We start from the raw sequence: 56,614 nt of genomic DNA, 5'->3' as shown, positions 1-56,614 counted from the left end.
ACAACAAAAAACAGAAAGCCACCGAGAAAGAAAACGACTGGTACCGCGACCTGGCCGGCGACGGTTTATTGCAGGACAACTGGGCCGACAAGGTCGAATACGCCCACTACGAAATCCACCACTACAAAGGCCGCGACACGCCGACCGACGACAGTATTTTTCGCTTCCAGCAATCCGAGTGGGAACACTTTGACGAGACCCCGCAAAAAGGTGGCTCCTCGAGTAACCGACTGGACGGGGACTTGCACAAGCATTACGAAGACCCGAACACACCGCCGAAAAGCTTGCCGAGTGATGCGCCGCCGGAGAGACCACAACCCCATGCACCCGGCGGCGGTGGCCCGCGCATTAACTAACGGCCAGGCGGGCGGGCCTCTCTCCATGTGGGAGCTGGCTTGCCTGCGATGACGGCTTCGCATTTACCATCCATGTGATGTGACTGATAGACCGCTATCGCGGCATAGGTATCTACACCTCTTTTTTTACGGGTTGAGTGCTGTGGTTGTCGGGGGGGCGCTGAGTACATATCCGTTGTTTGGGTCACGGCTGACATGGGTTCCGCCCTTACGGCGGGTCACTTTGGAAAAGCCCCAAAGTAACCAAAGGGCTCTTGCCCCACCACTCGGCACCTCGCCTAGGCTCGGTGTGCCCTCACGCAGGCTTTGGACCGTGGGCCGCCGCCATGGGCCATCCTTGGCCCAGTGCGGCTAACCCGGCGTCCTGCCGGGTTACCCACGCTCCAAAGCCTGCGTTCGGCCAGCGTGGTTAACGGGGCGCCTAAGATCAAAATCAAAAACAGATCAAGATCAAAAGCAGAGCACGCCGGCCTAGTAGCCGACCTGAGTGGTTAGATCAAAAGCAAAACCGAGGCGGCCTGACAGCCGACCTGATCTTGGAAGCTGAACCTAATCAAATGTGGGAGCTGGCTTGTCGGACCGCCGAACCGCTGCGATAGCATCAACTCGGTGTACTTGGTGGACCGAGGTGTCCGCATCGCAGGCAAGCCAGCTCCCACAGAAAAGCAATTCTGCTTCTGATCTGCTTCTGATCTGCTTCTGCTGTGCTTTTGCCCTGCTGTGGCTTCTACCACTCAGGTCGGCTACCAGGCCGCCGTGCTCTGCTTTTGATCTGCTTTTGATCTTGATCTGACAGGCCCCGTTAACCACGATGGCCGAACGCAGGCTTGAATCCGTGGGTAACCCGGCAGGACGCCGGGTTAGCCGCACTGGGCCAAGGATGGCCCATTGCGGCGGCCCACGGATTCAAGCCGGAGTGCGGGCATGCCGAGCCCAGGCGAGGCACCGAGTGGTGGGGCAAAGCGTTTTTTGGTTACTTTTTTAGGCGCTTTGTAAAAAAGTGACCCGCCGTAAGGGCGGAACCCTAAGCAGCCGTAACCGCAGCAACGGATATGTACTCAATCTACCTAACCCCCTAACAGGCGCAAAGCAACACAAAGAGTTGCGTAGATACCTATGACTATCACAGGCAAGCCAGCCCCCCCCAAATGATCGGGGTTTACAGCTTGGCGATGGACACTTCGGTCGACTTCACAAAGGCAATCACTTCGCTGCCCACTTTCAATTCCAGGTCACGCACCGAGCGGGTGGTGATCACAGAGGTGACGATGCCGGACGCGGTCTGCACGTCGATTTCGGACACCACTTCCCCCAGCAGAATTTCCTTGATCACGCCCTTGAACTGGTTGCGCACGTTGATCGCTTTAATAGTCATGTCGGCTTTCCTTTTGGCTGTTGGGTCAATCCGCACGAATGCGCAGGCCCTCAAAATGCGCCACTCAATCATCCATTAAAAGGAATATATAACTCTTTATTTATTCGATATGGATATATACGCACTGTTCACCTGGCAACAGCGGATCAACACACTGCCCTCTCACACCACAACACAATTGACCTGAACCCCAGCAAATACGCCCCGACAACAGATGGCACAGAGACTGCATATTCCGATTGAGCATGATGGAACATGTCATTTCAATTTTCTGAATATAAGAAAAGCCTTCTCTCACCGCCTTGTCCGGAGCTGTTCCATGAAACCCTTCACCCAACGCTTACTGGGCGCCTGCGCCCTCATCTTGTGTGTGCAACCGCAAGCCTTCGCCGCCGAAGCCGACCCCGCGCAAGTCAACCTGGATTACGCCTACTACTCACCGGTCAGCCTGGTGCTCAAGCATTTCGGCTGGCTGGAACAAGCGCTGCCGAACAGCAAAGTCGGCTGGGTACTGAGCCAAGGCAGCAACCGCTCGCTGGAATACCTCAACAGCGGCGGCGTCGACTTTGCCTCGTCCGCCAGCCTGTCGGCGGTGTTGAGCCGCGCCAATGGCAGCCCGATCAAATCGGTGTACGTCTACAGCCGCGCCGAGTGGACCGCGCTGGTGGTGCGCAAAGACTCGCCGTTCAACCGCGTGACGGATCTGAAAGGCAAGAAAATCGCCGCCACCAAAGGCACCGACCCGTACCTGTTCACCCTGCGCAGCCTGCAACAAGCCGGGCTGAAAAAAGACGACGTCGAGTTAGTTCACCTGCAACACCCCGACGGCCGCACGGCGCTGGAAAAAGGTGACGTAGACGCCTGGGCCGGTCTCGACCCGCACATGGCCGCCAGTGAAATTCAGGCCGGCTCACGCCTGCTGTACCGCAACAAGGACTTCAACAGCTACGGCGTGGTCAGCGTCACCGAGCAGTACGCCAAGGAGCATCCGCAGACCATCAGCAAGGTGCTCGGCGCCTATGAAAAAGCCCGCGACTGGGCAGTGAAACACCCGGATGATTTCGCCAAATTGCTCGCCGACGAAGCCGGCCTGCCGCTGGAAGTGGCCAAGCTGCAACTGTCGCGCACCGACCTCGGCAGCCCGTTGCTGACCGCCCAGGATGTGCTGTCCTCCAAGGCCGCTGCGCCGATCCTGGTGTCCGAGGAATTGGTGCGCCGTGGCGTGAACGTGGACCAGGTGATCGACCAATTGATCGACACCTCTTTCGGCCAGGCGCTGCCAAAGCAGTAAGGGGAGCGTGATGACCAGCAGAATCCAAACAACGGCCCTTCCCGCGCCGGTCGCCATCAACCGCAGCGCCTGGCCTCGGCGGCTCAAGGGGCTGCTGTTGCCGGTGCTGATCCTGCTGGTGCTGGAAGTGGTCGTGCGTATCGGCTGGCTGCCATCCTACCAGATGCCGGCCCCCAGCGAGATTGCGGTGACGCTCACCGACCTGGCCGAGGGCGCGTTGTGGAAACACATCAGCGCCAGCCTGTTGCGGGTGTTGGCGGGCTTCACCATTGGCGCGAGCCTGGCCTTGATCTTCGCCGCCTGGGTGGGCTTGAGCCGTGAAGCCGAAGCCTACCTGGAGCCAACGTTTGCCGGGTTGCGCTCAATTCCGAGCCTGGCCTGGGTACCCCTGTTGCTGCTGTGGCTGGGCATCGATGAAACCTCGAAGATCGTGCTGATCGCGATTGGCGCGTTCTTCCCGGTGTACCTCAATGGCGTCGCGGCGATTCGTGATATCGACCGCAAGCTGGTGGAAGTCGGGCAAATGTACGGTTTCAGCAGGCCACGCCTGGTGCGCCGGATTCTCTTGCCCGCCGCCCTGCCCGGCCTGTTTACCGGGCTGCGCAGCGGCCTGAGCCTGGCCTGGATGTTTCTGGTGGCCGCCGAACTGATCGCGGCCACCAAGGGCCTGGGCTACTTGCTCAGTGATGGTCGGGAAACCTCGCGGCCGGACATCGTGCTGGCGGCAATCATCGTGCTGGCGCTGTTGGGCAAGGTCAGCGATGGCGTGCTCGCGGCACTGGAGAAACGCTGTCTGGCCTGGCGTGACACCTTCAATGGCCAAGGCGCGGAGCAATGAGCATGCAACCGTTATTAGAGATTCACGTCGCGCGTAAAAACTTTGCCAGCACCACAGTGCTGAAAAATGTACACCTGGCGTTGCTACCGCGCGAAGCCGTGAGCCTGCTGGGCCCCAGCGGATGCGGCAAAAGCACGTTGTTGCGCATCGTCGCCGGCCTGGAAAAGGACTTCCAGGGTGAACTGCGCAGCCCCTCAGGCGAGGTCGCTTTTGTATTCCAGGAGCCCCGGCTGATGCCTTGGCTGACGGTGGAGCAAAACATCGGTTTCAGCGATGACAGCCACTATGACAAGGCCTGGGTCACGCAGTTGATCGAAGAAGTCGGCCTCGCGGGCTTCGCCCAGGCGCTGCCCAAGGCCTTGTCCGGCGGCATGGCGCAACGGGTGGCCATCGCGCGCGGCCTGTATTCACGCCCGCAGGTGCTATTGCTCGATGAGCCCTTCAGCGCGGTGGACGCTTTCACCCGCATGAAACTGCAGGACTTGCTGCTGCAACTGGCCGAGCACCATGCCATTGCCCTGCTGCTGGTGACCCACGATGTGGACGAGGCGCTGTACCTGAGTGACCGGGTGCTGGTGATGGACAACCGGCCAAGCAGCATTCGTCAGACACTGGCGGTGGACCTGCCTCACCCGCGAGACCGGCGTGACCCGCTGCTGGCGCAGCTCAAGGCGCTGTCCTTGACCGAGTTGCAGCGGGCCCATGTGATTTAGGCCAATGTGCGACTGAGTGTCACCCAATACCGCGTCCGCGCCCGCACCTCAAACCCCAGTGTCTGGGCCAGCAGGCTTAGGATGCGGTCGGTGTCATCCAGGCGAAAGCTGCCGGTGACCCGCAGGGTTTCCAGGCTCGGGTCCCAGCGCAGCACACCTGGGCGATAACGCTCCAGCTCGCGCAAAAAATCCCCTAGCGCCTGGTTTTGCGCGGTCAAGACGCCATCGCGCCAGTCCAGTTGCTGCGCATCGAACGGCACCCGCTCCCTAAGCCCCTGGGGCTTTAATAACGCTTGCTGACCGTTGCTCAAAGTCGCCAGTTGCCCGGTCACATCGCGCACCTGCACCGCGCCCTTGAGCACCGACACCCGGCAGCCGGTCGACGACTGCCGCACACACACCTCGGCCTGGCTGACCTGAACCTCGCCGTAGCGGGTGTTCACTGTGATCAAAGCCGAGCCCGGCACACTCAGCGCCAATTCCCCTTCCACCAGCGTGATGCGCCGATGCGCGCGGTCGACATCGACCGCTGTGGCGGTATTGAGTTGCAGGCTGCTGCTGCCATCGATCAAGGGCAGGCGTTTGCGCTCGCCGGTGGCGGTGTGCAGATCGGCACGCCACGCCTCGATCGGCAACTGGCGGCTGATCAACCAGGCGGTGGGCACCAGCGCCGCCACACCCAAGGCACGCTTGAGGATCGCTCGCCGCGCCAATTGCGGACGGTCGAGGCTGGCCATCGCCAATGCGTGTGGCAAGTCACTGAAACGCTGGCGCAGGGATTGGGCTTTTTGCCAAGTCTGTTCGTGTTGGGGATGGCTGTCGCGCCATTGCTGCAAGGCCGCATGGTCACGCTCGGTGGCGGCGCCGGACTCCAGCAATGCCAGCCATTGGGCGGCGGCGCGCGCGACATCGCGATTCACAGGTCCACCAGCAGGCAATGTTCGTAGGCTTGGGCCATGTAGCGCTTCACCGTGCGCTCGCAAACGTCGAGCCGTTCGGCAATATCTCGATAGCCCAGGCCTTCCAACTGGCTCCACAGAAACGCGCGGCGCACCAGCACCGGTAAACCGTCAAGCAACTCATCCAGTGCTTGCAGGGTTTCGAGCATCAGCCAGCGTTGTTCGGGTGACGGCACGCAGGCGTGCGGCAGGTTTGCCAACGCATTCAAGTACGCCTGCTCAAGGCTGCGCCGCTGATGAAAGTTGACCAGCAGGCGCTTGCCGACGGTCACCAGATAGGCACGCGGTTCCTGCATCTGCGCAATTGGCTGTGCACTGGCGAGCACGCGCAAAAAGGTGTCCTGGCTCAGGTCCGCTGCATCCCAGGCATTGCCCAGGCGCCGCCGCAACCAGCTTTCCAGCCAACTGCGGTGGTCGCGGTACAAACTCGACAACGTGAGTTCGGCAGCGTGGGTCGGGGCAACAGCATCAGTCATGGCGAGCAACCTGCGCGGCGCGAGTTAATCTCAAATGAGATTAATTCTATTTAATATCGTGCCGACACACCATGTTCTTTTCAACATTGCGTTTATACGCAAGCCTCTGCATCAAATACCTGACCGCGCCCGACCACGCTGGCAGGTGCCAACACCGCCCCCGGCGCCAACACCGCATTGGCGCCGATTCGGCACTGATCGCCGAGCAACGCGCCGAATTTATCGCACCCGGTGCGCTGCAATTGCCCGTTGATCCGCACCTGCACTTCCTTATCCTCGCGCTCATTGCGGTAGTTGGCGACGATGCTGCCGGCCTCCAGATTGACCCCATGGCCCAGCACCGAATCGCCGACAAAGTTGAAATGCGCCAGCTTGCTGCCACTGAACACAAACGAGCTTTTCAACTCCGCACCCGGGCCGATGATGCATTGCGCATCCACCCAGCACCCGGCGCGCAGCAGAGAACCACTGGCGATAAAACAATGCGCGCCGATGATCAGTGGCCCCTTGAGCAAGGCGCCGGACTCGACGGTGGCGGTACGGTGGATGGCGATTTCATCCTGAACGACGTAAGCGTCTGCCGGCAATTGCGCCAGTAACTGGCGAACAATTGCCGGTGCCTGGGCCACCAACGCCCAAGGCGTGAGGTCAGCCCAAGGCGCCAACGGGGATTGGGAAACGTGGGCGATGTAGTCGGTGAGTCGGATCAACGTCGAACCCTCCAGCGGTCAAAGAAGCTCGAAACGCTAGCATGTCGGGCGTGATAAACGGAACTTTACTATTTGTCTTGATATAGATATTTTATCCACAAATGCACACGAGGTCCGCTCATGCAATTGCCTGACTATCAAGACGTCATCGCTGCCGCCCAACGGCTGGAAGGCATCGCCTATCAGACGCCGGTCTTTACTTCGCGCACCCTCGACGCCGAAACCGGCGCCCAGGTGTTCATCAAATGTGAAAACCTGCAACGCACCGGCTCGTTCAAGTTTCGCGGCGCGTTCAATGCCCTGTCGCAGTTTGACGCGCAGCAGCGCAAGGCGGGCGTGGTGGCGTTTTCTTCCGGCAACCACGCCCAGGGCATTGCGCTGGCTGCTCGTTTGCTGGGCATGCCGGCGACTATCGTGATGCCCACCGACGCGCCTGCCGCCAAGGTTGCAGCGACGCGGGAATATGGCGCCAGCGTGGTGCTGTACGACCGTTTCACCGAAGACCGCGAACAAATCGGCCGCACCCTGGCCGTTGAACACGGCATGACGCTGATCCCGCCTTACGATCACCCGCACATCCTCGCCGGCCAAGGCACCGCCGCTAAAGAGTTGCTGGAATTCAGCGGCCCGCTGGACGCCCTGTTCGTCGGCCTGGGCGGGGGTGGCATGCTCTCCGGCACCGCGTTATCGACTCGCGCCCTGTCGCCGGATTGCCAACTGTTCGGCGTCGAACCCCAAGCCGGTAACGATGGCCAGCGCTCATTCCACAGCGGCAGCATCGTGCATATCGACACCCCGGCGACCATCGCCGACGGCGCGCAAACCCAACATTTGGGCAACTACACCTTCCCGATCATCCGTGACTTGGTGAATGACATCCTTACGGTTTCCGACGCGCAGTTGGTAGACGCCATGCGCTTCTTCATGCAGCGCATGAAACTGGTGGTTGAACCGACCGGCTGCCTGGGCCTGGCGGCATTACGCCAACTGGGCGAGCGGTTCAAAGGCCAGCGCGTGGGCATCATCGTCACCGGCGGCAACGTGGACATCCAGCGCTACGCCGCCCTGCTCAGCGAGGCGCCATGAAGATCATCCACACGTCGAAGGCCTCGGCACCTGCCGGGCATTATTCCCAGGCCATGAGCCACGGCGACACGCTGTATATCTCCGGGCAATTGCCGGTCAGCCCGGACGGGCGTCACAACCTGTCGGCGCCGTTTGCCGAACAGGCCCAAATCGCACTGCATAATCTGTTGGCCATCCTGAACGCCGCCGGCGGTTCGCCGCAGGATTTGGTGAAGGTCACGGTGTACGTTGCCGGGGTCGGGCACTGGCCGGCGTTCGACCGCGTTTACGCTGCCGCGCTGGGCGATCACCGCCCTGCCCGCGCGGTGGTGCCGGTGCCCGAATTGCATCACGGTTACCTGGTGGAGATTGAAGCCGTGGCGCGCTACTTGGCGTAGGTGTAGACCGCTGCGCGTGACACGCCCAAGTGCGAGGCCACAGTCTCCATGGCCCGACGAATATCCATGCAGCCGGCGTCTTTGAGCTCTTGCAGCAGCACCCGCCGGTCCGCCGCCTTGAGTGCACGCGGCGTGGTTGCCAGGCGTGCGGCGAACTGGTCGATACGTGCGCGAATTACATCGGCGCCCGAGGGGTCGAGGGACTCGCCGGGCTTGTCACCACTGACCGAGCCAAACTGTTCCAGCATGCCCTGCAAGCCCCGGAACAACGAAAGATCCACGTTCATGCACAAGGCGGCGACGTACTTGCCGCTGGCGTCCTTGATACCAATCGAGGTGCTCTTGACCTGGCGGCCATCGGCGAACTGGTTCTGGTAATTGGCGATGACCTGGGGGTACTCAGGGTCGGCAATTCGCGCCAGCCCAAGCTCGGTGGCCGGGTCACCCGGCTGACGCCCGGAGAGGTTGTTATGGATCGCCAGGATCGCGTGCTGCGGGTCACGCAAGTCATGCAGCACCACCTCGCAGAATGGGCTGAAAGTCTTGCTCAAGCCTTCGGCAATCTGTTCGAGCTGGCTGATCAGGGTGGTGTCTTCGGGAGAGGTCTTTTTCATGCAAGACAACATATCCAGTCCTGGACAGGGCGTCAATTTGGCCGCTGTCCCTCATTGTGGAGCTTGAACCATGGACACCCCTGCCGCATTGATTGATACGCTGAAAATGCAGCGCAATATCCAGCGCATGCAACAGCGCGCCGACAGCTTGGGCGTGCACTTGCGCCCCCACGTCAAAACCCACAAATGCACCGAAGTGGTGGCCGCACAGATCGCCGCCGGTGCTCACGGCATCACCGTTTCGACGCTGAAAGAAGCCGAGTATTTCTTCGAACTGGGCCTCCACGACATTCTCTATGCAGTGGCGATGGCGCCACACAAACTGCCTCAAGCGCTGGCACTGCGTCGTCAGGGTTGTGCGCTGACGCTGATCACCGACAGCCTCGCCGGTGCCCGGGCGATTGTTGATTTCGGCCGAGAGCACGGTGAAGCCTTTGCCGTCATGATCGAGATCGACTGCGACGGCCACCGCTCCGGGGTCAAGCCGCAGGAGCCCTTACTGCTGGAAATCGCGCACCTGCTCGGCAACACACTCACCGGCGTGCTGACTCACGCCGGTGAAAGCTACGGGCTGGATACGCCCGAGGCCTTGCAGGCCATTGCCGAGCAGGAACGTGCGCGCTGTGTTGAAGCGGCCGAGCGGATTCGAGCGGCGGGCTTGCCCTGCGTGCAGGTCAGCGTCGGTTCCACTCCGACCGCATTGTCGGCAATGAACCTGGACGGCGTCACCGAACTGCGCGCCGGGGTGTATGCGTTTTTCGACCTGGTGATGCACAACATCGGCGTGTGCCGCACCGAGGAACTGGCCTTGAGCGTGCTGACTACGGTGATCGGCCATCAAGCGGAAAAAGGCTGGATCATCACCGACGCCGGCTGGATGGCCATGAGCCGGGATCGCGGCACCCAATCGCAGAGACGCGATTTCGGCTATGGCCAGGTGTGTGATGAACACGGTGAGCCCATCGCAGGCTTGTTGTTGAGCAGTGCCAATCAGGAACATGGTGTGGCGCGGTTCGAAGACAGCGGTATGGACGTCGTCGCACAGTTCCCGCTCGGCACCCGCCTGCGCATCCTGCCCAACCATGCGTGCGCCACAGGGGCGCAGTTTGGTCGCTACCACGCGATTCTGGATAACGGTGAAGTGCACGTCTGGGAGCGGTTGCGCGGCTGGTAGATAAATACCCAGCGAGTATCAAACCATACTCACTTGATATTAGACGCAAACAAAAACAAGGGAGGAAACTAGCGCCAACTATAAAAATACCTAAAGAGTATAAAGATGCAGACCCATTCCTCCTGGATTGTCCTGTCCATCACCGGCCTGTACATGGTTAGCCTTGCGCTGATCAGCTACGGGGTACGTCGGCATTCGCGCAGCGCCACCAACTACACCACCGGCGGTGGGCACTTCCCCGCATTCCTGATTGGCTTCCTGATGCTCTCTGAATTCATCGGCACGGCAGTCAGCATCGGCACCGCGCAGACCGGGTTCAAAGTCGGCCTCTCGGCTGCGTGGAACCTGTTCGCCCTGGCCCTGGGCTTTGTGCTGTTCGCCTGGCTGTTGGCGCGCAAATATAAGGAGCTGGGCGACAACACCATCTCCGGCGTGCTCTCGCGCAACTACGGCCAGCGCACGCGCTTCGCGACCTCCATCATTACCATTTTCGCGCTGGAGATCGTCGCGGTGTCCATCTACGCCAGCGGCGGAGCGGTGTTGGCCAGCGTGATGCAAGTGGACCGCACACTGGCCATCGTCATTGTCGGCGTAGTGTCAGTGATGTATGTAAGCATCGGCGGCATGCGCTCGGTGATCTACACCAACTTTGTGCACGCAGCGTTGAAGTACCTGGGTGTCGGCCTAGCGTTGTGGTTCGGTCTCAAGCAAGTCGGCGGCATCGGCCAGTTACAGGCGCAATTGCCCGCGAGCATGTTCAACTGGACCACCGTCGGCTGGGGCCAGATCATTGCGTGGATGATCGCCGGGATCGGCTCAATCTTTTCCACCCAGTACGTGATCCAGGCAGTGAACACCGTCAGCCATGCGGGCAAGGCCCAGCGTGCGTGCTTCTACGTGGCGGTGTTGATGGTGCCGTTTGGCATCGGCGCGGCATTGATCGGCATGTGCAGCGCCGTGTTGTTTCCTCAGGTGGATTCGCTGCAAGCCTTTCCCAGCCTAATCGCGAGCATGGATCAATTGACCGCCGGATTAGTCGTTGCGGGCCTGGCTGGCTCGCTGTTCGGCACGATATCGGCGGTGAGCATGGGCTCGGCCACGTTGCTGCTGCGGGACTTCTACGAGCCGTGGTTCAACCCGGAAAAAAGTGACGCCAAGAACCTGCGCTTCGTGCGTCTGGCGACCATTGCGGTGGGCCTGCTGCCCATTGCGTTGGCACTCACCTCGGACAAAGTGCTGATGATCGCTTTTCTCGGCAAAGCCCTGCGAGCGTCGTTGGCGGTCCTGGTATTGCTGGTGTTCTACGCGCCACGCTTCGGCACCGCGACCGGCGCATTCCTGAGCATTATTGCGTCACTCCTGGCGACGGTAGGCTGGTTTCTGGCGGGTAACCCTTGGGGGATTGATAACGCGTATGTGGCGCTGTTTACGCCGTTGGTGATTATGGGGATCAGCCATATCACCCGACGCAACACCCCCTCGCTGCACCCGGTTTCCCAGGCGCAGTAAACCCTTGTGGCCGCTGGCACGATCAAGCGTCCTGCAAAATCAGGTCGGCGCCCTTCTCTGCCACCATCAACACCGCCGCATGGGTATTGCCCGACGTCACATTCGGAAAGATCGACGCATCGACAATCCGCAATCCGTCCAGCCCATGCACCTTCAAGCGTTTGTCCACCACCGAGACCTGCGGGTCCGAGCCCATGGCGCAGGAGCCGCACAGGTGGTAGATCGAGCCGCTGTTTTCACGGAAGTATTGCAGCATCTGCTCATCGGTCTGCACCGCCGCGCCCGGTAATACTTCGGCCACGGTGATGCCCTTGAGCGCTGGTGCCTGCATGATCTTGCGCATCAATCGGCTGCCCTGGATCACCTCGTCGATGTCCTTTTGGGTGCTCAGGTAGTTGGGGTCGATCAGCGCCGCGTCCCGCGGGTTTTTCGAGGCGATGCGGATGGTGCCACGGCTGGTCGGGCGGCACGGGTTGAAGCACAGCAGGAAGCCGGAGTAAGGCTCGGGCTTGAGGCTGGCCTTGTTGTTTTTTGGAATCTGGTACGACAGCGGGTTGAAATACAGCTGCAGGTTCGGGTCCTTCTGCGCGTCGTTGCCGCGAAAGAAACCACCCGCCTGGTTGACGCTCATGGCCAACGCACCTTTGCGCGTAAACAGGTACTTGAGGCCGAGTTTCAACTGGCCGAACAGCGAGCTGAGCTCATCGTTCAGCGTCGGGATATTGGCCTTGTAGTAGTAGCTGGCGCACAGGTGGTCTTGCAGGTTATCGCCCACGGCCGGCAGGTGCTTGACCAGCGGGATTGCATGCTCGGCCAGCAGTTGTTGGTCAGCCACACCCGACAGTTGCAGGATCTTGGGCGTGTCCACCGCACCGGCGCACAGGATCACTTCCTTGCGCGCGGTGAAGGTACGGACCACGCCGTGCTGGGTGACGGCAATGCCGGTGGCGCGTTGCTGGTCGTCGAACAGCACGCGATCAACCAGCGCATGCAATTCCACGGTCAGGTTCGAGCGACTGAGGGCCGGGTGCAAATGGGCAAAGCTGCTGGAGCAGCGCTCGCCCTTGCGGGTGTTGACGTCATACAGCCCGGCGCCTTCGAAATTCGGGCCGTTGAAGTCGTCGCTATGGGCGTAGCCGAGTTGCTCGCAGCCCTTGAGGAACACGTCACAGATCGGGTGGGTCTGGCCCTTCATCGGCGTGATGCTGATGGGGCCACTACCGCCGTGGTACTCGGTGTCGCCCAACGGGTGGTTTTCCAGCTTGCGAAAGTACGGCAGCACGTCTGCAAAGCCCCAGCCATCGTTGCCGTTGGCGGCCCAGTCATTGAAGTCATGGGCCTGGCCGCGCACATAGATCATCGCATTGATCGAGCCCGAGCCACCCTGCACTTTGCCCCGTGGCGCGTAGATTTCACGGCCTGCCAGCTGCTTTTGCGGCTGGCTGTAGTACATCCAGTTGAAGGTCGGGTTGTAATACATCTTGGCGAAACCGACCGGGATCTTGAACCACCAGGAACTGTCTTTGCCGCCGGCTTCCAGCAGCAACACGGAGTATTCGCCCGAGGCGGACAACCGGTTAGCCAGTACGCACCCTGCGGCGCCGGCGCCGGCGATGATGTAGTCATATGTCATGCACAATTACCGCGTTATTCGTAGTGAAGTGCCTGGCTCAGCCTTTGGCCGGCGAGGTGTCTTTGACGTCAGCCGGTGTCGCAGCCATTTGCAGGTGCAGGCGCTCGCCGGTATAGGGCGTGTGCTTGCGCACCACGTCCATGTTCAGCTCCACCCCCAGGCCCGGCTCAGTGGACGGAATGATGTAGCCGTCCTCCCATTGCAGTGGCTTGGTCAGGATTTCGGCATGGAAACCGCCCCAGGTCATGATGCTTTCCTGGATCAGGAAGTTCGGCGTGCAGGTGGCCAGCTGGAAACTCGCCGCCGCGCCAATCGGCCCGTTGTACAGATGGGGCGCGATCTGCGCGTAGTAGGCCTCGGCCATGCTCGCGATTTTCTTCGCCTCCAGCAGCCCGCCGCAGCGCGCCACGTTCATCTGCAGGATCGACGCGCCGCCAGCTTGTAGCAGCTTGAAGAATTCATACTTGGTGGTCAGCCGTTCGCCCGTGGCGATCGGGATACTGGTCTTGGCCGCCACTTGGGCCATGGCCTCTTCCTGGCCAGGCGGTACCGGCTCTTCGAACCAGAGCGGGTCGTATTTCTCCAGGCGCTTGGCCAGGCGGATCGCCGACGATGGCACCATCTGCCCGTGGGTGCCGAACAGCAGGTCGCACTTGTCGCCTACCGCCTCGCGGATCTTGCGGCAGAAGGTCTCGCAGCGTTCCAGCACCTCCAGGGAAATCTGGTGGCCGGAGTACGCGGTGTACGGCCCCGCCGGGTCGAATTTCACCGCGGTGAAGCCCTTGTTCATATTCTCGATGGCGCACTCGGCCGCCAGGTCCGGGTCGTCGTAGTCATACTCGCCCAGGCTGTTAACCGGGTACAGGTAGGTGTAGGAACGCAGGCGCTCGTTGACCTTGCCGCCGAGCAATTCGTAGACCGGCTTGTTGGCCGCCTTGCCGATGATGTCCCAGCAGGCCATTTCCAGGCCGCTGACCACACCCATCATGGTCAAGTCCGGGCGTTGGGTGAAACCGCTGGAATAGGCCTGGCGGAAAAAGCGCTCGATATGGTGCGGGTCGTGGTTGAGCAGGTAGCGCTCAAACACATCCTCGATGATCGGCAGCATGGCCTTGGGGCCAAAGGTGGCGGCGTAGATCTCACCGACACCTTCGATGCCGCAGTCGGTCTTGAGTTTGACGAACAGCCAGTACATACCACCAATGTGCGGCGGTGGAACGGCGACGATATGGGTTTCAAGGGCGACGATTTTCATCTCAGGCACCTGTCTGGTTGAATTTTTTACGGTTGATTCGAGCGCGCAGGGTCAGGGCCGCCAGGGTCCCGAGCACGCCGACAAAAGCGATGTAGCCGAAGTACAGGTTGTAACCGGCCTTGCCTGGGTAGGTGTCGGTCAGGTAGCCATTGATCAGCGGGATAAAGGTGTCGGGCAGGTAACCCACCACCGAGACAATGCCGATGGCCAGGCCAGTGATGCGCAGCGGGATGTCGCAACTGTCGAGGATCGCCCAGTACAGGCCGCGAATCGCATACGTCATCAGGCCGATGAAGATCACCGTGCCGATCAGCAGCCCGAGGCTATTGAGCGCCGGGAACACAATCAGCCCGACCATGGCCAGGGTCACCAGCACCAGCGCGACGATCAGCACCGAGATATTCGAGAACTTGTCCCCCAACCAACCGCCGCCAATGCCGCCGATGGGGCGCATCCACAATTTGATGGTGGTGATGGTGCCGGCCATGACGGCGGTCATGCCGCTGCCTTGCAGGTAATCGGAGAAGCTGTAGGTGGCCCAGAACATGTGATAACCGCAGAACACGATGGCGGTCACCAGCCACAGTTCGGGGATCTTCACCAGAGTCGTGAGGTCGGCAATCAGGTTGAACTTACCCTTCTCCACCGCCGACGTTTCGGCCATGGACTTGGGGTCCTTGAGCAACACCAGCCCGCAGCCGATGGCGATGCAGATGAACGAATACAGGTAGACCACCTGTTTGAAACCTTCGGCCGCCGACTGGCTGCGGGTTTCAGTGGCATAGGCGAACAGACCGAGGGCCACGGTTGCCAATAACGCTTCAACCAGGCCGCGACCGCCATCGAGTATCCCGAAGAAACGCCCCTGCTCAGTGGGGTGGGCGATCATCTTTACGCGCTTGAGCACCGAGGCCCAGAAGGTCAGGCCGGTGGTGAGCCCCCAGCAACCGAAGATAATCATCAGGCCGGTCATCGACGGCACCGTCGAATACCACAGGCCCAGGGCGCCGGTGGCGACCAGCGAGAAAAAGATCAGAAAGCGCGGCGGCAAACGGTCGGCCAGCCAACCGCTGGGCAGGTAGCTGAGCAAAAAGACGGTGCCGAGCATGGAGTACAAGTAGCCCAGTTCACTGTGGTTGATCTGGAACACGTCGAGCATGGTGGTCTGGTAGACCTGGCGCAGGTAGAGGATCGGGTAAATCGCCCCGGCGGCCAATACCAGCAAGAGCAATTGGAAATAGCGACTGGCGGTGTCGCTTTTTGCCGCGGACACGGCATCGAGACCCTGGGCAACGGGTGCAGGCTTGGACATCTTGATGACCTCGGGCACCCACTGTGCAGGTGCCCTCATAATTGTTTTTATTGAAGGTGCAGCCGGTATGCGTGAATCAGTACTTCATGACCACCAGACGGGTCTGGGTGAATTCCAGCATTCCGTGCTTGCCGTCATCGCCGCCCAGCCCTGAGCGTTTCCAACCGGCGTGAAAGCCCTGATACGGGTCCGCCGGGGTGCGATTGACGTACAACTCGCCGGCTTCAATGGCGTTCGCCACTTTCATCGCCGTGCGGTAGTTCTCGGTGTAGAGCACCGACGACAGGCCGAACTGGTGGTCGTTGGCCATGGCCAGTGCTTCGTCAATGTCGCGGTACTTGAGCACCGGCAGCACGGGGCCGAAAATTTCTTCCTGGATGATTTCCATGTCCTGGCGGCAGCCGCTGAGCAAGGTCGGCGGGTAGAAATGGCCGGGGCCCTCGGGCAGCACGCCGCCTGTTTCCAGTACAGCACCCGCAGCCACGGCGCGCTCGACCATGGCATGGATATTCCTTTGTGAACTGGCGTTGACCAGCGGGCCCATCAAGCTTTCATCGTTGGCCCGGTCGCCGAACTTGACGGCGCTGATCTTGGTTTTCAGCAAGGCGAGGAAGCGGTCGTAGACGCTTTCGTGCACATACACCCGCTCTACCGCCGTGCACAGTTGGCCGCAGTGGGTCGTCTTGGAGCCGATGATGGCGCTGGCAGCCTTTTCCAGGTCGGCATCGGCCTCGATGATCGCCGGAGTCTTGCCGCCCAGTTCCAGGGACGGCTTGGCGATATTGGCCTTGCAGTAATCAAGCACGATACGCCCGGCATTCACGCTGCCGGTAAGGGTAATCAGGCCGACCGCTTTATGCGTGCAGACACTGGCAGCGGTGGCATGGTCCATGGTCAGGATGTTGATGACACCGGCCGGAATCCCGGCGGTGACCACGGCCTTGGCGATCTCAAACGCGGACAACGGGGTGTTATTGCTGGGCCGTACCACCACGGTATTACCGGCGATCAGCGCCGGGGCGACCTTGCGCAGCAAGGTGTAGACCGGGTAGTTGAACGGGATCAGGCAGGCCACGACGCCAATCGGCTCGCGTTGCAGGAACAGGTTTTCATCCGGCGTGTCGCTGGGGATGATTTCGCCTTCGATACGGCGCGCCCATTCGGCGTGGTAGCGGGTAATTTGCGCGGCGTAGCGTGCTTCGTTGCTGGCATCGCTGACGCTCTTGCCGGACTCGCGGGCCAGGGCCGTGCCGATGGCTTCGGCGTGGCCGTCCAGGGCGTCGGCAAAGGCACGCAAGTGTTCGGCGCGTTCGATGCTGGTGAGCTTGCCCCAGGTTTTTTGGGCGATGGCGGCGGCGTCGACGGCGGCAATGGCCTCATCGGCGGTGGCAGCGCTGACGTGGCCGACCAGGGATTCATTGGCAGGGTTGTAAACGGCGATCAGGGCGTCGCTGGCGGGCTCGACGAACTGACCGTTATAGAAATTGCGCTCGAATTGCATGTGGTTTGCCCAACGTTGTTGTTTTGCGAGTGACATGCAGTTTTGTATTTGCTTGGGGGGTGTGCAAACGACTTATTGGGTGGGGTAACGTGAGGAAAATGAAGGTTACGGGTGTTCGAGTACCTATCCGTTACTGCGGTAACGGATAGGTACTCAAACTCACCCCGCCGCCGTAGAAGGCTCCAACTGCCGCTGCGCCAACCAGATTTCCTCCTGCAGCCAGCGCCCAAACACCTGCAACTGCGGCATATCCGTCTGCTCCGGCCGGGTCACCAGCCAGTAGGACTGATGCCCTTCCACATGCACATTCAACACCTGCGTCAACTGCCCACTGGCCAACTCCGACGCAACCATATGCCAGTCCGCAATGGTAATCCCCAACCCATCGACCGCCGCCTGTATCGCCAGGTTGAGCAAATCAAACTCATAACCGCCCTGGGTATCCACTCCGGTAATCCGCGCCGCATCCAGCCAATGCTTCCACGTGAGATAACGCTGATCTTCACTCGCCAACACATGCAGCAACGTCATCCGATTCAAGTCGATACCGTCCCCGCCACCTTCGCGGGCGAACAACGACGGTGTGCACACGGCGATATGCCGCTCCTGGAACAACAGCGAGCTGTCCAGCCCATCCCACTCACCATTGCCAAAACGAATCGCACAGTCGAGGGTGCTGGTCTGCGCCAGGGTGTCCTGCATGCAGGTGGTGATGCTCAACTCCAACTCCGGGTGTTGCTCGCGCAGCCTTCCCAGGCGCGGCATCAACCAGCGGCTGGTAAAGGTCGGCGGCGCGTGGAGGTGCAGTCGGTTGGAATGGGTTTTCTGCTGAATGCTGCGCACCGTCAGCTCGATCTTGTCAAAAGACTGATGCAACGCCCGCAACAACACACGCCCGGCACTGGTCAGCTCCAAATGGTGGTGACGCCGTTCCAGCAGGTGCTCTCCCAGTTGTTCCTCAAGCTGGCGGACCTGGCGACTGACCGCACTTTGGGTCACGTTCAACAACTCGGCAGCCCGGGTAAAACTGCCGGTGCTGCCGGCAACTTCGAAGGCTTTGAGGGCATTGAGACCAGGCATTTTGCGTTTCATGGAGGGCACTCGACAGCAGCGGACAAGGAAGATTGAGCAGAGCAATGCTGCACACAACATACCTTTTTGTATTGAACCTGGGGTAGCACCCTCTGCGGCCGAAGAAAAACTCGGTTAATGCCAGCAGCGTCGTTTTTAACCTGAATACGTCGTTGACGAATAAATAGCACGCGTAGGACGCATGCACACTAAGACAATTAAGCATTGGTCGCCCACTCACCACAAAAGTTAGTCTCTGCAACAACTAACCCACTGCCTGACTCATCATTTAAATCAGGGCCGCGCCATGTCGAGTACGCCTGTTTCATCGCGGCGAAGTATTGCGCTGTTGGCACTGGTCTTCACCGCCTGCAACGCCACCACCCACGGTTTCAGTATTTTTCTGTATTCCGCTTTATTGCCGCAGATTCGCCAGGTATTTGAACTGAGCTACAGCCAGGCGGCGCTGATTGCCGCCTTGCTGCAGCTGTTTTATATGGGGGCATCCATTGCCAGCGGCATTGCCGCGGCGTGGGTGACCCCGCGCACCATGGTGCGCCTGACCATGGTGCTGAGCCCGGTGTTGCTGGCCCTGGCGGTCGCCACACCCTGGGTGCTGCCCTTTGCCCTGTGCCTGGCGCTGGTGTCGGCGTGTGCGGTGTCGAACTGGAACGCGATTGCGGCACTCGCCCGCGAGGTCATCCCGGCCAGCCACCGCAGTCGCGTGCTGGGGCTGGCGTCTTCGGGGGCGGCCTTTGCGATTTGCCTGAACGGGTTGCTGATCACCTGGCTACAGGGGTTGTCGTTACGCCAGTTCTGGCTGATCTGCGCAGGCTTGACGCTGCTGGTCACGCTGCTGACGCTGTGGGCCCTGGCTCCCTACGCCGAACAAGCGCCTCGCTCCAGCCGGCCGCCCGCGTTCAATCAAGTGCTGAAGCAGTGGCTGAACGTGTGCCTGGAACACCCTGTGGCAATGCAGATTGTCTTGCTCAGCGGGTTTATCGGCGCAATCAGTGGGCCGTTTCTTAATTTTTTGTCGGCATTTGTCAGCGATCGCCTGCACGCCGGCGCAGCAGTGACCGGCTCAATGTGGACGCTGATCGGCATCGGCGGCGCAATCGGCGGCCTGCTGTTGGGCACGCTGGCGGATCGCTGGGGTGCATTGCGGGTGCTGGCGCTGAGCATCGGCGCTTTCGGCCTCGCGATGATTGGCCTGCTGTGGCATCCCAGCCTGTTGTTGAGCTGGTTGGCCGCCGGGTTGTTTGCAGTATTTTATTTCCCCTCGTGGGGCTTGATGGCGGCCTACCTCAGCGCACGTCTCAACCCGGTGCACAGCCTGCAAGTGGTGAGCCTGAGCATGGTCAGCTATGGCTTGGCCAGCGCCTCGGCCAATGGGTTGTGCGGCTGGCTGTTGCAGGCCAGCGGCGAATTTGCCGGGGTGCATGCCTGGATCGTCGGCTGGGTGCTCGCTGGCCTGTTATTGCTCAAACGCATGGCTCGGCGAGCGACTGACGCTGCGCGGCCTGTCCAGGTACCCTGAACGCCCCAACTGGCGCTGCAAAATCTCTACCAGCGCCTCCACTTCCGGCACCTGGCAACCGGCTGTGCGCCAGAACATCAGGCGGGCCGGCGCAATCGGCGGGAAGCCTTGGCGCTCATCCAGAATCTGCCAGCCAGCCGGCACCAGGCGCCGCGCCATCACCCCAACCGACAGACCCTGCTCAATCGCAATCGCGATTCCGCGTGGGCTCTGACTGGTGTACACCACCTGCCATGAACGCCCGGCCTGGGCCAGCGCCTGCACGGCATTGGCACGGAACGCACAGCCCTCGGCGTACACGGCCAGCGGCACCGACTGGCGCCCCACGGCACTCCAGCTCGGCGCCGCCACCCACACCAGCGGCTCGTCGCACAGGTATTCACCGGGCTGCAGGCCGGCATGTTCGACGCCCAACACCAGGTCCAACTCGCCGCGGTGCAACCGGCTGACCAGCGCGGTGGACATCTCGCAGCAGATGTCCGGGCGCACTTGGGCAAACTGCGCCTGGAAGTCCTTGAGCATGCCGCCCAGGCAATATTCGGCGTAGTCCTCCGGCATGCCCAGGTGGATACACACCTGCTCATTGGGCAATTGCGCCGCAGCCACCGCCTCGTGGTGCAGCTTGAGGATTTGCCGGGCGTAAATCAGAAAGGTCTCCCCACTCGGGGTGAGGCCGATGGAGCGGCTGGTGCGATGGATCAGCGGTGTGCCAACAATCTCCTCCAGCCGCTGCAAGCTCTGGCTGACGGTGGACTGGGTTTTATGCAGGCGCTCGGCCGCGGCCGAAAAGCCCTGGCACTCGATAATTGCCACAAACACTTTAAGTAAGCTGCCATCCAGTTCGCCTGACATCACTATCGCCCCTGCCGATGGATTCGATCACAACTTGTAATTTCCACTTCAAATCGCTTTACGCAACTATCCACTCAACACAACACCCTACTTCAGGAGCCGTGTATGAGTCTTAAACTTGCCGATGCCGAAACCGGTGATATCAGCGACATCATTAATACCGCGCTGTACCCCATACATGATTCGGGCCATGTTCAATTACAGGCATTAATTGAACATGCCCGCGCCGAATTGGCCGAGGACGGTTGCTGCCTGCTAAAGAACTTCCTGCGCCCCGAAGTGCTGGAACAGGCGCGCCTGGAAGGCCAGGCACTGTCGGGCAAAACGTTTTATTCGGTGCGCAAGGTCAACGCCTACTTCACCGAGGACGACGCCAGCCTGCCCCAGGATGACCCGCGCCGCACGTTCATGGAGCGCACCAGCGGCTTTGTGACCCGCGACATGATCGCCCCCGACGCAATCATCCACCGGCTGTATGTCTCGCCAATGATGAAACGCTTTATCGGCGCCTGCCTCGACGAACCGGAGATTTTCGAATACGCCGACCCCTTCGCCGGGCTGGTCATCAACGTGATGCCCGAAGGCACCGAGCAGCCTTGGCACTTCGACACCAACGAATTCATCGTCAGCATGATGACCCAGAAGCCCGAGGCCGGCGGCCTGTTCGAATACGCGCCGATGATCCGCTCGCGCAGCCAGGAAAACCTCGGTGCCGTCGGCAAAGTAGTACGCGGCGAGGACCGTTCGCGGGTCAAGGACCTGGCACTCAACCCGGGCGACCTGCAGATTTTCAAGGGCCGTTTCTCCGTACACCGGGTCACCCGCGTCGAAGGCGCCACCGAGCGCAATACGGCGATCTTCGCCTACTCGGAAAAGCCCGGAATTATCGGCCGCGCCCAACGCACCAAACAGCTTTACGGACGCCTGTCCGAAGCCCACCTGCAAGCCGAACGCAACCTGGTGCGCAGCGACCAGTTGCTCGACTGATTCGCCCCCAAAAAACTTAAAAACCGTATTTGCCCTGCGAGGAACACCCCATGAGTCTGTCCGGCCCGAACCGCAACCCCGCCGACTGTGAGCCCACCTATGACGAAATCCAGCAGATCCAGCTGGACCGTCTGCAACGGGTGCGCAACGAACTGAAGAAACGCGACTACGCCGCCTGTGTGCTGTTCGACCCTACCCACATGCGTTACGCCACCGGCTCACGCAATATGCAGGTGTACTCGGCGCGTAACCCGGCGCGCTATGCTTTTATCCCGGCGGAAGGCCCGGTGGTGATCTTCGAGTTCGGCGGCTGCCTGCACTTGGCCGAAACCCTCAATACCGTGGATGAAGTGCGCCCGGCCAAGGCGATCTCTTATTACTTCTGTGAAAGTTTTCTCGGCAACGTCACTGCCGACTGGGCCGCCGAGATTGACGAGTTGGTGCGCAAGTGCGGTGGCGGAAAACGCATCGCGATTGAAAGCGCCACGTCGGCGGCGGCCTTCGAATTGCAAAAGCTCGGCTACCAGGTGTTTGACGCCCAGGAACCGCTGGAGCGTGCGCGCTGCATCAAGGTGCCCAACGAGCTGAAGATGATCCGCGCGAGCCTGCGTGCTACCGAGGCCGGGGTGCGGTTGATGGAAAGCAAACTGACGCCCGGCATCACCGAGAACCAGCTGTGGTCGCACCTGCACCAGCATGTGATCGCCACCGACGGCGACTACGTCGAGACCCGGCTGCTGTCCTCCGGGCCACGCACCAACCCCTGGTTCCAGGAATGCAGCACGCGGCCGATCGAAGCCGGTGATCTGGTCGCCCTGGATACCGACGTGGTCGGCCGCTTCGGCTACTACGCGGACTTTTCGCGCACCTTCCTGTGCGGCGACCAGGCCGCCACCGCCAAGCAGCAAGAGCTGTACAAACTCGCCTATGAGCAAGTGCAAACCAACGTCGAAATGCTCAAGGCCGGGCGCAGCTTCAAGGAATACGCCGAGATGGCCTGGAAGATTCCCGAGCATTACAAAAACAACCGCTACTTCGCCCTGGTGCACGGGGTTGGCATGACCGGCGAGTACCCTTATGTGGTGCACCGCGAAGACATTGACGCGCTGGGTTACGACGGCGTGTTCGAGGCCGGCATGACCATCTGTGTGGAAAGCTACATCGGCCACGACGACGGCGGCGAAGGCGTGAAGCTTGAAGAACAGATCTATATCCACGAACACGGCATCGAGTTGCTCTCCGATTACCCGTTCGACCCGCGCCTGTTGCCACGCTGAACGCGTCTAGCGCGACAGGTGGGCCTGGGCAGGACCTGTAACATGCATTTATAGAACGTTACATCGCAGAATTTGTCGTTTGTCGATCTTTGCGCAAATGACAAAACTGCGGGCATCTCTAATAAAAACAACATGAGAGCTGCCCTATGTCCTGTCCCATTGCCCGCCTCCTGACTTCGTTGCGCCTTGTTCTTCTGCCGGTTTCACAGCGGTCCGTGCTGCGCCTTGGCGGCGCTTGCCACTGACCCTTGCGGTTCAACAAAAACGCATATTCGCAAGTACCGGAGAGGCTTATGAAAGAGTTGACTACCCTGGACGGCGCCGCGCCGCATCCAGCCGTAAATGACCTGTGTTCCCAAGTCCAACGTGGCGAAATCAACCGCCGCCAATTCCTGCGCACCGCCGCCCTGCTGGGTATCACCGTGGCCAGCGCGAGTAGCTTTATCGGCTCGGCCTTGCTCGGCAACGACGCCCAGGCCGCCGACGGCACACCCGCCCGCCAAGGCGGCAGCCTGCGCTTTGCCTGTGCGATTCAGGAAATCCAGGACCCGATGCTGATCACCTGGATCGAAGCCTCGAACCTGCTGCGCAACTCGCTGGAATACCTGACCTGGGTCGACGCCGATAACATCACTCACCCCTACCTCGCCGAAAGCTGGAGCCCCTCCGACGACCTCACCACCTGGACCTTCAACCTGCGCCAGGACGTGAAGTGGAGCAATGGCGACAGCTTCAACGTCGACGACGTGCAGCACAACATCGAGCGCTGGATTGCCGCTGACTCCAAGTCGGTCAACCGCACCGCCTTCCAGGACATCAAGGCCTTCGAAAAAGTCAGCGACTACCAGTTTCGCCTGCAGCTCAAGCGGCCGATGTTGGCGATCCCGGAGATGCTCAACGCATTCACCTGCGCCATCGTGCACCGCAGCTTCAAAGCCGGTGATGACTGGGCGAAAAACCCGCTGGCCACCGGGCCGTTCAAGCTGGTCGCATTCGCGGTGAACAAACAGGCGACGTTCGCCAAACGCGCCGATTACTGGGGCAAGCCCGCCAACCTCGACGAGCTGCGCTACATCGACATGGGCACCGACGTGTCCACCCACCTCGCCGCCTTGCAAGCCGGCCAAGTGGACGTGCTGTACCGCGTGACCGTGGCCGAGCTGGACCTCGCCAAACGCCTGCCCGGCGCGCAATTGCTCACCTGCAAATCCGCGCAAACCGTGGTGATGCGCATGGCCTGCGATCAAAAGCCATTCACCGACCTGCGCATCCGCAAGGCCGTGGTGCTGTGCGCCGATAACGCGCAGATGCTGAAGATCGCCTACCGCGGCATGGGCACCCTGGGCGAAGACCACCATGTGGCGCCTTCCCATCCCGAATACTTCCCGCTGCCCAAGCGCAACCGCGACGTGGCGACGGCCAAGAAATTGCTGGCCGAAGCCGGCTTCCCGAATGGCATCGACATCGACCTGATCGTCGGCAACACCCAGGGCCGCTACGAACAGGACTGTGCGCAGATCCTGCAACAGAACTGCCTGGAAGCCGGAATTCGCATCAACCTCAAAGTGGTGCCGGCGGCCCAATACTGGCCGATCTGGGACAAGGCGGCGTTCAGCCTCACGTACTGGGCCCATCGCCCGTTGGGCGTGATGTCCCTGGAGTTGGCCTACCGCGGCGGCGGCGCCTGGAATGAAAGCCACTACAGCGACCCGGCCTTCGATGCCGCACTGGACAAAGCCATGGGCATCATCGACCCCAAGCAACGCGCCGTGGCCATGCAAAGCGTCGAGCAGATCCTGCAGGACGCCTGCGTGATCGTGCAGCCGTTCTGGGGCGACAAGTTCACGGCCGTGAGCAAAAAGGTCCAGGGCTTCCAGGTGCACCCTTCCGACTTCTACCCCATGGGCAGCGTGTGGCTAAGCGCCTGAGTTAAGGCGCAAACGCCCTGCCCGCACGCGGGCAGGCATCCCAATATTTGTCGGAGCATGCACCCATGGCTCATTTTCTATTGCGCAAATTACTCGCGCTGGTGGCGACCCTGCTGTCGGTGTCATTGATCGTGTTCCTGGCCCTGGAGCTGAACATCGAAGACGTGGCCATCAACGTCCTTGGCCCCTACTCCGCCGCAGACCAGCGGGCGGCGTGGCTGGTGGAACATGGCTACAACCAACCTTTTGTGTGGCGTTACCTGGTGTGGCTCAAGGACTTTGTCAGCGGCGACTGGGGCACTTCAGTGTACTTTCGTGAGTCGGTGATCAAGCTGTTGCTGCCCAACCTGGCACAAACCCTGACGCTTGCCGGGCTGGCCTTGCTGGTGATGGTGCCCGTGGCATTGACACTGGGCATTCTCGCCGGCATTCGCCAGGGCTCGGCGCTCGACCGCCTGGTGTCGTTCCTGTCGATTGTCACCACCTCGATTCCCGATTTCGCCAGTGCAGTGTTCGTCTCGGCAATCTTTGTGTTCTGGCTCAACTGGCTGCCGGGTGTCAGCAGCATGAGCGAGGGGTTCAGCGCCGTGGAACTGGTGCTGCCGCTGATGGTGTTGTGCTTGTTCGGCATCGGCTACCTGGCGCGAATCACCCGGGCGTCGATGGTGGAAGTGATGCAGTCGCCGTACATCCGCACGGCGCGACTCAAAGGTGCCTCCACCGCACGCATCGTCGTGCGCCATGCCCTGCGCAATGTGCTGATCGCACCGATCACGGTGATCATGCTGTACATCCCGTGGCTGCTGTCCAACGTGATCGTGGTCGAGGTGTTCTTTGCCTACAAGGGCTTCGGCTCGTTGCTGTACACCGCGTCGCTGAACCATGACGTGTACCTGATCGAAGCCTGCGCCATGGTCAGTGCCGTCGTGGTGGGCATCACCAAGATTTTCTCGGACCTGGCCTACACCTGGCTCAACCCGCGCATCACCCTGCGCAGTCTCGGCGGAGGTGCCCAATGAATCGCCTGCACGCCTTCAAACATCCCCTGGCGTTGCTCGGCCTGCTGCTGGTGGGCGGCTGGGTCTTGGTCGCGCTCTTTGCGCCGTGGCTGGCGCCCCATGATCCGCTGGAAAGCTTTACCCCACTGCTGACCCCGCTGACGAGCGGCGACAACGGCCAAAGCTTCCTGCTGGGCACCGACATGATCGGGCGCGACATTCTCTCGCGGCTGATCTGGGGCACCCGCACCGTGCTGTTCTGGTCGATCCTGGCCACGCTCACCGCGTTCGCCGTGGGCATCGCCATGGGCCTGTGCGCCGGTTACTTCAACGGCTGGGTCGATGCCGTGCTGTCGTATGTGGCCGACACGGTGCTGTCGTTCCCGGTGCTGGTGTTGTACATCGTGATCATCATCGCCCTCGGCGCGTCGGCGCTGAATATCCTGATTGCGGTGACCTTCACCAGTGCCCCGGCGATTTTCCGCATCATGCGTGCCCTGACCATCGACATCCGCTCGCGGGACTACGTCCTCAGCGCAATCACTCAGGGCGAGGGTTCGCTGCGGATCATGCTCGTGGAAATCCTGCCCAACTGCGGCGGGCCGCTGATAGTCGATTTCTGCCTGCGCATCGGCTACACCGCGATCATGATCGGCGCCCTGGGCTTTCTCGGCCTTGGCCTGCCGCCACCGACCCCGGACTGGGGCGGCATGATCAACGACGGCCGCGCCATGGCCATCGCCTTCCCGCACCTGGTGATCTTCCCGTGCATTGCCATTTCCACCCTGATGCTGGGCTTGAGCCTGCTGGCGGACGGCCTGGATGAAAACGCCCAGCAAGGCGCAAGGAATTGAGCATGAACCCACAACCAGTATTACGGGTGCAAAACCTGTCGATCGAACTGCCGGCCGGCGCCGACCGCAGCCACGCCGTGCAAGGCATCAGCCTGGACGTACGCAAGGGCGAAATCCTCTGCGTAATCGGTGAATCCGGCTCGGGTAAATCAGTGCTGTCGGCGGCGATCATGGGCGATTACGCCAAAGGCCTGCGGCATGCCGGTGGGGTGATCGATTTTCTCGGCGACGACATCTGCAGCCTGGACGAAAAACGCCTGCGCGAACTGCGCGGCAACCGCATTGCGATGATTTTCCAGGAGCCCATGGCGGCGCTGAACCCGGCGATTCGGATCGGCAAGCAAGTCGAAGAAATCTTCGCTATCCATGCCCCGCAAATGCCCCAGCGCGAACGTCGCGAACGCACGCTCGCGCTGCTCGAATCCACCCAGTTGCCCGACCCGCCACGCATTGCCAACAGCTTTCCCCATCAACTGTCCGGTGGCCAGTGCCAGCGCGTGGTGATTGCCATGGCGTTGGCGATGAACCCCGACTTGTTGATCGCCGACGAGCCCACCACGGCACTCGACGTAACCACCCAGGCCCAGGTCTTGAAACTGGTGCGCGAGCTGCGTGGGCGTGGCCAGCACGGCATTCTGTTTATCACCCACGACTTCGGCGTGGTGGCGCAAATTGCCGACCGCATTGCCGTCATGGAAGGCGGCCGCCTGGTGGAAATCGGGGAGCGCGACCAAGTGCTGAATGCCCCGGCGCACGCCTACACCCGCAAGCTGATCGCGGCAGTGCCGGCGCTGCACCCGGAATTGCACACGCCGAGCGCGGATGGCGAGTTGGCGTTGCGCATCGAAAACCTGACCAAGACCTACAACGTCGGCGGCAGCTCAGTGGCGGCGCTGCGCAACGTGTCGCTGAACCTGCCACGCGGCAAAACACTGGCGATTGTCGGCGAGTCCGGCTCGGGCAAAAGCACCCTGGTCAAAGCAGCCATTCGCCTGGTCGACAGCGACAGCGGGCATGTGTGGGTCGGCGACACTGATTTTCTGGCCTTGCGCGGTTCGGCCCTGGCGGCCAATCGGCGGCGTATCCAGATGATCTTCCAGGACCCGTACGGCTCGCTCAATCCACGGCACCGCGTCGGTGACATCATCGCCCGCGCCGCACAATTGCGTGGGTTGTCGGCCAAGGATGCCTGGGCCGAGGCCGGTGACTTGCTTGAACAGGTCGGCCTCAAGCGTGATGCGCTCAAGCGCAAGCCGCGCCAGTTTTCCGGTGGCCAGCGCCAGCGCATCGGCATCGCCCGCGCCCTGGCCATGCGCCCGGAAGTGCTGATCGCCGATGAAAGTGTCTCGGCGCTGGATGTGTCGGTGCAAAAACAGGTGCTGGAGCTGCTCGCCGACCTGCAACAGCAGTTGAACCTGAGCATCCTGTTTATCACCCACGACCTGCGCGTGGCGGCGCAGATCAGCGACCACATCGCCGTGATGCGCCAGGGTGAAGTGGTGGAATACGGCAGCGCCGAACAGGTATTGCTCAGACCACAGAACAGCTACACCCAGGCCTTGCTTGCCGCTGCGCCGGGCGCGACGCAACTACCGGCTGACGGGCCGCCGTTGAGGTTGATCCGCCCCGCAGCGCACTGAGTTGTCACCCTTTCCCTGCGTCGCAGCGTTCGCTGCGGCAACGGGCTGCTGTTGCCAAAAAATAACCAATAATGAGAGCGAAACCATGCGACCAACCCTACGTTACATCGCCCTGGTCCCTGTGCTCGGCGCCCTTGCGGCACCGGCCATGGCCTACCAGGTCACCGACAACCTCGACCTCGGCGGCGCCGTGCGTGCACGCTGGGACTATGACCCGGATCGCGACATCCAGAAGTTCGGCCTCGACACGGCCTTCCTCAGCGCCAAGTACAACTCCGACACCTGGATCGGCGAGGCGCAGTACCGGTTCTACGGGCGTTCCTACCCGTACCAGTACACCAAGAACTACGGCGATATTCAGTTCGCCAAGTTCGCGTGGGTCGGCTACAAGTTCAACCCGAACCAGCAGGTGCAAGTGGGCTTGAACACAGTACCGTTTGGTTTGCAGCCGTACTTTGGCAGCACCTTCTACGAAACCCTGGGCAACGTCATCGGCCTGGAAGACGTGCAACAGGTCGGCGCCAAATACATCCAGCAAAGCGGCGACTGGAATATCCAGGCCGGCTACTACCTGCGCCCGGCGTGGCAAGGCAAAGGCACCAGCAAGGGCGTGACCTACTCCAGCGTGATCTCCGAAGCCGACAGCTACGTGGGCGACGGCAGCAACAACCAGGAGCGCAACACCGTGGTGGTGCGGGTGGCCAAGGCCCTGGAGCTGGGCAACTGGAAATCCGAAGTCGGGCTTTCCGGCCTGACCTCCACGCTGGAAAACAAAGACACCAACGACGACGGCCGCCGCAACGCCGTGGCAATCCACTACCTGGGCAAGAACGGCCCGTGGGGCGTGCAATTGCAGGCGGCGCGCCAGCAAATGTCACCGCGCAACCCGGGCACCAATAGCGTCGTCACCTTGGGTGGCTACGACGGGACGTTCAACGTAGCCAGCCGGGGTAATTTATACGTGGCGGACTTGAGCTACGACGTGGGCGGCAAATACCTGTTTGACCAGATCAGCGGTGTAAAGCTGTATGCCAACTACAGTGCGTTTGATAAATCCGAGAGTCAGTTCAAGACCTCGCAGCGGGTGATCCTCGGCACGTCGTTTTCGGTGAGCAAGTTGTGGGTCGCGACGGAGTGGTTGATTGGCAAGAACGATCCGTATATCGGCGGCAGCAGCTATACCGAGAGCTTGGGTGCGGGTGGGAGTAACCAGTGGGAGAATCAGCTGTATATGAACATTGGGTACTACTTCTAATCGGAGGCGATACCACTGAAGCCTTCGCGAGCAAGCCCGCTCCCACAGTTGGAATGCATTCCTCCTGCGGGAGCGGGCTTGCTCGCGAAGAGGCCGCTACAGGCACTCTAAAAACAACCAGTGTGGAAGTCCTTTCATGCGCCAACTGCCCGCTCTCAACATGCTGCGCATCTTCGAAGAAGTCGCCCGCCACCGCAGCTTCAGCCAGGCTGCCGTGGGCCTTAACGTGACCCAAGGCGCCGTCAGCCGCCAGATCAAACAATTGGAAGACTACCTCGGCGTCGCCCTCTTCATCCGCACGCCCCAGGGCCTGTCCCTGACCGAAGCCGGCTTCGCCCTCTCCCCGCACCTGAGCGACGCCTTCGACCATATCGAACGCGCCCTGCAAGCCGTGCGCGTACCCAACCTGCGCCAGCGCCTGCGCATCGTCGCGCCGCCGACCTGGGCCACGCGCTGGCTGTCGGCGCACTTACGACGCTTTTGCGAGCGCTATCCGGCTATCAACCTCAGCGTCACGCATCAGAACAGCCATGACAGCCTGGCAGAGATCGACTGCCGAATTCGCTTCGGCCTTGAACCAGACCCGCATTGCCGCAGTGAATTGCTGGTGATGGAACGCCACATCGCCGTGGCCAGCCCGGAGCTGTTCAGCGACGGCCAACCGCCCAACCTGCAGCGTTTCCCATTGCTGCACATCCTGCACGACGGCAAGCGCTTGAAGGTCTGGGAAAACTGGCTGGCCGCCATGGGCCGGGACGACATCGACGCGGGCCAGGGCCTGGAATTCAGCACCCTGGACCAAGTCATACACACCGCCCTGGCTGGCGGCGGCCTGGCCGTGATAGACCGGCAAATGATCGAGCGCGAACTGGCTACTGGCAGTTTATTGCCGATCACCGCGGTGGAAGTGATCGGCCCGTATGGTTATTGGCTGGATGTGGCGGCGGACAAGCAAGGGTTATCCAAGGTTCGGTTGTTTACCGAGTGGTTGAACCGAGTGCGTAACCCTTGATAGCGACTACATAGCCATTGTTTGGGTAATGGCGGCGATGGGCTCCATGGAAGCTGGCCTGCCTGCAATGGCATCCACTGCTTATGCCTGATATACCGAGGTGTCTGCATCGCAGCGGTTCGGCGGTCCGACAAGCCAGCTCCCACAGAAAAGCAGCTCTTGATCCGGACCTTGACCTGGCTTTTGCTTCTACCACTCAGGTCGGCTACCAGGCCGCCGTGCTCTGCTTTTGATTTTGATCTGACAGGCCCCGTTAACCACGATGGCCGAACGCAGGCTTGAATCCGTGGGTAACCCGGCAGGACGCCGGGTTAGCCGCACTGGGCCAAGGATGGCCCATTGCGGCGGCCCACGGATTCAAGCCGGAGTGCGGGCATGCCGAGCCTAGGCGAGGCACCGAGTGGTGGGGCAAAGCGTTTTTTGGTTACTTTTTTAGGCGTTTTGTAAAAAAGTGACCCGCCGTAAGGGCGGAACCCTAAGCCGCCGTTACCGCAGCAACGGATATGTACACCAACACCCCCAACACCCCCAACACCCCGCTACCGCAGCCAAGCCAGCGCCCACCTTAGAGCGACGTTGTCTCACAAGCCCCCCATCAACAAGTATTTGATCTCCAGATAATCATCCAGCCCGTACCTGGAACCCTCACGGCCCAACCCAGACTCCTTGATACCGCCAAACGGCGCGACTTCAGTAGAGATAATCCCTTCGTTGATACCCACCATGCCGGCCTCCAGACCTTCAGCCATGCGCCACACCCGGCCGATATCACGACTGTAGAAATACGCAGACAACCCGAACGGCGTGTCATTGGCACGTTGCAGCACCTCGGCCTCATCCTTGAAACGGAAGCACGCCGCCACCGGCCCAAAGGTTTCTTCCCGGGCGATCAACATATCGCCATGGGCTTCAGTCAGGATGGTCGGTTCGAAGAAGGTGCCCCCCAACGCGTGGCGACGACCGCCACACAGCAGCTTGGCGCCCTTCTCCAACGCATCGCCGACATGGGCTTCAACCTTGGCCAGCGCCGCCGCGTTGATCAGCGGGCCCTGTTCGGTTTCGCCGTCCAACGCGCTGCCCACACGCATCGCGCTGACCGCCTCCGCCAATTTGTGGGTGAAGGCCTCATACACCCCGTCCTGGATAAAGAAGCGGTTGACGCACACACAGGTCTGCCCGGTGTTGCGGAACTTGGAGGCCATGGCACCTTTGACGGCGGCCTCCAGGTCGGCATCGTCGAACACAATGAAGGGCGCGTTGCCGCCCAGTTCCAGCGAAACTTTTTTCAGCGTGTCGGCGGCCTGGCGCATCAGCAGTTTGCCGGTGCGGGTGGAGCCGGTGAATGACAGTTTGCGCACCACGCTGGAAGCTTGCAGTGCGCCGCCAATGGCGACGGCATCACCGGAGACGATGTTGAACACACCCGCCGGAATACCCGCCTGCTCCGCCAGCACCGCCAGGGCAAATGCCGACAGCGGGGTTTCTTCCGAAGGCTTGAGGATCATGGTGCAACCGGCCGCGAGCGCCGGGCCGACTTTGCGGGTGACCATCGCCAGCGGGAAGTTCCACGGGGTGATGGCAGCCACCACGCCAATTGCTTCCTTGGTCACGATGATGCGTGCATCAGCCTTGTGGGTCGGGATCACGTCGCCATAGGCGCGCTTGGCTTCTTCGCCGAACCACTCCAGAAAACTCGCGGCGTAGACCACTTCGCCCATCGCTTCGGCCAGGGGTTTGCCCTGTTCCAGGCTCAGCAGTTGGGCCAGGTCCTTCTGGTGGCCCAGCATCAGTTCGCTCCAGCGCTTGAGGCGCTGGCTGCGCTCCTTGGCGGTGAGCTTGCGCCAGGCCGGCAAAGCGCGGTTGGCGGCCTGGATGGCCAGGTCGGTGGCTTGCGCGCCCGCGCGCTGGACGTCTGCGATCAAGGCGCCATTGGCCGGGTTGAGCACCGGGTACGTCGGCCCACCGCTGGACCATTGGCCATCTATGTAGTTGCCAGTACGGATCAGCGGGTTCATGCCACGGCCTCGATCAGGTTGAAACGGTCCAGGCCCGGGCGGGCCTCGCGCAGGATGCGCTTGCCGGCGGTGTAGTCGTTGATCACATCGCACGGGGTGTAGTTGCGTTCCAGCTCGTGCAGTTCTTCGGCATCCAGCTGGGTGTCGAGGGCCGCGAGTGCGCTGTCAAATTGCGCGGTGGTGTCGGCGCCCACCAGCATCACATCGACGCCGGGATGGTTGGCGACCCAGGCCTGGGCGATCTGCGCATTCGACACGCCACGGGCACGTGCCACGCGTTGCACCGAATGGGCGATGTCGAACGACGCCTGGTCGCTGTACATCTGCTGGGTGAAGAAGTCGGTCTGGTTGCGGGTCGACTGCACTTCGCCGGTGAGCAAGCCACGGGCCAGCGGGCTGAACACCGAGACACCCAGGCCCTGGTCGCGGCAGAACGGGATCATCTCGCGCTCTTCTTCACGGTAGGCGCAGTTCAGTTGCAGCTGCATATTGATCGGCTTGACCCAACCATTGCGCTCGCAGGCCATGAGGATCTTGGCCAGTTGGCCGGTGAGCATGGTCGATACGCCGATATAACGGGCCTTGCCGGAACGCACAATGTCGTTCATCGCGGCCATGGTTTCTTCGACCGGTGTATTGACATCGAAGTAATGCAGCATGAACACGTCGACGTAATCCATGCCCAGCCGGCGGAGGGACGCGTCGATGCTGTCCATGATGTGCTTGCGCGAGTGGCCGCTGGCGTTGATGCCATTGCGGGTGCCATAACCGACTTTGGTGGTGACCACGATGTCTTCACGCCGTGCCACGCGCTTGAGGATGCGCCCCACCACTTCTTCGCCGACACCCGCCGAATAGAAGTCAGCCAGGTCGATGAAGTTGACGCCGTTGTCCAGAGCGTGAGCGACGATCGGCTCGCTTTGCTTCTCATCGAAGATCCACGGTTTCCAATCCGGGGTGCCCATGTTCATGGTGCCCAGGCACAGGCGCGAGACTTGCAGGCCGGAGTTGCCCAAACGGATGTAGTGCATGGCAGTCTCCTCAGGCCTTGGGCGTGTAGAAAGGATTGCTGATGTGGTTGACCACGTCGGCCAACTGCGCAGTGTGCGGTGTGCCGGTCAAGGCGGCGCGGATCGCGGTGCGGCAGGCGTTGTAGTTATTCAGGTAGACGGCGTCCAGGTCATCGCAGGCCGGGTTAACCCAGTTGGCGGTAACGATGGCCCACTCGTCTTCGGCTTCCGGCGGCAACGTGCTGTCGAGCAAGGCTTCGAGCACCGCCTTGGCGATCCCGGCCTGGGACGCGCCCCAGGTGGCATTGCCGTGCAGGTCACTGCCGATGGCGGCTTTGTTGACGTAAAGGGTCATGGGTTTGACCGGGATATTCGGCTGGGCAATCACCATGAACGGGCAATGGCCCTGGCTTGGGGATGCGAGGCTGGTGGCGAACGCTTGGCCGGCAGGGCCATTGCGTGGGCCGATCAGGATGTTGATGTGGGCAGCATTGACGCCTGGGCCTTCGAAGCCTTCGCCGATGTACAGATCAAGTGATTTCATTTTCGCAAACGCTCATTGTTGTTATGGGGAGCTTGTTGGCGAATTTTTAGCACTGGGCGTTGAGGCGGCCGTAACCATTAAAAGTCATAGGGGTGTGAGTTTTGCTCATGGCCCCTGCGACGATCGGTGCCCGCTTGTGCCGTTGACCTGGTTTGTTACACACCATATAGTGTGCCCACAAACAGAACAGACCACTACATAGTGTGCAGCATCGGTATTTACTGACCACACTACGCGCAGTATTTCAATGCCTAGTAGCCTGCAAAACGCATATTTTTGGACGGGCTTAGACGCCGTCAAAACAGAACAGGAAGGAGTATTTCAATGCTGAGTTGGGATGAAGTCGACAACGAAGACACCGGTGCAGCGGTGATCAAAGGCGCCAATGCCGGCCACGCCAGCGAAGCCAACATGGACCGCCTCGACGGTGCCGGCGCCGCTGCTGCGCTGGAAGCACGCAATGTGACTGCCAACGACTCCGCTGCGATCATCCGCGCCAAGGCCGCCCTGGACAAACTCGACGTCGCCGAAGGCCTCGCTGAGCTGGAAGGCTCCGCCGCCCGCGTCGCCGTTGACGAAAAGCGCATGATCAACTGCCGCGCCGACCTCAACCAACTCGTGCCCTTCAAGTACGACTGGGCCTGGCAAAAGTACCTCGACGGCTGCGCCAACCACTGGATGCCGCAAGAGGTCAACATGACCGCCGACATCGCGCTGTGGAAAAACCCGGAAGGCCTGACCGACGACGAACGCCGCATCGTCATGCGCAACCTCGGCTTCTTCTCCACTGCCGACTCCCTGGTCGCGAACAACCTGGTGCTGGCCGTGTACCGCCTGATCACCAACCCGGAGTGCCGCCAGTACATCCTGCGCCAGGCCTTCGAAGAAGCGATCCACACCCACGCCTACCAGTACTGCATCGAATCGCTGGCCATGGATGAAGGCGAGATCTTCAACATGTACCACGAGATCCCATCGGTGGCTAAAAAAGCCGCGTGGGGCCTGAAGTACACCCGTTCGATCTCCGATCCGAAGTTCGAAACCGGCACCGTCGAAACCGACAAAGAACTGCTGCGCAACCTGGTCGCCTACTACTGCGTCCTCGAAGGCATCTTCTTCTACTGCGGCTTCACCCAGATCCTGTCCATGGGCCGCCGCAACAAAATGACCGGCGTCGCCGAGCAGTTCCAGTACATTCTGCGCGACGAGTCGATGCACCTGAACTTCGGTATCGACGTGATCAACCAGATCAAAATCGAAAACCCACACTTGTGGGATGCTGAGATGAAGGAAGAAGCGACCCAGATGATCCTGCAAGGGACGCAGCTGGAGATTGAATATGCGCGCGATACCATGCCGCGCGGCGTACTGGGCATGAATGCGGCGATGATGGAAGACTATCTGAAGTTCATCGCGAATCGTCGTTTGTCGCAGATTGGCTTGAAGGAAGAGTATCCAGGAACGACTAACCCGTTTCCGTGGATGAGCGAGATCATGGACTTGAAGAAAGAGAAAAACTTCTTCGAAACCCGCGTGATCGAGTATCAAACTGGCGGCGCTTTAAGCTGGGACTGACCTCTACGACTGCAGTGACACCTAGGCACAAGTAGCATCCAAGTGTGCCATCGAAGGACTGAAAAAGAAGGGACCAGAAACAAGAAACCCACAGCAATCGTTCGAGCGACTGCTGTGGGTCTTGATCGTAAAGGTGAACAAAGCCCACCTATACGAGCCGCGATTGGGGAAAACCACAATCACGAAAGCATTTGAGGAAATGCGGGGCGTGATTATGGAGGACCGTCAAGCGGTGTCAATGGCTGATCGTCGGAGACAAGATTTTGCATCCATATCTTGGGCTCCAAATTAATCCGACGAGCCGGCAAATTAATTGCCAGCGCTCAGACACCAAATCTGAAGAGATCATTAATCATGGCCAAAAAAAATCAACATGTAGTACCTCATGGCAACGACTGGGCCGTAAAAGGCGCAGGCAACTCAAAAGCCACTAAGGTCGTTGGTACTCAAGCAGAAGCTATTAAACTTGCACGCGAAATCGCAATAAACCAGGAGAGCGAAATGTTCATCCATGGACAGAATGGCCAGATTCGCGAGCGCAATACCTACGGAGATGACCCATTTCCACCAAAGGGCTAAGTACAAGTCTAAGGTGTGTTTCTGGTGATATTGGAAACTAGCTTTTGGCCCATGGACCGTAATAAGCGGCCCGTGGGCAGTTTTAATTTGACTCCCGTTCCAAAATATCAGCTACAGGGGTTGGCTGAGCACATCAGCCGCCTTTGCGGCGAACCGCTGAAAGTACACAGTAAAAAATGTGCATCAAGTGCCGACTGGTCCTTGAACGCATCGCGCATATAAACGTGTAGGGACGTCCCTGCGTTCAAACTACACGTAATCCAAGTTGTGGGCTCGACTGGCGTAGGTTCGATGAAGGTCACCAAGCGGGAGGACTGGCTGATACACAAGTGCAGCCAGCCAATAGACCAAAGCTTTGAGTGTAGTTTTAATGGTTGTTACCCTTTCAGAACTAGAACCATCTTTGCCCCCCGACAACAAAGAAACGCCAACAAAATGCGTTAGCACTTTTGTCACAATATTTAAAACGTCTGGTTTTAAATCACCATTACCTTGCTTTACCTATAGATCAGGCTCCTTATACCCAATCAAACCATCAAGACACCTTGCATAGGGCCTGTGCTCCACGGTTTACAGCGACCTTGTCTGCCGAGGCTGCAAGCGTTATCACCATGAAGTCATTCAGTGGAATGGCTACAACGCCGATGAAGAACAGGAAGTTTGGCTGCACCTGAAGCATTTACGGGTGCGGGTGATGGCGAGCACGTTGGAGGTGCTCGACGCGCAGCGTCTGCGCCGGCATTGGAAGACCGCAAGATTCACGTTGTGCCGCACCAGTTGCCGTAATTCTGGGCATATCAATTGATCGCCCGGCGTGCTTTCCCAGCACGATGTGCTCCAGCCCCCCCTGAAACCCGTAACTGTGTTTAAAATGCCGCCCGCTCAAAGACCGACGCTGAATGATGAACCCAGACGCACTCGCTACCTTGCACGCCCATTTGCTCACCGCCCTGGCCGGCGCGCCGGCTGAAACCCGGCGCTTGTTCCATGGCCGTGGCCGCTGCTGGCCCGGGCTGGAACAACTGACGGTGGACTGGCTGCAAGGCGTGGTGCTGGTTGCCCTGTTCAAAGAGACGGAGCAACTGGATGCCTTGAAGCAGCAACTGGTGCAGATTGATTGGGCTCGCTTCGGTGTTCATACGGTCGCCCTGCAACACCGCTATCTGCCGCAGAGCACCACCGAATGGCTGGTGGGCGAAGCGATGGATGAGCTGACCATCACCGAAGGTGGCCTGCGTTACCTGATCGACCTGGGTAAAAAACAGAACAGCGGGCTGTTTCTTGACATGCGCTACGGCCGCAACTGGGTCCGCGAGCAGGCCAAGGGCCAGCGCGTGCTTAACCTGTTCGCCTATACCTGTGGGTTTTCGGTGGCCGCCATCGAAGGTGGCGCGGACCATGTGGTGAACCTGGACATGGCCCGTGGTGCCCTGAGCCGTGGGCGCGACAACCATCGCCTGAATGGTCACGACCTGAGCAAGGTCACCTTTCTGGGCCACGACTTGTTCAAGTCCTGGGCCAAAGTCACCAACAGTGGCCCCTACGACCTGGTGATCATCGACCCGCCCTCTTTTCAGAAAGGCAGCTTCCTGCTGACCAAGGACTACCAGCGCGTACTGCGCCGCCTGCCGGATTTGCTCACGGCGCAAGGCACGGTATTGGCCTGCATGAACGACCCGGCCTTCGGCGAAGACTTCCTGATTGACGGTGTAACCCGCGAAGCACCGGGCCTGCGCTTTGTCGAGCGGCTGGAGAACCCACCGGAATTTCCGGATATCGACCCTCAAAGTGGTCTGAAGGCGCTGGTGTTCCGTCAGGGCTGATGCCGAAACGTCCTACGCTTGCTACGCTAAGTGATATACCGGGAGGGTGAACCTTATCCCCCCCTTCCCGGTCGATACCTGCATCCCCTGGCCAGACTCGACGGCGTTACGTCGTCGGCTGCCCCGTTTGACCTTTTGGAGAACCGCCCGTGATATCGACCCTGCATGTAGCCAGACTCAAAGCCTGGGGCGCCCACGGCTTTACCGCCACCGGTGTGGTATTGGCCTTCCTGGCCACCCTGGCACTACTGGAAAACTCACCCAAGGCTTGCCTGCTGTGGCTGGGCCTTGCGCTGGTGGTCGATGGTGTCGACGGCTCGCTGGCGCGCCGAGTGAATGTGAGTACGGTATTACCGAGCTTTGATGGCTCGGTGCTGGACCTGGTGATTGATTACCTGACCTACGTGTTTATTCCGGCACTGTTTATCTACCGCTATATCGACCTGCCGGACTTTACGCACCTGTTCACGGTTTCGGTGATTCTGGTGTCGTCGTTGTTCTGCTTCTGCAACGTGAATATGAAGAGCAAGGACAACTACTTTGTCGGCTTCCCCGCCGCGTGGAACGTGGTTGCCCTGTGCGTCTACATCATCCAGCCGCAAGCCTGGGTCACGTTGCTGACCGTGATCGGCCTGGCGCTGTTGACGGTGACCCCCATGAAGTTCCTGCACCCGTTCCGGGTCAAGCGGTTCATGCCGATCAATATCGCAGTCACCACGATCTGGTTGCTGTGCAGCTTTTTGATGGTGGTGGATTACCCGAATACCAACCCGTGGACGTTCGGGCTGTGGTCGCTGATGTCGGCTTACTTCCTCGGGATTTGTGTGTGGCGCACCGCGCTGGAGTGGTTAGGCACACACCGTTAATAAAGTGGGCAGGATTTAAAAGGTGGGAGCAAACCCGCTCCCACATTTGGTTCTGCCTTCATCAGACAGGTAAGATACTGGCCTTCGGTACAGCCCCTTCGCTGCGCCCTGCCAATAATAAGCCCTGCCCATGCCCTTCGAACTCAGCGTTGACCTGACCACCCTCGCCATTCTCGCCGTCGTTGCCTTTATCGCCGGTTTCATCGACGCCATCGCCGGCGGCGGCGGCCTGCTCACCACGCCGGCCCTGCTGACCGCCGGCATGCCGCCACACCTGGTACTGGGCACCAACAAACTGAGTTCGACGTTCGGCTCCGCCACCGCGAGCTTCACCTTCTACCGGCGCAAACTGTTTCACCCGCGCCAATGGGTCCATGCCATCGTCGGCACCCTGATCGGGGCCCTGGCCGGTGCGGTGGTCGCCCACTACCTGCCCGCCGAAACCCTGAACAAAATGCTCCCGGTAATCGTGTTCGGTTGCGGTGTGTACCTGCTGTTCGGCGGCACGCCCAAGGCGCCGCTGGATGCCGATGCACCCATCAAGAAGAAATGGCAGTCCACCCAAGGCTTCGGCCTGGGCTTCTACGATGGCGTGGCCGGGCCCGGCACCGGCGCGTTCTGGACGGTGAGCACGATGCTGCTGCACCCGATCGACCTGGTCAAAGCCAGCGGCGTGGCGCGCAGCATGAACTTCGTCAGCAACGCGGCGGCGCTGTCGGTGTTCATCTTCAACGGTTCGGTGGACTGGATCGTCGGCCTGGCGATGGGCTTCTCGGTGATGGGTGGCGCGTTCTTTGGCGCACGCAGCGCGATCAGCGGCGGCGCCAAATTCATTCGCCCGGTGTTTATCACCGTGGTGCTCGGCCTGACCGTGCGCCTAGCCTGGCAGCACTGGTTCAGCGTGGCCTAAGCGCCGAGCCAGGTAGAGGTCGATCAGGTAGCGCGCAATCGAGCGTGACGCCGGCAACGGCGGCAGGTCGTGGATGTTGAACCACTGCGCGTCTTCGATCTCGTCGGCCTGGGGCACGATGTCGCCGCCGGCGTACTCGGCATGGAACCCCAGCATCATCGAGTGTGGGAACGGCCAGCATTGGCTGCCCATGTACTGGATATTCTTGACCTCCACCTGCACTTCTTCGCGTACTTCGCGAATCAGGCAGTCTTCAGCGGATTCACCCGGCTCGGCAAACCCGGCCAGGGTGCTGTAGACACCGCTGACAAAGCGTGGCGAGCGTGCCAACAGGATCTCGTCGCCCCGCGTCACCAGCACGATCATGCTCGGCGAAATCCTCGGGTAGCTGCGCAGGTCGCACGCCTGGCAATACATCGCCCGCTCCCGTGGCACCTGGACCATGGCCTGGCCGCAACTGCCGCAAAACCGATGTTCCCGCGCCCATGTGCCGATCTGCGCGGCGTAACCCAACACTTTGTACAGCGTGTGGTCGCCTTGCAGCATGAAGCCGCGCAAACCCTGCCAACTGCAACCCGGCACATCACTGGCCGAGTTGAGCTCAAGCAAGTACACCGGCTCGCCATCGAGGTGGCCGATGCCATGTTCGGCGAACACCGAGAGGTCCTGGCGCTTGAGCCATTCCCTGGGAAACAGCGGGCCGTTGGTGTCATGCAAAAAGCCTTCGCGGCTGCGGGCGACGGCCCAGCCGCCGGGGGCGTCGTTGTCGAGCAGCGTTGTGGTAATCCAGCCTGGGGTCATGTCGGTCAATCCACGAATTCGGGTTTCTGCTTGCTCATATGGGCCGCGATGGCCACACGCAGGTCGTTGGATTGCAACATAGCCGAGTTCCAGGTGGCAACGTATTCCAAACCATCATTGACCGTGTGGTCGCGCATGTAGCTGATCATGGCCTTGGTGCCGGCCACGGCAATCGGCGACTTGGCGGCGATTTGCTGGGCAATTTCCATGACGCCAGCCAACAGCCTTTCATAGTCCGAATACACGCGATTGACCAGGCCGATGCTGCGCGCTTCCTCAGCGCCAAATTGGCGGCCGGTGTAGGCCAGCTCACGCAACATACCGTCGCCGACAATGCGCGGCAGGCGTTGCAAGGTGCCGACGTCAGCGGCCATGCCGATGTCGATTTCCTTGATGGAAAATTGCGCATCCTCGGCGGCGTAGCGCATGTCGCAGGCGCTGATCAGGTCGATAGCGCCTCCAATGCAGTAGCCGTGGATCGCCGCCAGTACGGGTTTACGGCAGTTGTCGACGGCGTTGAAGGACGCTTGCAGTTCCAGGATCTTGCGGCGCAGCAGGCGTGCATTGCGGCCTACGTCCTTGCCGAACTCGTTGGCCACCGAGGCAAGCATCATCAAGTCGATGCCCGAGGAAAAATGCTTGCCGGCGCCGCTGAGCACCACGGCGCGGACGGCGTCGGTGTCTTCGACCCATTGGAAGATGTCGATGATTTCGGTCCAGAACGCCGCGTTCATCGCATTGATCTTTTCCGGGCGGTTGATCTGCACATGGGCAACGTTGCCGGTGAGTTCGACGACGAAGGCTTGGTATTCGGACATGGCAGTGATCCCTGACTGGCGAGTGATAAGGCCCGAACTATAACAAGGGAGCGCGACGGCGCATCAGCCAAAAACGGGACTGGCAAACGTAATGAAAGGGCGTGGGCGGCAGGTTCATGCAGCGCCGTTACATTTCATCCCGAAAGCGCGACTTATCGGCTATACAATCAGGGCCCTTGCCTGGAGCCGTGTATGCCGTCCACGTTTCGTTCATCGTTGATTCTGGCCCTGGTCGTCGTGCTGACCGGGATTGGCGCGGGTCTGGGCGGCATGCTCCTGGCGTTGCTGCTGCATGGCATCCAGCATTTGGCCTACGGTTACAGCCTCGACAGCCTGGTCAGCCACGAAACCTTTTTATGGGGCGTGACCGCTGCGCCGCCGGAACGCCGCGTGTGGGTGCTGGTGGTGTGCGGTGTGGTGGCCGGGTTGGGCTGGTGGACGATTTATCGCTACGGTCGCCCACTAGTGAGTATCAAGCAGGCGGTATCGCCCAGCATGCCGAGCATGCCGCCCAAGACCACCCTCGCCCACAGCGTGCTGCAGATCATCACCGTGGCCCTTGGCTCGCCACTGGGGCGTGAAGTGGCGCCGCGTGAAGTCGGCGCATTGGCGGCGACGTGGTTGTCGCAACGTGCGCGGCTTGAACCCGACATGCACCGCTTGATCGTGGCGTGCGGTGCGGGCGCCGGGCTGGCGGCAGTCTATAACGTGCCGTTGGGCGGCGCGGTGTTTGTGCTGGAAGTGCTGGTGGGGGCATTCAGTTGGCCGGCGGCCGTGATTGCCCTGACGACTTCGGCGCTGGGCGCGGCAGTGGCGTGGATCGGTCTGGGCGCGCAATCGCAATATGAGGTGCCGCACTTTGCGCTGAGCCCGGCATTGATCGCCTGGGCGGTGGTCTGCGGGCCAGTGTTTGGCGTGGCCGCCTATGGCTTTACCCGCCTTACCGGCGCCGCCAGGGCCAATGCCGCGCGCGGCTGGCGTTTACCGGTGTTGTCGGTGATCAACTTCACGATTATCGGTGGGCTGGCGATGCTGCTGCCGCAAATTCTCGGCAATGGCAAAGGCCCGGCGCAATTGGGCTTCGACAATGAACTGAGCATCGGCCTGGCCGCCATTCTGCTGCTGGTCAAGGTGCTGATCACCGCCAGCAGCCTGCGCGCCGGGGCCGAAGGCGGTCTGCTGACGCCGGGCCTGGCCAACGGCGCATTGCTGGCGATCATCCTCGGCGGCGCCTGGAGCCTGCTGTGGCCCGGCGTGCCGCTGGGGGCGTTTGCGATCATTGGCGCGGCGGCGTTCCTGGCGGCCAGCATGAGCATGCCGCTGACCGCGATTGTGCTGGTGGCGGAATTTACCCGCATCGACCATGACTTTCTGGTGCCGATCATTCTCGCAGTGGTGGGCGCAACGTGCGTGAGCAAGCTGTGCCAACGTCGCAGGTAAAACCCGGCAAAAACGCTGGAAAAAAGCCGGCCCAGGCGCCATCCTTCGCGCTTTAAGCCGCCCATCAGCGGCGTTCGACGCTCAAAGGAAATGCCATGCACGCCCAACCTCTCGCCCCTGCCGATTTCGAATTCATCGAAGAAACCTTGCTCAAGTACGGCGACGATCATTCGGTGCTGAACCTGGCCGAACTCGACGGCTATTTCACCGCGCTGGTGTCCAGCCCGGCACAAGTGGAAGTCGGTGAGTGGTTCCCGGCGATCTGGGGTGGGCAGAACCCGGCGTGGGAGAGTGCCGAAGAGGCCCAGCGCTTCCTGGAGCTGTGCGTGCGCCATATGAATACCCTGGCGGCGCAACTGGCAACCGATACGCAAAACTTCAAGGCACGCTTCGATGACACCGAACATCAAGGCCAGGCCGTAACGCTCGCTGAAGAATGGTGCTTTGGCTATATCCGTGGTGCCGCGATTGGCAACTGGCCGGAACTGCCGGCCGAACAGGCCACGCAGTTGGAGAAAATTTCCTGGTGCGCCGAGCAGGATAACTTCGAGTTGCCGGCGGACCTGGATGTAAACGCCCATCAACAGCAGGTCAGCGAAATCGAACCGGCCGTGCGGGCGTTACATGATTACTGGTTGAGCAAGCGTTAATCGGACTTACTTGAAGTCCAGGTCAAACGCCTGATAAAACGCGTTGCCGGTGTTGGCCACGATCCACATCAACACCACTACGTGCCGGCCCTTCTTGCCTTTGGGCAGGGTGACCTGGTGTTCGACCTTGGCTTTCATTTCGTCGGCGTGCTGGTAGTAAGGCACTTGGGTGTAAAAGTCTTCAAAGAACGGCTTGGCCTCCAGTTGAGCGCGGCTGATGCGCTGCTTGGGGTCCCAGCCATCCTTGGTGATTAACCAACGATAGCCACGGGTGACGTGGGCGGCGGTGTATTCCCACTGCACCTTGAACACCTGGCCGGCCTCGACATTCAGCAACGGCCAGTTAAACGGGGTATTGAGCTTTTTGCCCATTTCCTCGTCGGTGAAGTTGATGCAGTCACGGTCGTCGGTTTTACCGCCGCTCAGGATATACCCATCGGCAGGTGGCGTTACGCTGGGGTCGTCGGTTTCATAGGGTGCTGGGAAAGGCCCGGCGGTGAGTGCCGGGAAGTTCTTGCCGCCTTCCATTTCGTTGACTTGCCAGTTGCCCAACAGCCCGCGTTCCACTGCCACGGAACCACGGCTGGCCGGCGTCACGACGCGACCATGTCTGAGTTGAGTCTCGGGTTTGTTCATTTCATTCACTCCTTGATTGAATATGCCCCGTCATGGGGCACGCTTCGAACTTACCTCGCTGCGTTTTATTGTCCAGCAGGCACTTCTCTCGGAAACTTCATACTTCGCCTCAGTTTCGCGGAGTAAAGGCCTTTGTCCTGCATCAATTTTGGCAGTAGTCCTACCCGGTAACGAGCGGTACGGCTACACGCTGCGTTAGGGATAAGACACCAAGTCGACACCGATGTAGGAAATGTCGACCTGGATTAGGTTATTCGTTGCGGCCGTCCTCCGATTCTTGGTATCAAAAGCGCCTTCAATAAAAAACGCTCGCTCAAAGGACTGATTGACCATGCCCGCACACGCCGACGCCTTCCACGCCCTTCACCGCGACACCTTGCTGATCCTGCCCAATGTCGCCGACGCCGGCGGTGCGCGCCTGGTGGCGCAACTGGGCAGTAAGGCCGTTGCCACCAGCAGCGCCGCCGTGGCGTGGGCGCATGGTTACAAGGATGGCAACCAGTTGCCGCAGCCGCTGCTGGTCAGCACTGTGCACTCCATCGTGCGGGTTATCGATGTCCCCCTGAGTGTCGATATCGAAGGCGGTTATTCGGACGATCCGCAGCAGGTCGGCCAACTCGTGGAAGCGCTGATCGAGGCCGGCGCCGTGGGCATCAACCTGGAAGACGGTGCCGGTTCGCCTGAACTATTGGCGCGCAAGATCGAAGTGGCGCGCCAGATCGCCGATCGCTGCGGGGTGAAGCTGTTTATCAATGCACGCTGCGATGTGTACCTCAAGGGCTTGGCCCCCGAGGCTCAACGCCTGGAAGAGCTTGTGCGCCGCGCAAGCATTTATCAGCAGGCAGGTGCAGACGGCTTGTTCGCGGCCGGCATCCACATTGAACACGAAATCCGGCAGCTGTGCCAGGCCACGCCCTTGCCCGTCAATGTACTGGCCTGGGCCAACCTGCCCACTCCCGAAAGCCTGCAAGCGCTGGGTGTGCGGCGCTTGACGGCGGGTTCCAGCATCGCCGAGTTCCTCTATGGGGCCATGCACCAGCTCGCGGGTGGTTTCCTGCGCACCGGCACCTTGCACACCCAAGACCTCAAGGCCTTCACCTACGGTGCAGTGAATGGGCTGATGGCGCCGTAATACGCGCCGTACAACGATCCCTGCTCGACAAGCGTGGCGTGTTTGGCTGATTATTCCGTCCGTCCGTCGCGCCACTGCGCACCACCTTGCCTTGATCAGGAGCCTTGTACCTTGAGTTCGCAGAAAACCGTGACCGTTACACCGCCTAATTTCCCCCTGAACGGCAAGGTCGCGCCGCCCGGCTCCAAATCCATTACCAACCGTGCCCTGTTGCTGGCAGCCCTGGCCAAGGGCACCAGCCGCCTGAGCGGCGCCTTGAAGAGTGATGACACCCGCCACATGTCGGTGGCCCTGCGCCAGATGGGCGTGACCATCGACGAGCCGGACGAGACCACCTTCGTGGTCACCGGCGCAGGCAAACTGCAATTGCCAACGCAACCGCTGTTTCTGGGCAATGCCGGCACCGCGATGCGTTTTCTCACCGCTGCCGTGGCGACGGTCGAAGGCACGGTGGTGCTGGACGGCGACGACTACATGCAAAAACGCCCGATCGGCCCGCTGCTGGCGACCCTTGGCCAGAACGGCATCCGCGTCGATAGCCCGACCGGCTGCCCGCCCGTGACCGTGCATGGCGTGGGCAAGATCAAGGCCAAGCGGTTTGAAATCGATGGCGGTTTGTCCAGCCAATATGTGTCAGCCCTGCTGATGCTTGCCGCATGCGGCGAAGCGCCCATTGAAGTGGCGTTGACCGGCAAAGACATTGGCGCCCGTGGCTATGTGGACCTGACCCTGGACTGCATGCGCGCGTTCGGCGCTCAAGTGGACGCGGTTGACGACACCACCTGGCGCGTGGCCCCGACCGGCTACACCGCCCATGATTACCTGATCGAACCCGACGCCTCCGCCGCCACCTACTTGTGGGCCGCTGAAGTGTTGACCGGCGGCCACATCGACATTGGCGTCGCCGCGCAAGACTTCACCCAGCCGGACGCCAAGGCACAAGCCGTGATCGCCCAGTTCCCGCACATGCAGGCCACCGTCGTCGGCTCGCAAATGCAGGACGCGATCCCGACCCTCGCGGTGCTTGCCGCGTTCAACAACACCCCGGTGCGTTTTACCGAACTGGCCAACCTGCGCGTGAAGGAATGTGATCGCGTACAGGCGCTGCACGACGGTCTCAACGAAATCCGCCCGGGTTTGGCGACCATCGAAGGTGACGACCTGCTCGTCGCCAGTGATCCTGCGTTGGCCGGCACCTCGTGCACTGCGCTGATCGACACCCACGCCGACCACCGCATCGCCATGTGCTTTGCCCTGGCAGGCCTGAAGGTGTCGGGGGTGCGTATTCAAGACCCGGACTGCGTCGCCAAGACCTACCCTGGCTACTGGAAGGCCCTGGGCAGTCTTGGGGTTGCGCTGAGCTACTGATCCAACGCGTCGGCATGGGGAGGGAGTGATCATGACAATTCGCCAACCCTGCCCACCCGGCGTGTGTGTCTGCGATCGCGAACAACTGCTGCAAGTCCCCGACGCCGACCTGCGCGTCCTCAACCTGACACGTCAGGAAGAGAAGAAGCTGATCGAACGCCTTGAAGACCTCAAAAGCCTGCAGGACCTGGAGCACATGCAACAGCGGATGTACGAGCTATTGGGTATCCGCGTGCATGTCGCGCCGGGGCACACCGAGGTCAAGAGCATGCGCGGGATACTGATCACCCTCGATGAGCTGCCCGGTATGTGCCGTAAAACCCGACAAGCCATTCCGGCGGCGATTCGCAGAGGCATGGAAAAACGCCCGGAAATTACCTACCGCCTGCTGGACGCCCACGATTTGTTTCGCGAAGGCTGACTACCCGGCGACCGTCTCGTTTGCAAACAGGCCCTGCCCTAGCGCCTTCGCCGTCTGCAAATGCGCCTGCGCCGTGCCGCTTTCCGACTCCAGCAGCAACTTCGACGTCACCACCTGCGCGCCGCAGTAATCAAAAATCCCGTAATCAATCTGCGTGCGCATCGCCTTGGCATAACCGTGTCGATCAAACGCGCTTGCGTCCGCTGCGCCGACCGCCAGCAGATGCACCTGCAAATGCCGCAGTTTTTTCACCACCGGGCTGTCCGGGCCGTAATCAATCGCCCAGCCGTTGACGAACACACGGTCGACCCAGCCTTTGAGCAGGCCCGGCAGCGACCACCAATAGACCGGGAACGCCAGCACCAGTGCATCCGCGCGGTCGATGCGGGCCTGTTCGGCAAGCACGTCAGCCGGCGGTTCGGCGCGCGTGCGGTGTACCAGGTGGTCGGCGGCGGTGTAGCGCGGGTCGAAGCCTTCGGCGGCGAGGTCGGCGATCTCGTACGTATGGCCAGCAGCGGTGAGGCCCGCCGCCACTTGCACGGCAAGGCTGTGGGTTAGGGATTTTGGGTCGTGATGGGCAACGACGAGCAGTGCGTGCATGACATTGACTCCCTTTCAGTTTAGTCTGGGCTTAAGCTACTTTTAGTAAGTTACGACTCTTAAGTTACTTTTGGTATATAAGCATGTCAAGCGATGAATCCCCTGCCCCACGTCGACGCCTTTCACGCGAAGATCGCCTTCGCCAATTGCTGGACGTGGCTTGGCAACTGGTCAGCGATGAAGGCACCGAAGCCCTGACCCTCGGCCGCCTGGCGGAACTGGCGGGCGTGACCAAACCGGTGGTCTATGACCATTTCGTCACCCGCGCCGGGTTGCTGGCTGCGCTTTACGAGGACTTCGACGGGCGCCAGAACCAGGTGCTGGCCGATGCCCTGGACGCCAGCGACGCAACATTGGAGGATCGGGCGTGGGTGATTGCCTCGTCCTATGTCGATTGCGTGTTATTGCAAGGGCGGGAAATCCCGGGCGTGATTGCCGCCTTGAGCAGTTCGCCGGAGCTGGAAACCCTCAAGCGCAAATATGAGGCAATCTTCCTCGATAAATGCCGGGATGCCCTGGCGCCGTTTGCACCCGGCGCCAATGTTTCCCAGGCCGCCATGCGCGCCATGCTCGGCGCGGCGGAAGCCTTGTCCCATGCGGCAGCCAGTGGCGAGATCAGCCGCGAAGAGGCGCAGCAGGAGTTGCTGGCGACGATTCTGGCGATGATCAAACGGGCGCGGGGTTGAATCACGCTTCACCCCGATGCCGACCGCTACAGGGTGATTACCCGTGATGACGGCAGCCCGCCGGGAACAGGCGCCTGACCAAGCCATGAGATTTGACGCGGCAATAAAAAACCTCCCTTGGGAGGTTTTTTTATTCAGGCCAGACGCTCACTTACAAACCGCTCAACCTTGCGTGTCAGCTGATCAAGGTGGCGATCGCGCTGTTTCTCCGCGTCGACCATCGCGCGCTTGCCGTGTTTTTGCAGCAGGTAGGTATGAATCTGCCGGACCTCCAATGAGGTATAGATCGAGGCCACGTCCAGCACGCCCATCAAGCCATCGGTGCCGTAATCGCGTGTGTTCATCAATACCTGGGTGCCCCGCGCGCCGCGAACCTGAAAGCCCATGGCTTCAAAAGCCGAGACCTTTTCCACCGCACACGCCAGTTCCGCATGGGGATAGCACGCGAGCACCTCGTGCATCATCGCGCGTGCCACGCCCTGGCGCCGACGCCCGGCTTGCACGGCCATAAAGGCAATACCGCAGGCCTGCGGATCATCCTTCACGGGCAGATACAGGCAAAATCCAATCACCTGTTCCTCATCCATCGCCACCACCAGCTCGACGGCAATGCCTTTGGAACCATCCAGCGCCTGCAGGTAAAGGTGCACCTCAAAGCCGGTGGCGTACTGATAGATGTTGTAGAGCAAATTACTCGGTGCCAGCGCGACGCTGCTGATGTCGGTGAGGTTGTCCACCACCATCTGCAGGATCTGGCTGTTGACCGACTCGGGGCACGGCGCGGTATAGCGGGTAAGGCTGAACATGCAAATTCCTGGGGTTTCGCGTCAAGGCAGCCGCGATTGTACCTGTTGCGGCCGGTTCAGTGCCCGCACACCTCACGCAAACAGCCACGCAACCAGCGATGGGCCAGGTCGGCATCCAGGCGTGGATGCCAGAGCATGGACAGGGTGAAAGTCGGTATTGCGACCGGCAGTGGGAAGCTATACAGACCCGCGCGCTGATTGGCGGTGTAGCGCTCGGGCACGCTGGCGATCAGATCAGTGTCGCGGGCAAGGGCGATCGCCGTGGCAAAACCGGCGACGATGGTACTGATGTGACGCGTGAGGCCTTGGGCTTCGAGCGCGTCATCGACCTCGCCACGGTCCAACCCGCGCCGTGACACGTAGACGTGCTGGCCCTCGGCAAAACGCTCGGCGCTGACATCCCCCTGGCTCAGAGGATGACCGCTGCGCACCACGCCGACCAAGCGATCGCGAAACAACGCCTGGGTCAGCACCTCCGGGCCGGCACTGGCGTCGACCACGCCGATCGCCAGGTCCACGCTGGCGTCACGCAGCAAGGCATTGTCCTTGTCCGTCTTGTTGACGAAGCGCAGCCGCACGCCGGGCGCGTCTTGGGCGATGCGCGCCAGCAATGCCGGGCCAAGATTTTCGACAAACTCTTCGCTGGAGCGCAGCGTGAAAGTGCGTATCACCTGGCTCATGTCCAGGGATTGCGCGGGCCGCAGCACGGCTTGGGCGTCTTGTACCAAACGGCCGACGTGCTCGCGCAGCGCCAGCGCGCGCGGTGTCGGCACGAGGCCACGCCCGGCACGCACCAACAAGGGGTCGCCGGTGGTTTCACGCAGCCGTGCCAGCGCACGGCTCATGGCCGACGGGCTCAGACGCAGGCGTTTGGCGGCGCGCGCCACGCTGCCTTCGCTGAGCAAGACATCCAGGGTAATCAGCAAATTCAGATCCGGCATTGGCGCTCCTATCAGGCGTTGGCTGCATGTATTAGCTGCAACCCATGCGTCTTCCGCCATGTTAGGCGACGCCGTAGATTTGTGACAGCAGCGTTCACTCAAGGAATTTCCCATGCACACCTCTTCTCGCGGCGGTCTCGTCTGCCTGTCCCTGTCTATGTTGCTGGCCTCTCTGGGGACCAGCATCGCCAACGTCGGCTTACCCGCGCTGGCGCAAGCCTTCAATGCTTCCTTCCATTCGGTGCAGTGGGTGGTGCTGGCTTATCTGTTGGCGATCACAGCGGTCATTGTCAGCGCCGGCCGCCTGGGGGATCGCCTGGGCCGGCGCCGGTTATTGCTCACCGGCTTGCTGCTGTTCGCTGCGGCGTGCGCGCTGTGCGGTGTCGCACCGTCATTGCCATGGCTGATGGGTGCACGCGTCCTGCAAGGCCTGGGGGCGGCGGTCATGATGGCGATGACACTGGCAATGGTCGGCGAAACGGTCACCCGGGAGCGTACCGGGCGCGTGATGGGCTTGCTGGGCACGATGTCGGCCGTCGGCACCGCCATGGGGCCCAGCGTCGGCGGAATATTGCTCAGCCTGTGGGGCTGGCGCGCGTTGTTTCTGCTGGGTGTGCCGCTGGGCGTGTTGGCCGGCGCCCTCGCCTTGCGTTATTTGCCGGTTGATCGGCAGGCCCACGCCTCCACCTCGGGCGATGCATTCTGGTTGCCATTGAGAGACCCGGCGTTGCGCGCAGGATTGGCAATGAGTGCACTGGTGTCGGCGGTGATCATGACCACCTTCGTGGTCGGGCCTTTCTATCTGTCCCGTGGCCTGGGGCTTGATTCGGCCTGGATGGGCCTGGCGATGGCCGTCGGCCCGTGTGTCTCGGCGCTCAATGGCCTGCCGGCGGGCCTCCTCACCGACCGGCTGGGCAGCCCGCGCATGACCCTCGCGGGGTTGGGCATCATGGGGCTTGGCGCGCTCTCGCTGGCGTTGGCTTCGGGCTTGATCGCCTACCTGGGCTCGCTGATCCTGCTGACCATGGGCTACAGCCTGTTCCAGGCCGCGAACACTACCGCGGTGATGAGCGATGTCGAGCCATCACGCCGCGGCACGGTCTCCGGCCTGCTGAACCTGTCACGCAACCTCGGCCTGATTTTCGGTGCCTGGGCCCTGGGCGCAGTCTTTGCCTGGGCCAGCCCCGACGTGACCCGTGCGACGGCGCAAACCGTGGCTAATGGCCTGCACGTAACCTTCGGCGTGTCGCTGGCATTAATCGTTACCGCGAGCACCTTTGCCTGGCGCCGCACCAGCGCCGAGAACTGCCCGCAGAACACCCGTTGAGGCAAAAAAACAAAAAAGGCGTTGCGCCTGACCGGGTTACATCGCGCATCATGGGCACTTTCAAGCTCAAGGGTAACGTCCATGCGCGTGCTGTCATTGATGATGGGTCTTACGACGCTGGCCGCCAGTCTGGCGTTCTGCGCCAGCGCGATGGCGAATGAAGAAAGTCAGTTAGTGCAACAGATCAACGAATACCGCAGCCAGGTACAGCGCTGCGGTAACCAGGGTTCCCAGGAACTGCCACCGTTGGCCAGCGACACGCGGCTGGTGCTGCCGGCGACCAATGTCGGCGACTTGCAGCAGGCGCTGGCGCGGGCCGCGTACCCGATGGTGAATGTGCAGGCCATCAGCCTCTCCGGCCCCAAAAACGCCGAGGCGGCGATGAAGGCGGTGCGCGAAAGTTTCTGTCGCGTAGTGCTGGACCCGCAGTTTGTCGATATCGGCGTGAGCAACAGCGGCCAGGATTGGCGCATTGTGCTGGCCCGGCCGTTGTTGACCAGCGGACTTGGGGATTGGCAGACCGAAGGCAAGCAAATCCTCAACCTGATCAACACCGCCCGTGAACAACCACGCCAGTGCGGCACCCAGGCATTTACCGCGACCACACCGCTGTCGTGGAACGAGGAGTTGGCCAATTCCGCCAACAGCCACACGCGCAATATGGCCAACGGCAATTTCTTCGACCATCTGGACCACGATGGCCGCACACCCGGCGACCGCGCGGAACTGGCCGGTTATATCGCGAAGAACATCGGCGAAAACATCGCCGCCGGCCTCGACACCCCGCGCAAGGTGGTGGACGGCTGGCTCGCCAGCCCCGGCCATTGCGCCAACCTGATGAACCCGCAATTTCGCGAGTTGGGGGCAGCCTATGCCATGGACCCGAAGAGTGACGCGGGGATTTATTGGACGGCGGTTTTCGGCGCGCAATAGTTGGCAGGCCGCGCCTGCGAGCCAGGCATGTCGATCTATTCATTTGGAGAAAGCATCAAATTGCCATCACCGCGATCATTTCGCTGAACTGGTCGCGGTGATTCCGGTCTGTAGCTGGATGCGCTGATACAATCAGCGCCCCCTGAAGACCGTGGCAATAAGGTATCCACCCAATGATGAATTGGCTGCAAGGCAGCAGCGAGATGGCTGAGCGTGTTCGTCAGCATGATTGGGCCAGTACGCCGCTCGGCGAGCTGGAACAATGGCCCGACGTACTCAAAACCACAGTTGCGCTGTGTCTTGCCTCAAGCTTCCCCCAGTCCATCATCTGGGGCCCCCACCTGATCACGCTCTACAACGATGCGTTTATTCCTATTCTTGGCGATAAACCTTATTCGCTCGGGCGTGCGTTCAGCGAAATCTGGCGTGAGGCATGGGATGACATCGGCCCCATCGCCAAAGCCGCCTTTGAGGGGCACGCGACCTACATCGAAAACTACCCGCTGGTGGTTGAGCGTGGCAACGGTCCGGAGCAAGCGTACTTCACGTTTTGCTACAGTCCTGTGCGTGACCCGCAAGGCCAGATCGTGGGCATGCTCGATACCGTCACCGAAACCACCGCTACCGTATTCCTCTCCCGCCGCCTGGCCGTATTGGATGCGATTGGCAGCGCCGTGACCAATTGCAGCAATGCCGAAGCCATCATGACCACCACCACGCGTCTGTTGGCCGAGCACCTGCAGGTGTCCATTTGCGCCTACGCCGATATGGAGGCCGATGAAGACGGCTTCACCATTCGCGACAATTGGGCGGCGCCTGGCTCGCCCAGTATCGTCGGCCGTTACAGCCTGGCGGCGTTCGGCGAGCTGACCGTAAGCCGCCTGCGCGCGGGTGAGCCGTTTGTGATTGGCGACAACCGCCTGGAAATGCCCGCCGAGGAGTCCGCCAGCTTTCAGGCACTGGGCGTCACGGCGACAGCGTGCTTTCCGCTGATCAAGAACGGCCGCCTGTCCGCGCTGATGGCCGTACACCACAAATTCGCACGTGTGTGGTCGCCGTATGACCTGGCCCTGGTGGGCGAAGTTACCGAGCGTTCCTGGGCCCATATCGAACGTGTGCGCGCCGACGCCGCTGTACGCGAGGGCCTGGCGGCCATTACCGAATTGAACGCCACCCTGGAGCGGCGCGTAGAAGAACGCACCACCGCCCTGACCCAGGCCGAAGCCGCGTTACACCAGTCCCAAAAGCTCGAGGCCATCGGCCAGTTGACCGGCGGTGTGGCGCACGATTTCAACAACCTGCTGACGATCATCCGCTCCTCGGTGGACTTCCTGCGCCAACCGGGTCTGTCCGAAGAACGCCGTCAACGCTACATGGGCGCCGTATCAGACACCGTCGAACGCGCCAGCAAGCTCACTAGCCAACTGCTCGCCTTCGCCCGCCGGCAGCCGCTCAACCCGCAAGTTTTCGACGTGGGCCAGCGGGTCAAGAACATCGGCGAGATGCTCGAAAGCGTGACCGGTGCCCGCATCCATGTGCAGGTGCAGTTGCCGCAACGGCCTTGCCATGTGTGCGTCGACTCCAGCCAGTTCGAAACGGCACTGATCAATATCGCGCTCAATGCCCGCGACGCCATGGAGGGTCAAGGCACCCTCACCCTGCGCGTGGCGAATGTGGCGGCGTTACCGCGCATCCGTGGCGATGCCGAAGCACACCAGCCGTTTGTGCGCATTGAACTGGCCGACACCGGAAGCGGTATTGACGACGACACCGTCGAGCGCATTTTCGAACCGTTCTTTACCACCAAGGCCGTGGGTAAAGGCACGGGCCTGGGGTTGTCACAGGTGTTCGGGTTTGCCAAGCAGTCCGGGGGCAACGTCGACGTCACCAGCGCCATCGGCCAAGGCAGCGTGTTCACCCTGTATTTGCCCGAAACGCAGCCTGTGGCCGGGCAGCCCTGCCCACCCCAGGAAGACCCCAGCCCGGCGCCCGACACGGCGCTGCGCCATATCCTGATCGTGGAAGACAACCTCGAAGTGGGCCGTTTCGCCAACCAGATCTTGCAGGACCTGGGCTACCAGACTACTTGGGCCACCAACGCCGAACAGGCACTGGCGCTGGCCGGTCCGGATGTGAGCGGGTTCGACGCGATTTTCTCGGATGTGGTAATGCCGGGCATGACCGGCGTGGCGATGACCAAACTGCTGCGCCAACGGCGCCCCGACCTGCCGGTGGTGCTCACTTCGGGCTACAGCGAAGAGCTGGCTGACAGTGCCTACGAGGGCGTCGACTTCCTGGCAAAGCCCTACTCGGCCGACCAGGTGGCGCGCGCATTGGCCAAGTCGATGCAGCGAGACTGACCCCTACTCTGCCGCCACGACCTGATTGCGACCCATGGCCTTGGCGCGATACAGCGCTTTATCGGCAGTGTTCATCAGGCTGTGCAGGTCCTGATCGAGGCTGCGAGTGGTGGCAACACCCAGGCTGGCGGTCAAGCCTTGCACCGGCTCGGAGGCCAGGCCGGAAATCGCCTTGACCAATTGCTCGGCGATATCGCGCGCGGTCTCCAGGGAGGTATTGGGCAGCAACACGGCAAACTCCTCGCCGCCCAGCCGACCATACACGTCGGCCTGGCGAAACGATGCGCTGATCACCCCGCCAATCTGGCGCAACACCTGATCGCCAGCCTGATGGCCGTAGGTATCGTTGATGTTCTTGAAGTGGTCCATGTCCATCATCAGCGCGCTCAGCGGTTGCTGGTTATGGCGACACTGCGCATACAACACGTGGGCATGTTCAAAAAACGCGCGACGATTCATCAGCCCGGTGAGTTCGTCAGTCTGGGCAGCGCGCGTGGAAATAGTGTGGGCGCGCTCCATTTGCCGGGTCAGGCGAAACGCTTTTTCCAGGGCATCCGACAGCTTGCGCGTGGCGCTGACCACGAAGGTCGAGAACACCAGCACCGCAATGGCCACGCCTACTTGCATGGGCGAGGGCTGGAACAGCAACCACAGCGTGCACGGCAATAACACCAGGGACATCGAGCCCAATGTCATATAGCGGTAGGCCGAATAACAGGAGACCGCACTGACGGACATACCCACGGCAAACAGTATGACCAACACTTGGGACACACGATCGTCAGGCGGCATGACGGCCAGCGCGCCGATGCCCCAGGTGCCCGCGGACAACATCAGCGTAACCCAGTAGCGGCGCTCCCAGCGATCAGGCGTACGCTCACTGTTAGGGCAACGAAACCAGTTCATGAACATCTTGAGCCGTAACAGTGATGTCACCGCCAGCACCACCAGCCAGACCTCCATGACCGTGTGATCAAAGCGGTCCCAACACAGCCAGCACAGCATGACGGCGCCCAGGTAACTGCCGAAAATGGCGGCGAACGACTGGCGAAACAGCTGGTGCAAACGGTCCGTTCGCACCTGCTCTTCGATAAAGCCATCCTGGTCCTGCGCACGCCCAAGGCCGTTCATGAAATACGCCTGTTTCAACTGCCGCGACAAAGGCGCCATTGTGGCACCCTGCCAGTAGCACGGACAACCGAATCCGCCTACCAGAGCCCTTAAAGCGCTTCCGGGCGCAAAATCAGCACACCCAGTGGCGGCAAATTCAGCGACAGCGACACCGGCTGCCCGTGGTGCGGTTCATCCTGGGTAAACACCGCTCCCCCATTACCGTAATTGGAACCGGCGTACGTGTCGGCATCACTGTTGATCACCTCGCTCCAGCGCCCGGCAAACGGCACACCCACGGAATAGGCCTCACGAGGCACCGGCGTGAAGTTGGCGACGACCAACACCGGCTTGCCGTCCTTGCTCCACCGTAACCAGGCATAAACGCTGTTGATTGCATCGTCGCCAATCACCCATTGGAAGCCCTGGGGCGCATCATCCTGTTCGTGCAGCGCGGGTTCTTCACGGTAAAGGCGGTTAAGGTCGCCGACCAGCTTCTGCACGCCCCTGTGCTCGGGATACTGCAGCAGGTACCAGTCCAGTTGCTGATCGTGGTTCCACTCGCGCCACTGGCCGAATTCGCACCCCATGAACAGCAGTTTTTTGCCGGGGTGCATCCACATGAAGCTCAGGTAGGCCCGCAGGTTGGCGAACTTCTGCCAGCGGTCAC

The 56,614-nt window shown here is 61.0% G+C and carries 53 protein-coding genes and 1 pseudogene (2 of these 54 running past the window's edge); 32 read left to right on the top strand and 22 right to left on the bottom strand.

Annotated elements, in window-relative coordinates:
* Positions 1–356, top strand: partial view of a hypothetical protein gene (locus A7J50_RS13455; protein WP_064452239.1) — the 3' portion only. 2,992 nt of this gene lie to the left of the window's left edge; only the last 356 of its 3,348 coding nucleotides appear in the window; its start codon lies off the left edge, out of view; its stop codon occupies positions 354–356.
* Between the two features lie 1,159 nt (positions 357–1,515).
* Here A7J50_RS13455 and A7J50_RS13450 read toward each other — a convergent pair.
* On the bottom strand, positions 1,516–1,731 hold the full coding sequence (locus A7J50_RS13450) for a TOBE domain-containing protein (RefSeq protein WP_003173733.1): 216 nt from the start codon (positions 1,729–1,731) through the stop codon (positions 1,516–1,518).
* 319 nt (positions 1,732–2,050) lie between these two features.
* Between A7J50_RS13450 and A7J50_RS13445 the strand changes: the two genes are divergently transcribed.
* Genes A7J50_RS13445 through A7J50_RS13435 form a run of 3 tightly spaced genes read left to right on the top strand, consistent with a single transcriptional unit; the run spans position 2,051 to position 4,573 of the window.
* Positions 2,051–3,022, top strand: a complete 972-nt coding sequence (locus A7J50_RS13445) for an aliphatic sulfonate ABC transporter substrate-binding protein (protein ID WP_064452238.1) — start codon at positions 2,051–2,053, stop codon at positions 3,020–3,022.
* 10 nt (positions 3,023–3,032) lie between these two features.
* Positions 3,033–3,860 (top strand): ABC transporter permease, encoded by an 828-nt coding sequence (locus A7J50_RS13440; protein ID WP_064452237.1) that lies wholly within the window; start codon positions 3,033–3,035, stop codon positions 3,858–3,860.
* Positions 3,857–4,573, top strand: coding sequence for an ABC transporter ATP-binding protein (locus A7J50_RS13435; protein ID WP_064452236.1), 717 nt, complete (start codon positions 3,857–3,859; stop codon positions 4,571–4,573). Before A7J50_RS13440 ends, A7J50_RS13435 begins: the two co-directional genes overlap by 4 nt.
* On the opposite strand, the gene A7J50_RS13430 is transcribed toward A7J50_RS13435, so the two are convergent.
* The 3 genes from A7J50_RS13430 to A7J50_RS13420 form a co-directional block, all read right to left on the bottom strand.
* Positions 4,570–5,493, bottom strand: a complete 924-nt coding sequence (locus A7J50_RS13430) for a FecR domain-containing protein (RefSeq protein ID WP_064452235.1) — start codon at positions 5,491–5,493, stop codon at positions 4,570–4,572. The two genes, A7J50_RS13435 and A7J50_RS13430, sit on opposite strands and share 4 nt — an antisense overlap.
* Positions 5,490–6,008 (bottom strand): sigma-70 family RNA polymerase sigma factor, encoded by a 519-nt coding sequence (locus tag A7J50_RS13425; RefSeq protein WP_064452234.1) that lies wholly within the window; start codon positions 6,006–6,008, stop codon positions 5,490–5,492. Before A7J50_RS13425 ends, A7J50_RS13430 begins: the two co-directional genes overlap by 4 nt.
* 92 nt (positions 6,009–6,100) lie before the next feature.
* Positions 6,101–6,718, bottom strand: coding sequence for an LpxA family transferase (locus tag A7J50_RS13420; RefSeq protein ID WP_064452233.1), 618 nt, complete (start codon positions 6,716–6,718; stop codon positions 6,101–6,103).
* 120 nt (positions 6,719–6,838) lie between these two features.
* Here A7J50_RS13420 and A7J50_RS13415 point away from each other — a divergent pair, with 120 nt between their 5' ends.
* Both A7J50_RS13415 and A7J50_RS13410 read left to right on the top strand, forming a co-directional pair.
* Entirely contained in the window at positions 6,839–7,804 is a 966-nt protein-coding gene (locus tag A7J50_RS13415) for a threo-3-hydroxy-L-aspartate ammonia-lyase (RefSeq protein ID WP_064452232.1), read from the top strand.
* Positions 7,801–8,181: a RidA family protein gene (locus tag A7J50_RS13410; RefSeq protein WP_064452231.1), complete on the top strand. Its 381-nt coding sequence runs from the start codon at positions 7,801–7,803 to the stop codon at positions 8,179–8,181. The genes A7J50_RS13415 and A7J50_RS13410 overlap by 4 nt, the downstream gene beginning before the upstream one ends.
* On the opposite strand, the gene A7J50_RS13405 is transcribed toward A7J50_RS13410, so the two are convergent.
* Complete coding sequence (locus A7J50_RS13405) at positions 8,169–8,795, bottom strand: helix-turn-helix transcriptional regulator (RefSeq protein ID WP_064452230.1); 627 nt, start codon at positions 8,793–8,795, stop codon at positions 8,169–8,171. The two genes, A7J50_RS13410 and A7J50_RS13405, sit on opposite strands and share 13 nt — an antisense overlap.
* A gap of 70 nt (positions 8,796–8,865) precedes the next feature.
* Between A7J50_RS13405 and A7J50_RS13400 the strand changes: the two genes are divergently transcribed.
* On the top strand, positions 8,866–9,969 hold the full coding sequence (locus A7J50_RS13400) for a DSD1 family PLP-dependent enzyme (RefSeq protein ID WP_064452229.1): 1,104 nt from the start codon (positions 8,866–8,868) through the stop codon (positions 9,967–9,969).
* Positions 9,970–10,074: 105 nt separating this feature from the next.
* A complete protein-coding gene (locus A7J50_RS13395) occupies positions 10,075–11,478 on the top strand; it encodes a sodium:solute symporter family protein (RefSeq protein ID WP_064452228.1) in 1,404 nt (467 codons plus the stop codon).
* A 22-nt stretch (positions 11,479–11,500) separates the two neighbouring features.
* Here A7J50_RS13395 and A7J50_RS13390 read toward each other — a convergent pair whose 3' ends face one another.
* The 5 genes from A7J50_RS13390 to A7J50_RS13370 form a co-directional block, all read right to left on the bottom strand.
* Positions 11,501–13,111: a GMC family oxidoreductase gene (locus tag A7J50_RS13390; RefSeq protein WP_064452227.1), complete on the bottom strand. Its 1,611-nt coding sequence runs from the start codon at positions 13,109–13,111 to the stop codon at positions 11,501–11,503.
* 37 nt (positions 13,112–13,148) lie between these two features.
* Positions 13,149–14,366, bottom strand: a complete 1,218-nt coding sequence (locus A7J50_RS13385) for a mandelate racemase/muconate lactonizing enzyme family protein (RefSeq protein WP_064452226.1) — start codon at positions 14,364–14,366, stop codon at positions 13,149–13,151.
* 1 nt (position 14,367) lies between these two features.
* On the bottom strand, positions 14,368–15,678 hold the full coding sequence (locus A7J50_RS13380) for an MFS transporter (protein WP_064452225.1): 1,311 nt from the start codon (positions 15,676–15,678) through the stop codon (positions 14,368–14,370).
* A 76-nt stretch (positions 15,679–15,754) separates the two neighbouring features.
* Positions 15,755–17,179, bottom strand: coding sequence for an aldehyde dehydrogenase (gene aldA, locus A7J50_RS13375; RefSeq protein ID WP_064452224.1), 1,425 nt, complete (start codon positions 17,177–17,179; stop codon positions 15,755–15,757).
* 159 nt (positions 17,180–17,338) lie between these two features.
* The gene (locus tag A7J50_RS13370) at positions 17,339–18,271 is read right to left on the bottom strand and encodes a LysR substrate-binding domain-containing protein (RefSeq protein WP_053256262.1); all 933 of its coding nucleotides are present in this window, start codon (positions 18,269–18,271) and stop codon (positions 17,339–17,341) included.
* A 286-nt stretch (positions 18,272–18,557) separates the two neighbouring features.
* Between A7J50_RS13370 and A7J50_RS13365 the strand changes: the two genes are divergently transcribed.
* Positions 18,558–19,790 carry an MFS transporter gene (locus A7J50_RS13365; RefSeq protein WP_064452223.1) on the top strand — a complete coding sequence of 411 codons (1,233 nt, stop codon included), beginning with the start codon at positions 18,558–18,560 and terminating at the stop codon, positions 19,788–19,790.
* Here the strand turns inward: A7J50_RS13365 and A7J50_RS13360 are convergent.
* Positions 19,728–20,642 (bottom strand): LysR family transcriptional regulator, encoded by a 915-nt coding sequence (locus A7J50_RS13360; protein ID WP_064452222.1) that lies wholly within the window; start codon positions 20,640–20,642, stop codon positions 19,728–19,730. The two genes, A7J50_RS13365 and A7J50_RS13360, sit on opposite strands and share 63 nt — an antisense overlap.
* Positions 20,643–20,747: 105 nt before the next feature.
* Between A7J50_RS13360 and A7J50_RS13355 the strand changes: the two genes are divergently transcribed.
* The 8 genes from A7J50_RS13355 (at position 20,748) to A7J50_RS13320 (ending at position 30,593) form a co-directional block, all read left to right on the top strand.
* Positions 20,748–21,629, top strand: coding sequence for a hypothetical protein (locus A7J50_RS13355; RefSeq protein WP_064452221.1), 882 nt, complete (start codon positions 20,748–20,750; stop codon positions 21,627–21,629).
* A gap of 50 nt (positions 21,630–21,679) precedes the next feature.
* The gene (locus A7J50_RS13350) at positions 21,680–22,906 is read left to right on the top strand and encodes a M24 family metallopeptidase (RefSeq protein ID WP_064452220.1); all 1,227 of its coding nucleotides are present in this window, start codon (positions 21,680–21,682) and stop codon (positions 22,904–22,906) included.
* A 293-nt stretch (positions 22,907–23,199) separates the two neighbouring features.
* The gene (locus tag A7J50_RS13345) at positions 23,200–24,834 is read left to right on the top strand and encodes an ABC transporter substrate-binding protein (protein ID WP_064452219.1); all 1,635 of its coding nucleotides are present in this window, start codon (positions 23,200–23,202) and stop codon (positions 24,832–24,834) included.
* A gap of 65 nt (positions 24,835–24,899) precedes the next feature.
* A complete protein-coding gene (locus tag A7J50_RS13340) occupies positions 24,900–25,853 on the top strand; it encodes an ABC transporter permease (protein WP_064452218.1) in 954 nt (317 codons plus the stop codon).
* Positions 25,850–26,686, top strand: coding sequence for an ABC transporter permease (locus A7J50_RS13335; RefSeq protein WP_064452217.1), 837 nt, complete (start codon positions 25,850–25,852; stop codon positions 26,684–26,686). The genes A7J50_RS13340 and A7J50_RS13335 overlap by 4 nt, the downstream gene beginning before the upstream one ends.
* Before the next feature lie 2 nt (positions 26,687–26,688).
* Positions 26,689–28,326, top strand: a complete 1,638-nt coding sequence (locus A7J50_RS13330) for a dipeptide ABC transporter ATP-binding protein (RefSeq protein ID WP_064452216.1) — start codon at positions 26,689–26,691, stop codon at positions 28,324–28,326.
* 85 nt (positions 28,327–28,411) lie between these two features.
* Positions 28,412–29,581 carry a hypothetical protein gene (locus A7J50_RS13325; protein ID WP_064452215.1) on the top strand — a complete coding sequence of 390 codons (1,170 nt, stop codon included), beginning with the start codon at positions 28,412–28,414 and terminating at the stop codon, positions 29,579–29,581.
* A gap of 136 nt (positions 29,582–29,717) precedes the next feature.
* Positions 29,718–30,593: a LysR substrate-binding domain-containing protein gene (locus A7J50_RS13320; protein WP_064452214.1), complete on the top strand. Its 876-nt coding sequence runs from the start codon at positions 29,718–29,720 to the stop codon at positions 30,591–30,593.
* Between the two features lie 581 nt (positions 30,594–31,174).
* Here the strand turns inward: A7J50_RS13320 and A7J50_RS13315 are convergent.
* The 3 genes from A7J50_RS13315 to fae are packed head-to-tail and all read right to left on the bottom strand — an operon-like array spanning position 31,175 to position 34,162.
* Positions 31,175–32,608, bottom strand: coding sequence for an NAD-dependent succinate-semialdehyde dehydrogenase (locus A7J50_RS13315; RefSeq protein WP_064452213.1), 1,434 nt, complete (start codon positions 32,606–32,608; stop codon positions 31,175–31,177).
* Positions 32,605–33,639, bottom strand: coding sequence for an aldo/keto reductase (locus tag A7J50_RS13310; protein WP_064452212.1), 1,035 nt, complete (start codon positions 33,637–33,639; stop codon positions 32,605–32,607). Before A7J50_RS13310 ends, A7J50_RS13315 begins: the two co-directional genes overlap by 4 nt.
* A gap of 10 nt (positions 33,640–33,649) precedes the next feature.
* Positions 33,650–34,162 (bottom strand): formaldehyde-activating enzyme, encoded by a 513-nt coding sequence (gene fae / locus A7J50_RS13305; RefSeq protein ID WP_064452211.1) that lies wholly within the window; start codon positions 34,160–34,162, stop codon positions 33,650–33,652.
* Positions 34,163–34,486: 324 nt separating this feature from the next.
* Between fae and A7J50_RS13300 the strand changes: the two genes are divergently transcribed.
* The 6 genes and pseudogenes from A7J50_RS13300 to A7J50_RS13285 all read left to right on the top strand — a co-directional run bounded on the left by A7J50_RS13300 (position 34,487) and on the right by A7J50_RS13285 (position 39,915).
* A complete protein-coding gene (locus tag A7J50_RS13300; RefSeq protein WP_005788524.1) occupies positions 34,487–35,737 on the top strand; it encodes a ribonucleotide-diphosphate reductase subunit beta in 1,251 nt (416 codons plus the stop codon).
* A 354-nt stretch (positions 35,738–36,091) separates the two neighbouring features.
* The gene (locus A7J50_RS30660) at positions 36,092–36,316 is read left to right on the top strand and encodes a DUF2188 domain-containing protein (protein ID WP_082895881.1); all 225 of its coding nucleotides are present in this window, start codon (positions 36,092–36,094) and stop codon (positions 36,314–36,316) included.
* A 519-nt stretch (positions 36,317–36,835) separates the two neighbouring features.
* Positions 36,836–37,099 (top strand): annotated as a pseudogene (locus A7J50_RS30655) (DUF1289 domain-containing protein); the annotation flags it as partial.
* Positions 37,100–37,218: 119 nt separating this feature from the next.
* Complete coding sequence (locus A7J50_RS13295; RefSeq protein WP_064454927.1) at positions 37,219–38,139, top strand: class I SAM-dependent methyltransferase; 921 nt, start codon at positions 37,219–37,221, stop codon at positions 38,137–38,139.
* Positions 38,140–38,288: 149 nt separating this feature from the next.
* Positions 38,289–39,005, top strand: coding sequence for a phosphatidylcholine synthase (gene pcsA / locus A7J50_RS13290; protein WP_053256299.1), 717 nt, complete (start codon positions 38,289–38,291; stop codon positions 39,003–39,005).
* A gap of 130 nt (positions 39,006–39,135) precedes the next feature.
* Positions 39,136–39,915 (top strand): TSUP family transporter, encoded by a 780-nt coding sequence (locus tag A7J50_RS13285; protein WP_053256300.1) that lies wholly within the window; start codon positions 39,136–39,138, stop codon positions 39,913–39,915.
* Here A7J50_RS13285 and nudC read toward each other — a convergent pair.
* Both nudC and A7J50_RS13275 read right to left on the bottom strand, forming a co-directional pair.
* The gene (gene nudC / locus A7J50_RS13280) at positions 39,883–40,716 is read right to left on the bottom strand and encodes an NAD(+) diphosphatase (RefSeq protein WP_064452210.1); all 834 of its coding nucleotides are present in this window, start codon (positions 40,714–40,716) and stop codon (positions 39,883–39,885) included. The genes A7J50_RS13285 and nudC overlap by 33 nt on opposite strands.
* A gap of 5 nt (positions 40,717–40,721) precedes the next feature.
* Positions 40,722–41,534, bottom strand: a complete 813-nt coding sequence (locus A7J50_RS13275) for a crotonase/enoyl-CoA hydratase family protein (protein ID WP_064452209.1) — start codon at positions 41,532–41,534, stop codon at positions 40,722–40,724.
* 192 nt (positions 41,535–41,726) lie between these two features.
* Between A7J50_RS13275 and A7J50_RS13270 the strand changes: the two genes are divergently transcribed.
* Positions 41,727–42,974, top strand: a complete 1,248-nt coding sequence (locus tag A7J50_RS13270) for a chloride channel protein (protein ID WP_064452208.1) — start codon at positions 41,727–41,729, stop codon at positions 42,972–42,974.
* 95 nt (positions 42,975–43,069) lie between these two features.
* A complete protein-coding gene (locus A7J50_RS13265) occupies positions 43,070–43,624 on the top strand; it encodes a UPF0149 family protein (RefSeq protein ID WP_064452207.1) in 555 nt (184 codons plus the stop codon).
* Between the two features lie 6 nt (positions 43,625–43,630).
* Here A7J50_RS13265 and A7J50_RS13260 read toward each other — a convergent pair whose 3' ends face one another.
* Positions 43,631–44,260, bottom strand: a complete 630-nt coding sequence (locus tag A7J50_RS13260; RefSeq protein ID WP_064452206.1) for a lytic polysaccharide monooxygenase auxiliary activity family 9 protein — start codon at positions 44,258–44,260, stop codon at positions 43,631–43,633.
* 331 nt (positions 44,261–44,591) lie between these two features.
* On the opposite strand from A7J50_RS13260, the gene A7J50_RS13255 reads away from it, so the two are divergent.
* The 3 genes from A7J50_RS13255 to A7J50_RS13245 all read left to right on the top strand — a co-directional run bounded on the left by A7J50_RS13255 (position 44,592) and on the right by A7J50_RS13245 (position 47,181).
* Entirely contained in the window at positions 44,592–45,392 is an 801-nt protein-coding gene (locus tag A7J50_RS13255; protein ID WP_064452205.1) for an isocitrate lyase/PEP mutase family protein, read from the top strand.
* Positions 45,393–45,503: 111 nt separating this feature from the next.
* Positions 45,504–46,760, top strand: a complete 1,257-nt coding sequence (locus tag A7J50_RS13250; RefSeq protein ID WP_064452204.1) for a 3-phosphoshikimate 1-carboxyvinyltransferase — start codon at positions 45,504–45,506, stop codon at positions 46,758–46,760.
* 31 nt (positions 46,761–46,791) lie between these two features.
* Positions 46,792–47,181 carry a hypothetical protein gene (locus A7J50_RS13245; protein WP_064452203.1) on the top strand — a complete coding sequence of 130 codons (390 nt, stop codon included), beginning with the start codon at positions 46,792–46,794 and terminating at the stop codon, positions 47,179–47,181.
* On the opposite strand, the gene A7J50_RS13240 is transcribed toward A7J50_RS13245, so the two are convergent.
* A complete protein-coding gene (locus A7J50_RS13240; protein WP_064452202.1) occupies positions 47,182–47,781 on the bottom strand; it encodes an NAD(P)H-dependent oxidoreductase in 600 nt (199 codons plus the stop codon).
* A gap of 83 nt (positions 47,782–47,864) precedes the next feature.
* Here A7J50_RS13240 and A7J50_RS13235 point away from each other — a divergent pair, with 83 nt between their 5' ends.
* The gene (locus A7J50_RS13235) at positions 47,865–48,467 is read left to right on the top strand and encodes a TetR/AcrR family transcriptional regulator (RefSeq protein ID WP_064452201.1); all 603 of its coding nucleotides are present in this window, start codon (positions 47,865–47,867) and stop codon (positions 48,465–48,467) included.
* A gap of 134 nt (positions 48,468–48,601) precedes the next feature.
* Here the strand turns inward: A7J50_RS13235 and A7J50_RS13230 are convergent, their stop codons facing one another.
* Entirely contained in the window at positions 48,602–49,273 is a 672-nt protein-coding gene (locus A7J50_RS13230; protein WP_064452200.1) for a GNAT family N-acetyltransferase, read from the bottom strand.
* 56 nt (positions 49,274–49,329) lie between these two features.
* On the bottom strand, positions 49,330–50,214 hold the full coding sequence (locus A7J50_RS13225) for a LysR family transcriptional regulator (protein WP_064452199.1): 885 nt from the start codon (positions 50,212–50,214) through the stop codon (positions 49,330–49,332).
* Positions 50,215–50,326: 112 nt separating this feature from the next.
* On the opposite strand from A7J50_RS13225, the gene A7J50_RS13220 reads away from it, so the two are divergent.
* From A7J50_RS13220 to A7J50_RS13210, 3 genes are all read left to right on the top strand, one after another.
* Positions 50,327–51,541 carry an MFS transporter gene (locus A7J50_RS13220; protein WP_064452198.1) on the top strand — a complete coding sequence of 405 codons (1,215 nt, stop codon included), beginning with the start codon at positions 50,327–50,329 and terminating at the stop codon, positions 51,539–51,541.
* Between the two features lie 81 nt (positions 51,542–51,622).
* Entirely contained in the window at positions 51,623–52,474 is an 852-nt protein-coding gene (locus A7J50_RS13215; protein ID WP_064452197.1) for a CAP domain-containing protein, read from the top strand.
* Positions 52,475–52,647: 173 nt separating this feature from the next.
* Positions 52,648–54,834, top strand: a complete 2,187-nt coding sequence (locus tag A7J50_RS13210; RefSeq protein WP_064452196.1) for a response regulator — start codon at positions 52,648–52,650, stop codon at positions 54,832–54,834.
* Positions 54,835–54,837: 3 nt separating this feature from the next.
* On the opposite strand, the gene A7J50_RS13205 is transcribed toward A7J50_RS13210, so the two are convergent.
* Both A7J50_RS13205 and glgB read right to left on the bottom strand, forming a co-directional pair.
* Entirely contained in the window at positions 54,838–56,004 is a 1,167-nt protein-coding gene (locus A7J50_RS13205; protein WP_064452195.1) for a sensor domain-containing diguanylate cyclase, read from the bottom strand.
* 50 nt (positions 56,005–56,054) lie between these two features.
* Positions 56,055–56,614: the end of a 1,4-alpha-glucan branching protein GlgB gene (gene glgB, locus A7J50_RS13200; RefSeq protein WP_064452194.1), read on the bottom strand. 1,678 nt of this gene lie beyond the right edge of the window; 560 of the gene's 2,238 nt are visible here — the last part of the coding sequence; its start codon lies off the right edge, out of view; the stop codon is at positions 56,055–56,057.

The sequence above is a fragment of the Pseudomonas antarctica genome (genome assembly GCF_001647715.1).
Taxonomy (GTDB): Bacteria; Pseudomonadota; Gammaproteobacteria; order Pseudomonadales; family Pseudomonadaceae; genus Aquipseudomonas; species Aquipseudomonas antarctica_A.
This window is presented reverse-complemented; position numbering and strand designations above follow the sequence as displayed.

Coding starts and splice junctions, on each gene's coding strand:
- nudC (WP_064452210.1), bottom strand. CDS start 40,716: ATGACCCCAGGCTGGATTACCACAACGCTGCTCGACAACGACGCCCCC.
- A7J50_RS13425 (WP_064452234.1), bottom strand. CDS start 6,008: ATGACTGATGCTGTTGCCCCGACCCACGCTGCCGAACTCACGTTGTCG.
- A7J50_RS13205 (WP_064452195.1), bottom strand. CDS start 56,004: ATGGCGCCTTTGTCGCGGCAGTTGAAACAGGCGTATTTCATGAACGGC.
- A7J50_RS13390 (WP_064452227.1), bottom strand. CDS start 13,111: ATGACATATGACTACATCATCGCCGGCGCCGGCGCCGCAGGGTGCGTA.
- A7J50_RS13345 (WP_064452219.1), top strand. CDS start 23,200: ATGAAAGAGTTGACTACCCTGGACGGCGCCGCGCCGCATCCAGCCGTA.
- A7J50_RS13410 (WP_064452231.1), top strand. CDS start 7,801: ATGAAGATCATCCACACGTCGAAGGCCTCGGCACCTGCCGGGCATTAT.
- A7J50_RS13315 (WP_064452213.1), bottom strand. CDS start 32,608: ATGAACCCGCTGATCCGTACTGGCAACTACATAGATGGCCAATGGTCC.
- A7J50_RS13275 (WP_064452209.1), bottom strand. CDS start 41,534: ATGTCCGAATACCAAGCCTTCGTCGTCGAACTCACCGGCAACGTTGCC.
- A7J50_RS13325 (WP_064452215.1), top strand. CDS start 28,412: ATGCGACCAACCCTACGTTACATCGCCCTGGTCCCTGTGCTCGGCGCC.
- A7J50_RS13245 (WP_064452203.1), top strand. CDS start 46,792: ATGACAATTCGCCAACCCTGCCCACCCGGCGTGTGTGTCTGCGATCGC.
- A7J50_RS13220 (WP_064452198.1), top strand. CDS start 50,327: ATGCACACCTCTTCTCGCGGCGGTCTCGTCTGCCTGTCCCTGTCTATG.
- A7J50_RS13340 (WP_064452218.1), top strand. CDS start 24,900: ATGGCTCATTTTCTATTGCGCAAATTACTCGCGCTGGTGGCGACCCTG.
- A7J50_RS13260 (WP_064452206.1), bottom strand. CDS start 44,260: ATGAACAAACCCGAGACTCAACTCAGACATGGTCGCGTCGTGACGCCG.
- A7J50_RS13380 (WP_064452225.1), bottom strand. CDS start 15,678: ATGTCCAAGCCTGCACCCGTTGCCCAGGGTCTCGATGCCGTGTCCGCG.
- A7J50_RS13370 (WP_053256262.1), bottom strand. CDS start 18,271: ATGAAACGCAAAATGCCTGGTCTCAATGCCCTCAAAGCCTTCGAAGTT.
- A7J50_RS13215 (WP_064452197.1), top strand. CDS start 51,623: ATGCGCGTGCTGTCATTGATGATGGGTCTTACGACGCTGGCCGCCAGT.
- A7J50_RS30660 (WP_082895881.1), top strand. CDS start 36,092: ATGGCCAAAAAAAATCAACATGTAGTACCTCATGGCAACGACTGGGCC.
- A7J50_RS13230 (WP_064452200.1), bottom strand. CDS start 49,273: ATGTTCAGCCTTACCCGCTATACCGCGCCGTGCCCCGAGTCGGTCAAC.
- A7J50_RS13360 (WP_064452222.1), bottom strand. CDS start 20,642: ATGTCAGGCGAACTGGATGGCAGCTTACTTAAAGTGTTTGTGGCAATT.
- A7J50_RS13255 (WP_064452205.1), top strand. CDS start 44,592: ATGCCCGCACACGCCGACGCCTTCCACGCCCTTCACCGCGACACCTTG.
- A7J50_RS13300 (WP_005788524.1), top strand. CDS start 34,487: ATGCTGAGTTGGGATGAAGTCGACAACGAAGACACCGGTGCAGCGGTG.
- A7J50_RS13330 (WP_064452216.1), top strand. CDS start 26,689: ATGAACCCACAACCAGTATTACGGGTGCAAAACCTGTCGATCGAACTG.
- A7J50_RS13235 (WP_064452201.1), top strand. CDS start 47,865: ATGTCAAGCGATGAATCCCCTGCCCCACGTCGACGCCTTTCACGCGAA.
- A7J50_RS13385 (WP_064452226.1), bottom strand. CDS start 14,366: ATGAAAATCGTCGCCCTTGAAACCCATATCGTCGCCGTTCCACCGCCG.
- A7J50_RS13335 (WP_064452217.1), top strand. CDS start 25,850: ATGAATCGCCTGCACGCCTTCAAACATCCCCTGGCGTTGCTCGGCCTG.
- A7J50_RS13435 (WP_064452236.1), top strand. CDS start 3,857: ATGAGCATGCAACCGTTATTAGAGATTCACGTCGCGCGTAAAAACTTT.
- A7J50_RS13265 (WP_064452207.1), top strand. CDS start 43,070: ATGCACGCCCAACCTCTCGCCCCTGCCGATTTCGAATTCATCGAAGAA.
- A7J50_RS13445 (WP_064452238.1), top strand. CDS start 2,051: ATGAAACCCTTCACCCAACGCTTACTGGGCGCCTGCGCCCTCATCTTG.
- A7J50_RS13295 (WP_064454927.1), top strand. CDS start 37,219: ATGAACCCAGACGCACTCGCTACCTTGCACGCCCATTTGCTCACCGCC.
- A7J50_RS13210 (WP_064452196.1), top strand. CDS start 52,648: ATGATGAATTGGCTGCAAGGCAGCAGCGAGATGGCTGAGCGTGTTCGT.
- A7J50_RS13355 (WP_064452221.1), top strand. CDS start 20,748: ATGAGTCTTAAACTTGCCGATGCCGAAACCGGTGATATCAGCGACATC.
- A7J50_RS13310 (WP_064452212.1), bottom strand. CDS start 33,639: ATGCACTACATCCGTTTGGGCAACTCCGGCCTGCAAGTCTCGCGCCTG.
- A7J50_RS13365 (WP_064452223.1), top strand. CDS start 18,558: ATGTCGAGTACGCCTGTTTCATCGCGGCGAAGTATTGCGCTGTTGGCA.
- fae (WP_064452211.1), bottom strand. CDS start 34,162: ATGAAATCACTTGATCTGTACATCGGCGAAGGCTTCGAAGGCCCAGGC.
- aldA (WP_064452224.1), bottom strand. CDS start 17,179: ATGCAATTCGAGCGCAATTTCTATAACGGTCAGTTCGTCGAGCCCGCC.
- A7J50_RS13415 (WP_064452232.1), top strand. CDS start 6,839: ATGCAATTGCCTGACTATCAAGACGTCATCGCTGCCGCCCAACGGCTG.
- A7J50_RS13320 (WP_064452214.1), top strand. CDS start 29,718: ATGCGCCAACTGCCCGCTCTCAACATGCTGCGCATCTTCGAAGAAGTC.
- A7J50_RS13270 (WP_064452208.1), top strand. CDS start 41,727: ATGCCGTCCACGTTTCGTTCATCGTTGATTCTGGCCCTGGTCGTCGTG.
- A7J50_RS13240 (WP_064452202.1), bottom strand. CDS start 47,781: ATGCACGCACTGCTCGTCGTTGCCCATCACGACCCAAAATCCCTAACC.
- A7J50_RS13350 (WP_064452220.1), top strand. CDS start 21,680: ATGAGTCTGTCCGGCCCGAACCGCAACCCCGCCGACTGTGAGCCCACC.
- A7J50_RS13285 (WP_053256300.1), top strand. CDS start 39,136: ATGCCCTTCGAACTCAGCGTTGACCTGACCACCCTCGCCATTCTCGCC.
- A7J50_RS13440 (WP_064452237.1), top strand. CDS start 3,033: ATGACCAGCAGAATCCAAACAACGGCCCTTCCCGCGCCGGTCGCCATC.
- A7J50_RS13395 (WP_064452228.1), top strand. CDS start 10,075: ATGCAGACCCATTCCTCCTGGATTGTCCTGTCCATCACCGGCCTGTAC.
- A7J50_RS13450 (WP_003173733.1), bottom strand. CDS start 1,731: ATGACTATTAAAGCGATCAACGTGCGCAACCAGTTCAAGGGCGTGATC.
- A7J50_RS13400 (WP_064452229.1), top strand. CDS start 8,866: ATGGACACCCCTGCCGCATTGATTGATACGCTGAAAATGCAGCGCAAT.
- A7J50_RS13225 (WP_064452199.1), bottom strand. CDS start 50,214: ATGCCGGATCTGAATTTGCTGATTACCCTGGATGTCTTGCTCAGCGAA.
- A7J50_RS13405 (WP_064452230.1), bottom strand. CDS start 8,795: ATGAAAAAGACCTCTCCCGAAGACACCACCCTGATCAGCCAGCTCGAA.